A 57,671-nucleotide genomic window follows, 5' to 3' on the forward strand; every position below is an offset into this window, starting at 1 on the left:
GCGGCGACAACCCGCTGGTGGTCACCCCGCTCGCCAATGCGCACTTCATGCGCAGGACCGGGCTCAAGCGCATCATGGAACTGGACTGGTGGCAGGCTGTGACCACCGGCGGCATCCACATCACCTGCACGCCCGCCCGCCACGGCGCGGCCCGCACGCCCTTTGACCACAATACCAGCCTGTGGGGCGGCTTCATGCTGCAAGATGAGGCGGGCCACCAGTTGTTCTTTGCAGGCGATACCGCCGATGGCCGCCACTGGCGCCTGATCCGCCAGCGCCTTGGCGCGCCTGACATCGCCCTCCTGCCCATTGGCGCATACGAGCCCCGCGCCCTGATGGAGCGCGTGCACACCACGCCGGAGGAGGCCCTGTCGGGCCTGCGCCAGCTTGGGGCGCGACACGGGATTGGCATGCATTTCGGCACCTTCCGCCTGACGGATGAACCCATGGACGAGCCGGTCCAACGCCTTGCAAAAGCCGTGCGCGACGCGGGACTGCCGCCCGATACGATGGGCATCATGGCCCATGGCGCGTGCCGCGACATTGCGTGGGATCAGCCCGGCGATGCATGATTGCCCGATGTTCTTTTTAGCCAAAGCGTCCTATGATCGCCCGTTCATGACGGGACCGGCCCCGGCCCCCGTTTCGCGCAATCCGACCAGCCAGGCAGGCACATGAGCAAGACAATCGCCCACGGCGACCCCGCCGCCGACGCAACCGAATCCTTCAGCAACGCGGAAATCGAGACCCTGTTCCTCTCCGCGGCACGGGATGGGCAGACGGATCTCGTTACCGAATTCCTCAAGGCGGGCATCAACCCCGATACCCGCAACGACAAGGGCTACACCGCGCTGATCCTGGCCGCCTATAATGGCCATGAACCCACCGTGCGCGCCCTGCTCGAGGGCGGCGCCAGCCCCGACCTGCAGGATGCAAAGGGAGCAACGGCGCTCGCGGGCGTGGCCTTCAAGGGCGACCTGCCATGCGCGCGCGTGCTCGTGGCGCATGGCGCGGGCGTTGACGTGCCCAACTTCGTGGGGCGCACGCCGCTGATCTTTGCGGTCATGTTCAACCGCGACCCCATGGTCACCTTCCTGCTCGAACACGGCGCCAACCCCGACCTGCGCGATGGCGAGGGCATCAGCGCCCGCCTGTTCGCCACCCGGCAGGGCAACACCGCCCTGCTCGATGCCATGAAGCACACGGCCCCGCAGGGCTGAGCCACCCCGCCCCCTTTTTTCATCCCGTATCCCGCCGCCACGGCCTTTGTTGCCGTGGCGTGCCTCTCCTGTTCATGACCTTGTGGAATTCACCCTGATGAGCCGTTTCTGGAGCCCGATCGTACACAGCCTGACCCCGTATGTGCCGGGCGAGCAGCCCAGGATGGCAAACCTGATCAAGCTGAATACCAACGAGTGCCCGTACGGCCCCTCGCCCAAGGTGATCGCGGCCATCCAGGCTGCGACCAACGACACGCTGCGCCTCTACCCCGACCCCACGGCACACGCCCTGTGCACCGCCATCGCCACCGCGCATGACGTGCCGGTGGACCATGTGTTCGTGGGCAATGGCTCGGACGAGGTGCTCGCCCATGCCTTCCAGGGGCTGCTCAACCATGAGGCGCCCCTTCTCTTTCCCGATATCACCTACAGCTTCTACCCCGTCTATTGCGGGCTGTACGGCATCCGCCACGAAACCATACCGCTTGACGGGGCGATGGGCATCGACATTGCGGCCTATCGCAGGCCGTGTGGCGGCATCATCCTGCCCAACCCCAATGCGCCCACCGGCATGGCCCTCGGGCTGGACGCCATCCGCGCCCTGCTGCGCGACCACCCTGATGCGGTGGTGGTGGTGGATGAAGCCTATGTGGATTTCGGGGCCGAGACGGCCATACCGCTCGTAGCCGCGCACCCCAACCTGCTGGTCGTGCGCACGCTGTCGAAATCGAGCGCGCTGGCCGGGCTGCGGGTGGGCTATGCCATTGGCCAGCCCGACCTGATCGCAGCCCTGACCCGCATCAAGGACAGTTTCAACTCCTATCCGCTTGACCGCCTGGCGCAGGTGGGGGCTATTGCCGCGATTGAAGATCGGGAATGGCTTGCAAATACAAGCGCCAGGATCATAAGCTCACGCGACAGGCTGACAGACAGCCTGGGAAAGATGGGGTTCGAGGTCCTGCCATCACGGGCGAATTTCGTATTCGCCCGGCATCCGGACCGTGACGGCGCACAGCTTGCCGCAGCCCTGCGGGCGCGGGCGATCATCGTGCGTCATTTCCGGACCCCGCGCATTGCACAATGGCTTCGCATCACCATTGGTACGGATGCCGAATGCCAGGCCCTGGTAAAGGGACTGGCCGACGTGCTTGCGCTGAACGAGGGGTAAGCCCCCGGTTCATCATGCATCGCGCTGCCGCCCTGCCCTTTGGGCCGGGTGGGCGTGGGTGCGTGCTGCGCCTCTTTCCATAATACGGTTAACAACTCATTTCCTGGACCATAGGTCCACAGGATCCTTATCATGCGCGCATTCCACGGACAGATGTCCGATAACCAGCCGATCCGTCGCACTCTTGCCGAAAAGCAGAAGCAGTTGCGCGACCTGCGCGAGACGCTGGCCTCCATGAAATCGCATACCTCACCCGCCCTGCGCGAAAGCGTGCAGAAACGCATCCGCCAGCTTGAAAGCGAAGTAACCGCCGCCCCCGCCCTCAAGGCGGCTGACCGGCGCGGCACACAGGCGGCACCGGGTGGCACCGACCGCCCCCGCACCCCGCGCAGGCGGCCTGAACGCAGCATCTGACCCACGGAAAAAGGCCGGAGCCCACAGGGTTCCGGCCTTTTTTATATCGTCACGCCGGGCGTCAGGCCCACAATCAAAAGTTTTTGGTGAAGCTGTTTTCAAAAAGCTTCGAAAAGAACGCCATCTTTTTTGAAAAAGGTGGCACCCAAAAACTTTTGATTTTCTCGACATGCCATAAAAAACGGGCCTGCCCTTTGTAGGGGCAGGCCCGCTTCACCCGCACAAACCAGGCGGGGCAGCCGGATCAGTGACCCAGGGTCACTTCCTCCGCCACATCACCGCGGGCGGCGGCTTCATCAATGTAGCGACGGGCTTCGGGCGAGACCGTCAGCACCAGCGTCAGCGCGGCCGAGGCCACATACAGGCCACAGAAGATCCAGATGATCCCCTCGATGCCGTGCCAGCTTTCGAACCACGTCACGATCGCCGGGCCAACCCAGGTGCTCGCACCCGCGCCCAGACCCAGGGCGGACAGGGCGGCGGCCTTTTCCTTCGGGCAGATCTGCGGCACCAGGCCGGACAGCGGCACGAAGGCGGCAATGGTTGCGCCATACAGCGCGCCCATCACGGCGGCGATGGCGAAGTTGCCGGGGAACATCTGCGGCACGTAGTAGAACAGCGGCACCGTGATCGCGGCACCCACACAGCCGAACAGGGCGACAACCGTGCGGTGGCCCAGACGGTCCGCCGTGATGCCGGACACAAGGTTCACCAGGATGTTCGACAGGAAGATGATCGACAGGAGCTGCAGCCACTGCGACAGCGAGAAGCCGATGACCTTGGTGAAGAACGCCGGCATGATGACCAGGAACGCATATTCCGACGACGTATTGATGGTGCGCACGATCATGGCGATGAACGTCTTGGGCTCACGCCACAGGATGCTGATCGAACTGAAGAAGATCGTGGCGGGCCTGGTGCCCACGGGGGCCAGGCGGCGCGAACCGATGGGCTCACGCGTCATGAGCAGGGCCAGCAGGCCACCGAACATGACCAGACCCAGCGAGGACCAGAATGTCGCCATCTCGCCAATCAGCGGAATGGAGAAGCTGGCGAACAGCGAACCCAGCGTGGGCAGCCCACCCGAGAACGCGAACCAGAACCAGCCCGCGGCCGAGCCAAGCTGGCGCGGCGGGGTGGCGGCTGCGATCCAGACCAGGAAGCCATAGGTGAACAGCAGGTAGCCAAAGCCACGCATGGTGTAGGCGGCCAGCATGATGGGATAGCTGTTCACGGCCACGCCAAAGGTCAGGAACAGGACCTCGAACACGCCCCAGATGGCAAGGCCGATCCACATGACCCGCTTGGGGCCCCACAGGTCGGACAGCGGCCCCGAAGCCCAGGAGGACAGGGACACGGTCACGCCATAGATGGTGAACAAAAGCGCCGTATCGCGCGATGAAATGCCCTGCCCCTCAAGATAGGGCGCCAGGTAGCCAGCCTCGACACCATCACCGATCATGAAGAACAGCAGACCGACGAACCCCCAGAACAGGGGAGCCGGAATGCCAAGCCGATCGGCCAGGGACGTTGATTCGGACAGATTGTCTGTCTGTTTCAAGGGGAGAGTCTCCTCTTTCACAGGCAGCCGACACGAAAACGAGCGGCCCCGCCTCATTGCGGAGCGTCGATGCAGGCTGCGTCCGCACAGTCCGGCTTTCCGGAAACACCAGTGCGGAACTCAGTTTCACAAGTCGGGCGTGCAACCACCCGTGCGGGTCAAGACCATGAGGGACAAGCAGGCGGCACAAGCGCCAAAACGCCAGCGCATCATGCCTGGCAGACCTGCTGTTCATGCGAATGACCAGCCGTAAAGTCGTCAATCCGGCAGGAAAACACGCCCCTGGGCGCGGCTTTCATAACAATGTTATGAAAAAACACATAAACCGCACCGAAAAACGCGCACGATCCTGTGATTTCCCAGCGCCGGAAAGACCATGAATTGGCCAGATATACGGAATCGTTTCAGTATCGAACGATTTCACAGTGACAGGATAGTTTCTGACCTCCGCCAAGACATGAAAAATATATTCAGTGGGGATAATCTATACTAAAAAAGTCTCGTGAATGTAAGGGAATTTTCAAATTTTTGACACGATTCTGATTTCTTCCTTATTATATCAACAACTTTCAGATGATATTTTTATGCATGGACTGCATGCATCGCCCGCCACCCCCATCTTTCGCACCGGGTGGGTTCCTGCCATAGTCGGGGCCGCGCCCCGGTGGGGCAGATGCGCCCGCGCTGCACCTTGATGCTGCCGGGACAGGACGAACGGAACGGTCATGGTGAACATCAAGCTGTCTTTACGCCTCGCCGCGCTGCCGGTTGCATTGCTGCTTGCGCCTGCGGGCCTGAGCACGCTGGCGCATGGGCAGAGCCTGGCCACGCAGAAGGTGCAGCGCGCCATGGACGTACTGCGCCTCAAGCCCGACCTGGCCAGCAAGGCATGCCTCGACAAGCTTGATGACCTGCACAAGATGGAAAAGGTGATTGAGGAGGCGGGCGAGAGCGCGCACAACCCCAACCTGTCGCTCGCGCATGACGTGATGGAATCCGACTACGAAGACGCCACCGAATCCTGCGTGCCCGACGCCACCAAGCTGTGCGCCAACCCCGGATCACTGGCCAGCGCCAACCAGAAGAAACTGTGTGATTCGCTCGATACGATCATGTCGGTTGACGGGTCGGATGAAGGCGAGGAAGCCGTCTCCGCCCCGCAGGGCACGTCATCAGACTGACCGGCCTTCGGCCATTCCCCTGAATATAAAAGTTTTTGGTGAAGCTTTTTCCAGAAAGCTTCAGGAGAATGCCGCCTTTTTAAAAAAGGCGGCCCCCTTCATGGCAGTTGCGCCAGCAGGTGCAGCCCTTCGGCGCTGCCCAGCACGGCGGATTTTTCCGCCCGGTTGAGTTCACGCACCGCCGTGGCCAGGTCAGGGGCCTCGCGCAGCTTGAGCAGCCCCACCAGCAGCGCCGGGTTGATCGGGTCGCCGCGCCTGCGCGGCGGCGGCAGCATGATCTCGTGCACCCGCAAAAGCCCCGCACGGGCCCGCAGGGCAGCAATGGCCTCCTGTATCGGGTGGCCCGCCATCTGGCCCATATAGGCCACGGCCTCATGCAGCACCGGCGGCGGGTCCGTCTCCTCGGGGATGAGCAGCAGCCGCGCGCGGCGCAGGGCCTGGCCTGCGGCTTCACTACCGGTCAGGGCAGCCAGCGGAATGGCACAGACCAGCCCCAGCGTGACCGGCAGCATCCACAAGAACAGCGGCAGCGACACGCTCCACGCCGCTCCCGCCAGCGCAATGCCCAACGCCGTATGCACCCAGTACAGCCGCACGTTCTGCATGATCTGCAACCCGCCCGCATCACGCCGCTGCGCGTTCCAGCCGGAATCACGGCCAAGCAGGATGGACAGCACGCCCGCCGTCTGGATTATCATGGCGATCGGCGCGATCAGGCCGCCGATCAGCGTCTCGACCAGAATGGAGGCCGCCGCCATGATCGCGCCGCCGCAACCCCGACGCAGCGGGCCATCAATGACCAGCAGCGCATAGGCCAGGATCTTGGGGGCGAGCAGCACGATCATGGTGCCAATGAACATGTATTCCGCCTGCACGGGGTCAACATGCGGCCAGTGCGGGTAGAGCAGCTTGGTATCGCCAAAATATTCCGGCTTGTAGAAGCGGTTCTGCAACGACACCACAATGCCCACGAGCAGGAAGATCAGCCATAGCGGCGCCGTGACATAGGAGCCGATGCCCATGAGCATGTGCATGCGGCTGACCCAGTGCAGCCCCCGCGCGGGCAGTACCTTGGCGTGCTGCAGGTTGCCCTGGCACCAGCGCCGGTCTCGGATGGCGATATCGGTCAGCGAGGGCGGGCTTTCCTCATAGGAGCCCATCAGGGCGGGCACCATGTGAATGGCCCAGCCGCCACGGCGCATCAGGGCGGCTTCCACAAAGTCATGGCTCAGGATCGCGCCACCAAAGGGCTTGCGGCCCGGCAGGTGCGGCATGCCCGCCTGCTCGGCAAAGGCTGCGGTGCGGATGACCGCGTTATGCCCCCAGTAATTGCCCTCCGACCCGTGCCACCAGGCAATGCCGTGGGCAATCAGCGGGCCATACACGCGGCCTGCGAACTGCTGCATGCGCGCAAACAGCGTGCGCCCGTTCACGATCACCGGCAGGGACTGGATCAGGGCCACGCCGGGGTTGTTTTCCATGGCCGAGGTCAGGCGCACGATCACGTCGCCGGACATGACGCTGTCGGCATCGAGCGTGATCATCTGCTGGTAGGCCGCGCCATAGGTGCGCACCCATTCGCCAATATTACCGGCCTTGCGGTCGGTATTGACCGCGCGCCTGCGGTAGAACAGCCGCCCGCCCCAGCCCGTGGCGCGGCACAGGGCCATGTAGGCGGCCTCCTCCGCCACCCAGATGTCGGGGTCAGTCGTGTCGGACAGGATGAACACGTCAAACGCGCGTTCCTGCCGCGTTGCGCCCAGGCTGTCGATAGTGGCGCGCAGCCCGGCCATGACCCGGCCCGGATCTTCGTTATAGGTGGGCATGAGCAGCGCCGTGCGGGTGGTGACCCGCGGCAGCGCGCCGCTGCGCCTGATGCCAAGCCCCAGCCCGCCATGCGCCAGCATGGAGGCAAAGCCCGCCAGCGCCGAGGTAAAGGCCAGCGCGATCCATAAAAACAGCATGACGAACAGCAGCAGCATGACCATGCCCGCCACCGAGCGCTGCACGGCATTGAACACGAGGTCCATCTCGTAACCGGCCATGCCGGTCATGGCCACGGCACCACCAATCACCAGAAGCCGCCGCAGCCCGATCAGCCGCCATTGGGTGGCGGGCACCGCAGGGCGGCCATGCCGGTCGGGCTCGGCTTCGAGCGCGCACACGGGCATGTCGAGCGGGGCTGGAGGCGGCAGGGCGGCCCAGCCCTGCGGCAGCAGGCTGGCAGGCGGCAGGGCCGGGCGCGGTGGTGCCCCTACGGCGTCCATCGATAGACCCATTCTTCCGATACGGGGCCATTGTCATCGGCCAGCACGCAGTTCAGTTCCGCAACCTTGGCATCACCGGGTGCGAACTCGAACGTGCTGCGCCAGCCATGGATGGGCTCGACCGGCTCGACCACCACATTGCGTATCTCCCCCGCCGAGGCGCGGCATTGCAGGTGGAAGTGCGGGTTGTCGGGCAGCCTGTCAAAAGGTGCACCGGTAAAATCGAGGTCGAAGAAGCGCGTATGCGAATCATCGGTCGCATCCCCCACGCGGGTTGCGGCGATACGCGCGAGCTTGGTGGGCCATGGCGTGTCCCACCCCCAGTACATGCGGTAGGTGAACACGTATTCGCGGCCTGCGGCCAGCGGCTCCTGCGGACGCCAGAACGAGACGATGTTGTCATTGACCTCGTTGGGGGTGGGAATCTCCACCAGGTCGACAGCACCTGCCCCCCAGTCCCCGATCGGCTCGATCCACAGCGAGGGGCGCTTTTCGTAATTCAGCGCCACGTCCTCAAAATCGGTGAAGGCGCGCTTGCGCTGCATCAGGCCAAAGCCATGCGGCCGCACATCGGTAAAGGCGGAGAACTGCAGGTCACGCGGGTTGCGCAGCGGCCGCCATAACTGCTGCCCGCTGCCCGTCCACATGGAAAGGCCTTCGCTGTCATGGGCGGCGGGGCGCCAGTCATCCACGCGCGAGCGGTCATTGGCATCGAAATAGAACATGCCGGTGAGCGGGGCGATGCCGGATTCGGCAATCGCCTTGCGCGGGTAAAGCGAGGACTGCACGTCAAACACCGTGGTCTCGCCGGGGCGGATGGTAAAGCGGAACGCGCCGGTGAGCGAGGGACTGTCGAGCAGCGCATGCAGCACCACGCTATCCACGCCCGCCTTGGGCTTTTCCAGCCAGAAGGCGCGGAACAGGGCAAATTCCTCGCCCGTCGGGTCGCCGGTACCATTGGCGAAGCCACGGGCGGACAGGCCATAGGTCTGCCCCTTGGCCACGGCGCGGAAATAGGATGCACCAAGGAAGACGCAGAACTCCTCCATCACGCCCGGCGTATTGATGGGCGCGCGCAGGCGTAGCCCGGCAAAGCCGATATCATCATTCACGCGCAGGGCGGGGTCATTGAAGGTAAACATGTCGGGGTTGAAGGCGATGGGGCGGCTCTGGCCGTCAACCACCTCGTTCATGTCGATCCGTGGCGCGTACAGATAGCCACGGGGAAAGAACTCGACCTCAAAACCAAGATTCTCGCCATGCCACAATGCCTGCTCAGGGCGGTAGGCCATGGAATTGTACTGATCGAAATTCAGGTTGCGCAGGGGGGCTGGCAATGACTGGGAAGGCGGCTGGTAAGCCTGCTGCGACAACTGATGGGCCAGGGTACGAACCGTGTTGGAATCAAAATTGCTGCTCTGGGTTGCCCGCGCCGCCCGTGGCGCGGCAAACCCCACGACCGACAGGGCGGACAGGGCCGTGCCCGCTTTCATGAAATGACGTCGTAACACCTAATTCAACTCCAGTCCGTTCTTCTTTTAAGAAGTGCTGACACACTATTCTTTATTTTTTACCACTGGGCAAAGACACTTATGCCACAAACCGTGATCAACAATGCTGATGGCTTTTTCACGGCGTGGGTGAACACATACCTGCCAATGTTTCAAGGGGGCCTCGTACGGCCTCGCGCGCGGCCTGCTCGATTTCACGGTACAGGCGCAGCACCGCCTCGCCCTCCGCTGAAAGGCCAGCCCCGCCACCGCCACCCGGCCTTGCGCTGACCAGCGGGCGGGCAAAGGTGGTATTCATCGCCTCGACCAGCAGCCACGCGCGCCGGTAGGACATGCCCATGGCCCGCGCCGCAGCCGAGATCGAGCCGGTCTCGCCAATCTGTTCGAGCAGGCGGATCTTGCCATGCCCGAGCAGGGGCGTGCCATTTGCGTCGAGCCGCAAGGTCAGGCGCATCTGTGTCATGTTTTCCATACTCCCGGCAGCCGCTATGATAATGGCCTCTTCTACCTGAAATATCCTTATCTGGAATGGATTTTTCCCATCATGCGCCAGGCAGTGCTTTCACCAGGGCGACCTTCGGCTTCATGGGCCCCGATGCAGCCGGGCCATCTGCCCGCGGTGGTGGCGCTTGCCGCCCGCCTGCACCCCGGCTGCCCCGAACGGGCGGACGTGCTTGATGAACGCCGCAGGCTGTGCCCTGCGGGCTGCCGGGTATTGCTGAGGGAAAACGGGCAGGTGGGCGGCTACATGCTGAGCCACCCGTGGCGCATGAGCCACCCGCCCAGGCTCGATACCCATCTTGGCCGCCTGCCGCACTGTCCCGATTGCTGGTATCTGCATGATATTGCAATCGATCCTGCCCTGCGCGGTCAGGGCCATGCCCATGCGGCGCTGCATCATCTCAACGCGCAGGCACGCCTGCATGGCGTGCAATGGCTGGCCCTGATGGCGGCGGAAGGGGCACGCACGCTGTGGGCGCATCTGGGGTTTGCGCCAATACCTGACGTGCCCGCCGCCATTACCACAAGCTATGGCGCGGATGCCTGCCCCATGCGCCGGGCAGTGGACATATTTCAAAACAATACATGCCCTGAAGCGTTTTGAAACACGCTGCGCCAAAACCCTTTTACAGCGCCTGCATCACCGCCCGCACGCCGTGTTCACGAATGGCATGGCGCGTTTTGACCACAGCGGCATCGAGTGCGATCGAATCCATATCGCGCCAGCCATCAAAGGCAGGCAGGGCAAGGGCTGCCGCAAGATTGGCCTCATTGACCAGCGCCATGTCATCGGCATCGAGCGTGGGTTCGAGCGGGGCGTAGCTGTCGCCCTTCTCGTCACGGCCGCGCAGCATTTCCAGATAGGCGGCAATGCCGAAGGCGATGCGGCCCAGGTCATGCCCGCTCTCCAGCGAGCGGCGCACCGTATCGGTCCAGAACACACGTACTTTCGAGGCCCCATCACTACAGATCCGCAAAAGCGTATCGGCCACCGCCTGGTTGGAGAAACGGCTGAGCAGACGCCTGCGATATACATCAAGATCAAAATCAGCGGGCGCGTCGATCTGGGGCATGGCATCATGCATCCAGTAGGCGTTGACCAGGCGCTCGAGGTCGGCATCCGCCACGGCTTCATGCGCATAGCGGTAGCCCAGCAGAAGCCCCGCGGCACCCAGCAGGATATGCCCGGCATTGAGCATGCGCACCTTCACCTGCTCATAGCCCGCCACGTCATCCACAAACTGCACGCCTGCCTTTTCCAACGCGGGGCGGCCATTACAGAAATTGTCCTCCAGCACCCACTGGCTGAAATCCTCCGCCAGCACGGGCAGGTCGTCATCCAGGCCGCTGGCCTCGTTCAGCGCCTGGCGCGTGGCCCGGTCCACGCCGGGCGTGATGCGGTCAACCATGGAGCATGGAAAGGTCACGTTGGCCTCGATCCAGTCGGCCAGATCGGGGTCAACCGCGCGGGCATAGCCCACAAAGGCCGTCCGCGCGACATGGCCATTGCTGCGCAGGTTATCGCATGAGAGCACGGTAAAGGGCGGCAGGCCCGCCTCGCGCCTGCGGCGCAGCCCCTCCACCACGTAACCGAACACGGTGGCCGGGCTGCGCGGATGGGCAAGGTCCGCGCTCACGCCTGCCTCATCAAGGCGGAACTGCCCGGTTTCCTCATCAATGTTATAGCCGCCTTCGGTAATCGTCATGCTGACGATGCGGGTCTCGGGTGAGGCCAGGCGGGCCAGCACGGCCTCGGGGTCGGCGGGGGCGAGCAGGTATTCACGTAGCGCCCCAATGATGGAGATGGTGCGCGCGCCATCGGCCGCCACCTCGGTCAGGGAATACAGGCAGTCCTGCTGCTGGAACTGCCGCGCCTTGGCCTCCCCGCGCGGGCCGCCGTTCAGCCCCACGCCCACGATGCCCCATTGCGACTGCCCCGGCAGGCCGAGGCACTGGTTGACGTACCACGCCTCATGCGCGCGAAAGAAATTGCCCACGCCAAAATGAACGATCCCTCGCCCCACCGTCTCACGCCTGTAGGCCAGCGCCTGCACGCCAGCGGGAAGGGTGGTGAGGGTTGTTGCATTCAGCATGGTGTTTCTACGCTCCTTCAGGATGTGGGGCGGGCGCGACCCTCCGGCATGGGAACGGACGCAGCCTTGCCCTCGGGCTCGAATCCGGCCTCGGCCACCATCGGGTGGCCATCAAGCGGGAACGGACCATCATCCGTGCGCCCGTCCGACCAGATATTCCGCACGGCCAGCCGCATGTCGGCATGCAGCAGGCCAACAGCGAAACGCATGACAGGGGTCCAGTGTTCCCCATCCGGCTGTTCAAGCCGGTCAAGCAGGGGGCGCATGTCATCATCGGGCAAGGCGTGGCCCCGGCGGGTCTTGGCCAGCATGTCGCACCGCGCGGCCATCTGACCCAGCACATCGACCAGCATGTCACGCTCACGGGCCAGGATATCGCCCGTATGGGCGGTTTCGCCCTCGGTGCCCGCGCGCGCGATGAAAATGGCATCCGAGCGGATGCGGCGCAAAAGCCCCGGCAGGCGCAGCACCAGCGGGTCGTGCTTCGCCAGCGAGGACGGGTGCTCCACCTCCGCCTCCTGCACGCCGTCATTCATGTCCTGCAGCAGGGAGCGGCACATCGTGTCGATGGTGGCCAGCGCATCGTGGTCGGGGTGATTGTGCAACGCCCCCGAAAGCAGGTCGGACAGGCGGCGCAGCAGGCTTGCGGCATTGCCCAGCACCTCGCGCCGCGCCTCGCCGCGCAGCACGAAGAACGACACCGCGAACGACACCACCACCCCGGTCATGATCGAGGCGATGCGCTGCAGCGGCCGTGAAAACGGCTCGCCCGTGGCGGGGAACAGCAGCACCACCATGAGCGTGACAATGGCCACCCGCATCTTGGGCCGCAGCGCCACCAGCACGGCAAGCGGCATGAGCATGACCCAGAACACCATGCCCACCGAAAGCGAGGTGTACTGCTCGAGCGCAATGGCGGACATGCCCGCCGCCGCCCCGATCAGCGTGCCCACGATCTGCTCGCGCCCTGTCGAGAGTGTCTGCGTCAGGCGACTCTGGGTAATGACGATGACCGAGGTGATGAGCGCCCAGACCGGCTCATCGAGATGGATGATGGTGGCGACGATGCCGGACAGGATGAGCGAGACATTCATCCGCACGACCTGCCGCCACGTACCCGGCCCCATGATGGAATAGAAGAGGTTCTTCAGGCGTTCAGGCATGCAGATCAGTGCCCGCCCCCTTCAGGCAGCGGGAACGGCACCCAGCGCAGGCCATCGGCGTTCTGCACCAGGAACAGCACGGTCTTGCGGTGCTGGGCGCGGGCGGCGTCGATCTGGCGGCGCAGGTCGGCGGGCGTGTTGACGGCCGACTGCTGCACCTCGGTCACGACATCGCCGGGGCGCAGGCCGCGCTCGGCGGCGGCGCTGTCATCGGTAACACCCGTGACCAGCACGCCTTTCTGCCCTTCGGCCATGTTGTATTTCTGGCGGGCGATATCGTCGATCTCGCCAACGGTAAAGCCCATGCCCGCAATGGCCAGGCTGCCCTGGGCGGGGTTCTTGCTGGCGGGCTTGCTGTCGGCCTTGTCGGTCTTTTCCTCGGGCAGGGCGCCGATGGTTATGGCCACGTTCATCTGCTGGCCCTTACGCCAGATGCCCATATGCGCGACACTGCCCCCCGCAAGCTCGGCCACGAGGCGCGGCAGGGCACGGCCATCAATATCCTTGCCGTTCAGGCTCTGGATCACGTCCCCCGTCTGCAGGTGCGCCACCGCCGCAGGCCCCTTGGGCTCGACGCCCGCGATCAGCGCGCCGTGGGGGCTTTGCAGGCCCAGGCCATCGGCAATTTCCTGCGTCACGTCCTGGATGCGCACGCCAATCCAGCCGCGCGTGACCCGGCCATGATGGCGCAACTGCTCGATAATGCCCTGCGCTTCGGCCGACGGGATGGAGAAGCCAATGCCGATCGACCCGCCCGAAGGCGAGTAGATGGCGGTATTGATGCCGATCACCTCGCCGCGCAGGTTGAACAGCGGGCCACCGGAATTGCCCTTGTTGATGGGCGCATCGGTCTGGATGAAGTCATCATACGGCCCCTGCTCGATATTGCGCCCGCGCGAGGAGACGATGCCCGCCGTCACCGTGCCCGACAGGCCGAACGGGTTGCCGATCGCCAGCACCCAGTCGCCCACGCGGGCGTGGTCGCTATCACCAAACGGCACGGCGGGCAGGGGCTTGGGGCTGTCCACCTTCAGCACGGCAAGGTCGGTGCGGTCGTCATGGCCGAGCAGCCGGGCCTTGAGCACGGTATTGTCCTGCAGCGTGATGGTGATCTGGTCGGCATGGCGCACGACGTGGTTGTTGGTCACGACCACGCCGGAAGGGTCGATGATGAAGCCCGAGCCCAGCGCCTGCATCTTGCGCGGCGGCGCGTTGGGGCTGTCCTGGCGGTTCATGAAGTCGTGGAAGAATTTCTCGAACGGCGAGCCTTCGGGGAAGTTGGGCACCTGGGGCGCACTATCGCCATCATCGCCGTCGTCATCGTCCTCGCCGGGGCGGACCATCTCGGTGGTGGAGACGTTTACCACGGCGGGCAGCAGCCGGGCCGCGAGGTCGGCGAAGCTGTCGGGCATGTTGCGCCCCTCGCCGGGCAGGCGCAGCGGTGCTGCGGGCGCGGGCGTTGAAGCCGGGGCGGGATCGGCCGCGCGGGCGGCATGGCCCCCAAGGGCCGTGACCAGCCCCATGGCAAGGCAGGATCGGGAAAAGACTGCGGCGCGAAAGGACATGGGGCTCATACATCCTGCTGAACGGGATCGATCGGACGGGCACCTATATCACGCCCTTCACAGGGGCGGAAACCACAGCTTCAGCCCCGGCACAGCGGGGCGGCCGCGGGCATGGAGGCCGCCCTGCCCCGCCTTGCCGCCACGCGCTGGCGCTCCTTCACCCTTGCCACGGCCAGCAGCACGTAAAATCCCGCCACGTTCACCACCACCTGCATCACCCACCCGGTGCCAAAACTGGTCAGCACCAGCCGCCCGTACAGGTCGACCAGCGTGCCTGCGGTGAAAATTTCCAGCGAGTGGCGGCCAAACAGCGCCATGAGCTGGCCAAAGCGCGTACCGGCCCACACGGTGGCGCGTGGCGAGGACTGCACGAGGTAGAACAGCGCCAGCACATCAACCAGCCGCCACGGCGAGAGGATCATCTTGTCCGGCAGCGCCATGACCACGGGCCTAAGATCGGCAAAGCCCCAGTCCGTCCACGGAAAGGACTGCACGGCGGAAAATATCAGGTAGAGCGCACACAGCCCCGCAAGCAGGCGCGAGCGCGGCAGGCTGCCATCATGCCGCCCCGCAACCCGGGCCGCGCACACGCCGAGCACAAACAGGAACTGCCAGGCCAGCGGGTCGAAATACCAGCCATCAGGGTCGAGCCAGTTGGGAAAGTTCAGCCGCGGGTCATAATTCACCCCCAGCCACACCGCAGCACTCAGCCCCAGCACCACCGGCGTGCCCACCCCGCGCAGCAGGGCGTAAAGCGGGGCGAACCCCAGCAGCAGCACGATATAGAGCGGCAGGATGTTGAGGTTGCCCGGCAGCGCCACGAGCGAGAGCACCCGCCACACCGAATCCAGCCCATGCGCCAGTTCCGGCTCTAAAAAATCGACCGGCACCGGCCAGAAATGCCGCCAGATTCGGATGGTCGCGATACACACCACCACCATCACGATCTGGAACACATAAAGCTGCCAGCACCGCCGCCCGATGCGCGCCAGAACCGCGACCACCGGCTTTTTGGCAAAGGCCCGCCCGTAGGCCAGCCATGAGGCATAACCCGCGAGCAGCACGAAGACCTCCGCCGCATCGGCAAAGCCGATATTGCGCATGGTAAAGCGGTTGAGCCAGTTCTGGGGGATATGGTCGATGCACATCATGAGGAGTGCAGCCCCCCGCAGGGCGTCGATACGGTGGTCACGCCGGTGCGGGGCCTGCGCCCGCTCGCTGGAAATGCCCATGATGCTCCCTGCCTGCCTCAACACGATGCGCCCGGACCATGACCCGGCGGCGCCCGATGAGCGTAAAGCAGCAAATCGGATCGCAAGCCATTCTCATCATGGCAGGGATGCCCCGCAGCACTGTCATGGCGCGCCAATGCCGCCTGCGCACCGTTTCATGACTCGACCACCCTGCCCCGGCCCTTCTATACCCGCACGGGCGAGAGAGCAGGGAGCGCAACCATGACCAGTCCCGACCGGGCAACCATAGAAACCGTGCTGCGACAGGTGCGCACGGACGATCATGCCGCAAGCGTTGCGGAACTGGGCAGCCTTGATGCCTTCATGATGCGTGACGGCGTGCTCCATGTCGCCATTGCGACCGACCGCACGCGGGCCGAACGCCTGCAATCCCTGCTACCCGCACTCGAACGCGCCCTTGTTGGTGCGGTTCCCGGCAGCACGGGGGCCAGTGTCATCCTGACCGCGCACCGCCCTGCCCCGGCCCCCACAGCACCCGCGCCTGCGGCAGGCGGCGGCCACCGCCCGCTCAACCTTGGCGGGGGTAAGGCAGGCAAGGCGCCCACCGGCCCGCTGCCCGCAGGCGTGGGCGTGGTGATTGCCGTGGCCTCGGGCAAGGGGGGCGTGGGCAAGTCCACCACGGCGGTCAACCTTGCCGTGGGTCTGGGGCTGGAAGGGCTGAAGGTGGGGCTGATGGATGCCGACGTGCATGGCCCCTCCCTGCCGCGCATGATGGGCGTGAACGGCCAGCCCGAAGTGCGCGATGGCCGCCTGATCCCGCCGCATAAATGGGGCATTGCCGCCATGTCGATCGGCATGCTGGTGGAAGAGGACAAGGCCATGATCTGGCGCGGGCCGATGGTGATGGGCGCCATTGGCCAGTTGCTGGGCGATGTGGAATGGGGCGCGCTGGACGTGCTGGTGGTGGACATGCCGCCCGGCACGGGCGATGCCCAGTTGACCCTTGCGCAGAAAACCGCGCTGGCCGGGGCCATTATCGTCTCCACCCCGCAGGACATTGCCCTGCTCGATGCGCGGCGCGGTGTGACCATGTTCGAGAAGATGAACGTGCCGGTGCTGGGCGTTGTGGAGAACATGTCCTATTTCTGCTGCCCCAACTGCAACCACCGCACCGAACTGTTCGGCCACGGTGGGGCACGGGCGGAAGCCGAAAAGATGGGCGTGCCCTTTCTGGGCGAGATCCCGCTGCTGGCCGATATCCGCGCCAGCGCCGATGAGGGCGCGCCCATCGTGATCGCAGCGCCTGACAGCCCGGCAGGCCTGGCCTATCGCGCGCTGGCCCATACGGTGGGGGCTACGCTGCGGCGCCTGCTGGACAAAAAGAAATGAAGCCTTGAGGGCCGCCTTTATTTCAGGGGCGGCCTTTTTTGAAGCTTTTTGAAAAAAGCTTCACCAAAAACTTCTATTTTTAAAAATCAGAAGTTTTTTGGTTCTTTTTTACAAAAAAGAACCGCTTAACTACACAAACTACAGCTTGCGATCCCGCTTGATCCGGTCCCATGCCGCGTTGATCTGGGCAATCCGGGCCTCGCCCTGCGCGCGCATGGCCTCGCTCGCCCCACGCGCAGACAGCACATCGGGGTGGTGCTCACGCACGAGGCGGCGCCAGACCACGCGCACTTCGTCATTGCTGGCATCGCGTGAAACGCCCAGTACCTCATAGGCGTCGATTTCGCTCACGCCGGGGCGGGCACCACCTTCGCGCGCGCGGTCCCACGCACCGGGGCTGAGGTTGAAGGCCCTGTGCACGCCCCGCAGGAAGGCTTCCTCGCGTATGTTCACCTCGCCATCGGCGCGGGCGATGACGAACAGCGCGGCGAGTGCCTCTTCAAGCATGTCGGTCTTGTTGGCAAAGGCGCGGCCGAGTTCGGAAGCGAAGGCCTTGTAGTCATCGGTGCGCTGGCGGGCGCTGTCGAACAGGCGGCCCACTTCCTTCATGTTCTCGGGGGGCAGGTGGAAGCGGCGCTTGAAGGCGTCGATCTCGGCGCGGTTCACCGGCCCGTCGCACTTGGCCACCTTGGCGGACAGGATGATGATGACCAGCCCGTATAACTGGTCGCGCTTGCCCATGGCGGCTGCCATCTTGGCGGCCATGAAGGTGGCCGCGCCGTTGGGGTCGGCATTGAGCCGCGGGCCCCAGCGATCGGTCCAGCCACCTGCCGGGGTTTCCAGCAACGAGCCGTTATCCGCCGCGTGGCCGAGCGCCGTGCCCACCACAGCGCCCATGGGGCCGCCAACCGCGAACCCCGCAACGCCACCAAAAATCTTGCCCCAGATCGCCATGCCCCGATGTTAGCACGATTGCCCGGTCAACCCAACTGATCTTGCCTGTCGGTACCAGCCATTTCGGGCAGGGCTGGCATCCATTCGCGCAATGCCTCCACCCGCAGGGCAGACGCCAGGGGCCGGTCGGGGGGGCGTGCGGCATCGACCTGCCCCACGAGGGCTGCGAGGGCAAGCCCGCGTGCCTGCGCAATGAGGTGCAGCGCATGCCAGAACTCCGGCTCCAGCGCCACGGAGGTGCGGTGACCCGACAGGTTGAGGCTACGCTTTTGCAGCATCCTGGCACCGCGCTGGGCGGGCAGCGGCATGGCGGGCGGCGCGCTCATGCGGGCAGCCGCAGCGTGGCCCACCGCGCGGCCTCGGCCACGACGGGATCAAGGTCATTGCACAGGCGGGCGACTGCCGGGCGAAGGGAAGCCTGCCCGCTATTGCCAATGGCCACCGCCACGTTGCGCACGAACCGGTTGCGGCCAATGCGCTTGATGGGCGAGCCGGAAAAACGCGCCCTGAACCCCGCATCATCCAGCGCCGCCAATTCTGCCAAAGGCGGAGCATGCAGGTCATCGCGCGCGGCAAGCTTCATATGGCTGGTCGCCTGCGCGAAGCGGTTCCACGGGCACACGGCAAGGCAGTCGTCGCAACCATAGATGCGGTTGCCCATGGCCGGGCGCAGTTCTACGGGAATCGGGTCGCGGTTCTCGATGGTGAGGTAGGAAATGCAGCGCCGCGCATCCATTACGCCAGGCGCAGGAAAGGCATCGGTCGGGCAGGCGTCAAGGCAGCGGGTGCAACTGCCGCACCCCCCGCCTGATGGCGCGGATTGCGGCAGGTCGAGCGTGGTATAGACCTCGCCCAGAAACAGCCAGCTCCCGTGCTGGCGCGATACCAGCGAGGTATGCTTGCCCTGCCAGCCCAGCCCCGCATTCTGCGCCAGCGGTTTTTCCATGACCGGAGCGGTATCGACAAACACCTTGACCTGCGCCTCACAGGCCGCCCGCCTGCCCTCGTTCACCACAAACTGCGCCAGATGCTTGAGCATGCCCTTGACCACGTCATGATAGTCGCGGTTACGGGCATAGACGGAAATATTGCCCGCATCAGGCACGCGGGTGGTGGCCAGCGCGTCGCCCTGTGGCGCGTAGTTCAGCCCCAGCGCGATGACGCTGCGCACCTCGGGCCACAGGCCACGAGGGTCGCCGCGCTGGGCCATGCGCTCGGCCATCCAGCCCATGCTGCCCGCAAATCCGTTCTCCACAAAGGCGGCAAGGCGGGCACGCGTCGCATCATCCAGCCGCGCGGGCGCAAAGCCCACGGCATCAAAGCCCAACGCGCGCGCATGGGCTTCAATGCGGGCCGCAAGGCGGGCCGGATCAGGCGACGCCTGTGCCATCAGGCCACGGGCGGAATGTCGGGAAAGGGCATTTCATCCCCACTCCAGTCATCCATTGCCCACTGAGCACGCAGGTGGGCGGCATGGGCTTCGAACGTGCCATCGACAATGGCCGCCCGCATGCCGCGCATCAGCCGCTGGTAATAGGCGATGTTGTGCCATGTCAGCAGCATCGGCCCCAGCATCTCGTTGGCGCGGAACAGGTGGTGCAGGTAGGCGCGGCTGTGGCGTGAGCAGGCCAGGCAGTCGCAATGCGGCGAGATGGGCCGCGAATCGCTGGCATGCCGGGCATTGCGGATGTTGAGCGTGCCACGCTCGGTATAGGCGCGCGCCGTGCGCCCCGCCCGCGTGGGCATGACGCAGTCGAACATGTCCACCCCGCGCTCGACCGCGCCAAGCAGATCATCGGGCGTGCCGACGCCCATCAGGTAGCGCGGGCTGCCATCGGGGATGAGCGGCACGGTGGCCTCAAGGGTGGAGAACATCAGTTCCTGCCCTTCCCCCACTGCAAGGCCGCCAATGGCGTAGCCTTCAAAGCCGATGCCGGTCAGCGCCTTCACGCTCTCGGCCCTCAGTTCCGGCTCGGTACCGCCCTGGATGATGCCGTACTGCGCGTAACCGGGCCGCTGCACGAAGGCCGTGCGGCACCGCTCGGCCCAACGCATCGACATGCGCATGGATTGGGCAATCACCTCCGGGGCCGCGGGCAGGGCGGGGCATTCGTCAAAGCACATGCTGATGGTGGCATCGAGCGCGTGCTGGATGTCGGTCGAGCGCTCGGGGGTGAGGCGATGCTTCGAGCCATCAATATGCGAGCGGAAGGTCACGCCGTCCTGATCAAGCTTACGCAGCGGGCCAAGCGACATGACCTGAAACCCGCCCGAATCGGTCAGGATCGGCCCCGGCCAGTCCATGAAGCGGTGCAGGCCACCAAGCTGGCGCACCCGCTCGGCGCCGGGGCGGAGCATGAGGTGATAGGTGTTGCCCAGCACGATACCAGCGCCCGTAGAACGCACGCTGTCCATCGTCATGGCCTTGACCGTGCCAACCGTGCCCACGGGCATGAAAGTGGGGGTGGCGACCGTGCCATGCGCGGTGTCGAGCCAGCCCGCGCGGGCGTGGCCGGAGCGCGCTTCGGGCCGCCAGCGGAAAGTGGTCATGGCAGGTCTCCCTCGGTGCGGTGCAGCAGGCAGGCATCGCCATAGGAATAGAAGCGGTAGCCGCTGGCAATGGCGTGGGCATAGGCCGCCTGCATGCGGTGGTAGCCGCCAAAGGCGCAGACCAGCATGAACAGCGTGGAGCGCGGCAGGTGGAAATTGGTCAGCAGCATGTCCACCGCACGAAAGCGGTAGCCGGGCTTGATGAAGATGGCCGTCTCGCCATGAAAGGGGTGGACGATGCCGTTCTCGTCCGTTGCACTCTCGAGCAGGCGCAGCGAGGTGGTGCCCACGGCCACAATCCGCCCGCCTGCCGCCCGCGCGGCGTTGATGCGCTTGGCTGCATGCGGCGAGATGGTGCCGCGCTCGGCATGCATGCGGTGGGCGGAAATCTGGTCGCTGCGCATGGGCAGGAAGGTACCCGCGCCTACATGCAGCGTCAGGGTCTGGCGAATCACGCCTGCCCTGTCGAGTGCGGCCAGCAGGTCGGGCGTAAAGTGCAGCCCCGCCGTGGGGGCGGCTACCGCGCCCCGGTGCTGGGCGAAGATGGTGCTGTAGTCCTTGCGATCTTCCTCGGTCGGGCCATCGGGGCGGGCGATGTAAGGCGGCAGGGCCAGTTGCCCCGCATCATGCAGGAACTGGTCAAAGGCTGCCCCCTCGGCGCTGAAGCGCAGGGTCACGTCGCCCGCATCGCCCCGGCTGATGACCTCCGCCGTAACCGCGCTGCGGCCAAAGGTGAGCGTATCACCCGGCCGCAGGCGGCGGGCGTTGCGGGCGAGCACATGCCATGAGCCATCGGGCAGGATGCGGTCGAGTGTTATGCCGATCTTCGCCTCGCCGCGCATGGCGGCAAGCTGGGCCGGAATGACTGCCGTGTCATTGGCCACCAGAATATCGCCTGCCCGCAGACAGCCCGGCAGGTCGCGCACGTGGCGGTCGATGAAGGGGCCTGCCGTGGGCACCTCAAGCAGGCGCGCGCTGTCACGCGGGCGGGCCGGGTGGTCGGCGATGCGCGCGGGCGGGAGGGTGAAGTCGAAATCAGAAACCAGATCCGTCATGCGGCCCCCTTTACGGAATCCACACTCCGGTTGCCAGCATGAACTCTCATGGCCCTTACAAAGAAACTGCTGAAAACGCCTGATCACGGCATATGCCGCAAATCATGGAAAAGTTTTTGGTGAAGCTTTTTTCAAAAAGCTTCAAGGAACGCCGCCTTTTTGAAAAAAGGCGGCGCCCGGAAACTTTTATTCCATTTTTCAATACGCTTCGTGCGCCTGCTGCATGGCGGTGTTGGACAGACGCAGCGGGGAAAGCCACAATGCGGCAGCGATTCCCGCACGGGAATGTTCCCGCCCGCACCCGGCGCAGCCGGATGCCGCGAAATTTATGGAGTTATGTTCATGTCCTACGCCGCCCTTGATGCCGTCCGTATTGCCCGCGCCTGCAAGACCGCGCTGCATGTGCTCGAAACGGTGGAAGAAAAGGACCGCAGCGAGGCCCACCAGCGCAAGACCATCATGATCCAGCGCATCGAGGCCCTGGCCCGCGCCGCCGCCGAGAGCAAGAACAACGACCAGGTCATTACCCTGACCTCGGAAGAATTCTGGCTCATCAGCCAGAACTGGTAATTCCCGGCGCCATTACCCTCCCCCTATTCGCGCCAGCACGGCACGAAAAGCAGGAAATTCACATGACGTTTACACTGACCAGCCGCTCCTTCAAGGATGGCGACCGCCTGCCTGAAGCCCAGGTGTTTGAGGGCATGGGCTATTGCGGCGGCAACATCTCGCCGCCGCTGGCATGGCAGGACCCGCCCGCGGGCACCAAGAGCTTCGCCATCACCATGTATGACCCCGATGCACCCACCGGCTCGGGCTGGTGGCACTGGGTTGTCATCAACATCCCTGCTGATGTCACTTCACTGCCCGCGGGCGCTGGCTCGGGCGACAACAGCCTGCCCGAACATGCCGAGATGACGCGCACCGACTTTGGCGGCAACGTGTATGGCGGCGCGGCTCCCCCGCCGGGGCCGGACCACCATTACATCTTCACCATCCACGCGCTCGACATTGCGCAGATCGAACTGCCGAACGATGCCTCGGGTGCAATGGTGGGGTTCGTGATCAACCAGCACAGCCTTGGCTCGGCCAGGCTGACTGCCGTGTATGGCAAGAAGCCGAAATAAGAGACGTTTCCGGGCGCCGCCTTTTTTCAAAAAGGCGGCGTTTTTTGAAGCTTTTATCCGTTACTACCCCTGATACGAGGCGATCTCGATCAGGTTGCCATCCGGGTCATGGCAATAAACCGAGGTGACCGGGCCGAGTGCTCCCAGCCGGGCCACCGGTCCCTCGGTCACGCGCACGCCGCATTTTTCCAGGTGTTCAATCACGTCCACGCTGTTGAGCGCGGTGGTGAAGCACAGGTCATTGGTGCCGGGCAGCGCATCTTCCGCCGTGACCCAGCCCTCGGCCCCATGCGGGCGGAGATTGATCTTCTGGCCGCCGAATTTCAGCGCCGTGCGGTTGTTGCGCCCGTATTCCTCGCGCTCCATGCCCAGCACGCGCTGGTACCACGAGGCCGAGACCTCAAGGTCCCGCACACTCACCACAAGGTGGTCAAGACGATCGACGGTAAAACGCATGGCGCTCCCTAACCTTCGGTTGTCCGGCCCGACGGGCAGGCCGGACGTCCCATGGGGTAACGTCTCAGCCGGTCAGGCCATCATAAAAATCATTACCCTTGTCGTCGATCACGATAAAGGCCGGAAAATTCTCGACCTCGATCTTCCACACCGCTTCCATGCCCAGTTCGGGGTATTCCAGCACCTCGACCTTGCGGATGCAGTCCTGCGCAAGGCGGGCTGCGGGGCCGCCGACGGAGCCGAGATAGAAGCCGCCATATTCGTGGCACGCAGTGCGCACCGCCTTGGAGCGGTTGCCCTTGGCCAGCATGACATAGGAGCCGCCGGCCTTCTGCAGCATGGCCACATAGCTGTCCATGCGGCCTGCCGTGGTGGGGCCGAACGCGCCGGTGGGCATGCCTTCGGGCGTCTTGGCGGGGCCAGCGTAATAGACGGGGTGGTCCTTGAGGTATTGCGGCAGGCCCTCGCCCTTCTCCAGCCGTTCGCGGAACTTGGCATGGGCGATGTCACGCGCCACCACCATCGTGCCGGTCAGCGACAGGCGCGTGCGCACAGGGTATTGTGAGAGCTTGCGGCGGATCTCGTCCATCGGCTGGTTGAGGTCGATCTGCACCGCCTCGCCCTCAAGGTCGTCATCCGTGGTCTCGGGCAGGAAGCGGGCGGGATCGGTCTCGAGCTGTTCAAGGAACACGCCATCGCCCGTAATCCGCGCCTTGACCTGCCGGTCAGCCGAGCACGACACCCCGATTCCCACCGGCAGCGAGGCGCCATGGCGCGGCAGGCGCACCACGCGCACGTCGTGGCAGAAATACTTGCCGCCAAACTGCGCGCCGATGCCGAGACGCTGGGTCAGCTTGTGGATTTCCGCTTCCATCTCAAGGTCACGGAAGGCATGCCCGTGCGCGCTGCCCTCGGTGGGCAGGCTGTCGAGCCAGCGGGTGGAGGCGAGCTTGACGGTCTCGAGGTTCTGCTCGGCGGACATGCCGCCAATCACCACGGCAAGATGGTAGGGCGGGCAGGCAGACGTGCCGAGCGTGCGGATCTTGCCATCCAGCCATTTCAGCAGGTTTTCCTTGTTCGAAAGGAGTGCCCGCGTTTCCTGGAACAGGAAGGTCTTGTTGGCCGAGCCACCGCCCTTGGCGATGAACATCAGGTCCATCTGCTCGGCATGGTAGTCGCCCGGTGTGGCCGAGATATGGAACTGCACCGGCAGGTTGGTGCCGGTGTTCACTTCCTCGAACATCGAGATCGGGGCCATCTGCGAATAGCGCAGCGCCGTGCCGGTATAGGTATCATACACCCCGCGCGAGAAGGCTTCCTCCTCATTGCCATCCACCCACACGCGCTGGCCTTTCTTGCCGTACACGATGGCCGTGCCGGTATCCTGGCACATGGGCAGCACGCCACCGGCCGCGATGCAGGCGTTCTTGAGCAGGTCCATCGCCACGAAGCGGTCGTTCTCCGATGCCTCGGGGTCTTTGAGGATCTTGGCAAGCTGTGCGAGATGGCCCGGCCGCAGCAGGTGCGCCACGTCGTTGAAGGCGCGGGCGGCCAGGGCCGTCAGCGCCTCGGGGCGGATATGGACCACCGTGCGGCCCGCGAGGGTCGAGGTGGTGATGCCCTCGATCTCAAGCTTCTTCCACGGTGTGTCATCATCATGCAACGGAAAGAGCGGGCCATACACGAATGGCTTGCGCGCGGGTGCGGATACGTTCAACGGACACTCTCCTCTGCCTTTTCCCCCGGATTGGTTCCGGGTGGCGGCGTTATGGAATCAGGGCGCGTCCGGTGCATCCGGCGCACCCGGATGGTTAATGTGGCTCAGCCCGGTCCGCCCGGTCCGCGCTTGCGGAAGGCTGCAAGGCTTACGACCTGCGAGCCTTCACCCCTGTCCTTTTCCCCCTCGCCTTCCTGCGCTGCGGGTGCGTCCACCTGTGCGGCGGCTGCGGGCATGACCGGCACCACGTTCTCGCCCTCGGGCACGGCGGCCACGGGCGGCTGCTCGGGCACGCTGAAGCGCAGGGCAAGGCGGATATGCGGATCGGCGAAGGCTGAGATGGCGGCCACCGGAATCACCAGCGTGGAGGGAATGCCGCCAAATGACAGCCCGACCGAGACAATCTGGCGCGCGCGGTCAACCTTGAGATCCCAGAACTGGTGCTGGAGCACGATCGTGATCTCGTGGGGGTACTGCGCGCGCAGGCGGTCGGGCATTTCAACGCCTGGCCAGTCGGTCCTGAATGTCAGGTAGAAATGATGATCGCCGGGCAGGCCGTGGGCTGCGGCATAATCAAGCGCGCGCAGCATGACATGGCGGTATGAATCCTCGATCCAGGAATCATAGGGCATGAGGCTGTCGGGGATGGCGGCATCGAAACCGTTTTCCTCGTCGTGATCATCGGACATTTCGGACTTCTCCGTACATCCGCCCGGGCAATGCTGACCCGGAACGGATTTTTGCAGACATGCGGGTTCGGACCACGCCGTGCCACAGCACCAAGCTGTGCGTCAAACTTCATGGCATGGCAAGCCACGGGCGCGCGGCATCCCTTCACGAAGCGGATACCGCGTCATCAACCTAACATGAGCAGAAGAATAAGTGGGAGGGCTTCTGTTGCCCGGTGCCCTCCCGAACCGCGCTTATCGCTTATGCAGCGACAGCGAGCACCTCTGAGTTATCGTTGGCACTTGTGATTTAGCCCGATAACGGTGGTACAATGCCGGGCAAAAGGCGGGTCTTTACCATGCGTGTCGAGCCTGTTTCGTCCCCATATCCCCCATCTGGGGGAAACTGGTGGAGACGCCGGGTACCGCCCCCGGGTCCACAACACTTATTCCACGCGCCGTTTATCGCCATAGCCAAGGGGCAAGCCCCTCCGGCACTTACCAACATAGGTGTTCACCCCCCATCTGGCAAGGGGCGGCTGCAGGCCATGGCGGGCACAACGGCTGGCCCCCGCCCCGCCCATGCGCCATGATGCCGCCGTGATGGCTGCATAGGAAAACGCCCCTAGGACAGGCCTGCATGGATATGGTATGGCCCGCGTCCCTGTGGTGATGCATATGAGCGAGGCGGTAGGACACATGTTTTCCAGCGAGCAGAAATCGGCAATCGAGGCAGCCCGCGCCGGATGGGCCCAGACCCGCCGCCTTGTCGTGCCGGCAGTGGAAGATGTGCTGTATTCGCCCATTCCCGTGCTCGAGACCGGCTTCGTGCGCGCGGTGGACTACATGGGCGGCGATAGCGGCATCGTGCAGGGGGCGCGCGTCTCCTACGGCAAGGGCACGCGCAGCACGTCCGATGACCGGGGCCTGATCCGCTACCTCATGCGCCACCGCCACACCAGCCCGTTCGAGCTGGCCGTGATCAAGCTGCATGTGCGCGCGCCCATATTCGTCACGCGGCAGTGGTTCCGCCACCGCACCGCCAGCATCAATGAATACTCGGCGCGCTATTCGGTGCTGGAGAAGGAATTCTATTTCCCCCGCCCCGAGGACATTGCCGCCCAGTCCACCAACAACAAGCAGGGCCGCGCCAATGCCCTGCCGCCCGAGCAGGCAGCCGAGGTGCTCGACATCCTGCGCGATGACGCCGCGCGGTGCTATGACCACTACCTCGACCTGCTCAACGAGGATGAAAACGGCGAGAAGCGCGACCCGAACCGCCCCGCCATCGCCCGCGAACTTGCGCGCATGAACCTGCCGGTCAATATCATGACGCAGTTCTACTGGCAGATTAACCTGTGGAACCTGCTGCATTTCCTGCGGCTGCGCGCCGACAGCCATGCCCAGTACGAAATCCGCGCCTATGCCGACGCCATCCTGCAGATCGTGGAAAAATGGGCGCCGTTCACCTACGAGGCATTTACCGACTACATGCGCGACGCCGTGCTGCTGTCCGGCCCGGCGCTGCGCGTGCTGCGCACGGCCATGGGCGGGCAGGACATCGACCCCGCAACCCACGGGCTGAGCAAGCGCGAAGCACGCGAGCTGGCCGAGATGTTCCCCGAAATCGCGCCCCGGCTGGTCCGCCAGGGCTGATGGGTGCGTTCAACAAAGCGTGATCTGGTGCCACTGCTCCGCTGCGGTGGCGTTGAGGGGATGTGGATTTTACGTCACACCCAACGCGGCAATTCTGCCAGCATCCCCTTGTTCCAGGGCCATCCGGCCCGGGTTCAGCCCCATGTGCATCCTGCAGGGCAGCCACAATCTTCCCTCATCATCGGGCTAGCGGATTGCACAACAGCCATCCCATGCTAGAGAGTGACGCGAGAAAGGGGCGGTATCGCCCGGTTCAGGATTCTTGCAAACACATTGGGCCACCCCGCCATGCCTGCATGACGGTGAAGCAAAGACAGAGGGAAGCGGAAACGAGTATGCGCGCAGAGACAGGATCGAATTCTTGGTCGTCCCGCCCGTTCCCGTCCCTGCGCCGTCCGGCGCTGCGCGTCGTGGGGGTGATGCTGGGCCTGCTGGGGCTTGCCTCATGCGCGGCCCCGCCGCCAACTGACCCGGACGCCCTGGCTGAATACAAGGAAGCCAACGACCGCTACGAAAAGCTGAACCGCAAGGCCTTCAACCTTACCATGTGGGCCAACAAATACACCCTGCGCCCGGTGGCCAAGGCCTATATCTGGGCCGTGCCGCGCCCGCTGCGCAACGCGTTTGGCGGCCTGTACCAGACCATGAACGAGCCGGTGGTGTTCTTCAACGACGTGGGCGCGGGCAAGCCCCGCCGCGCGGGTGACGCCTTCGTGCGCTGGTGCATCAACATGACGGTCGGCATTGGCGGGCTGATCGATGTGGCGAACTACGCAGGCTACAAGCATCATGACAACGATGCCGGCCTGACCCTGGCCACATGGGGCGTGCCTTCGGGGCCGTACCTGTTCCTGCCGGTGCTTGGCCCGTCCTCCTTCCGTGATGGCATCGGCTACGGCATCGACGTGGGCCTCTCGCCATGGAACTACGTGCCGCGCGGCTACGGGCTGCTGACCTTCAACTGGGCCTATAACATCATGGGCACCATCAACGGCATGGCCACCAATGTCGATGCGCTTGACCAGGTGATGAAGGATTCGCTCGACCCCTACGCCACCATCCGCAGCGCCTACCAGCAGCAGCGCAAGGCCCTGGCCGAAGCCATAAAGAACGACCATCGGGCCACCGTGCCTGACTGGTACCACACGAAATAACCAAAAAGGGACACAGCGATGCAGAGATTCATCCCCCGTCGCCACGCACTGGCCCTGCTGGCAGCACTCGCCACCATGCCTGTTGCTTCAGCATGGGCGGTTGATGCCGGCGCGCAGGCCCGTTCCTTCGTCACCATGTTTGGCAACAAGCTCGTTGGCGTCGTCAACAGCGACATCTCGCTGGAAAAGAAGAAGCAGGACATCCTGCCCCTGCTCGAGCAGTATGTGGATGTTGACGCCATCGGCCGCTACTGCCTTGGCCGCTACTGGCGCACCGCAACCCCTGACCAGCAGGCCCGCTACATCAAGCTGTTCCATCAGGTGCTGGTCAATGCCATTACCGACAAGATCGGTGACTACCGTGGCGTGACCTTCGTGGTCGGCTCAAGCGCGCCCTCGGGCGATGACACGGCCGTCTCCACCGTCATCAACCGCCCCGGCCAGCCGGGCGCCGATACGCAGTGGATCATCAGCACCGCCAGCGGCAGCCCCAAGGTGGTGGACGTGGTGGGCGAAGGGGCAAGCCTGCGCCTGACCCAGCGGCAGGATTACGGCTCCTTCATTGCGCGCAATGGCGGCAATGTAGATGCCCTGCTGCGCGCGCTCGACAAGCAGATCGCCAATCACCACTAACGGCGCCCATAGTGGATATGTCATAAAAAAGCCGGTTTCGTACAGGCTTTTTTAATGGCGATGAGCCCCTGTTCCCCCGGCTGGCAAACGCCCCCGCCTGCATTTTCCAGCCGGGTGCGCAGCGGGTCAGAAAGGGGCGCCTCCACAATGGCACGATGCATGAAGCCTGCTGGCCATGTTGCAGGGGATTTTGGGGTCAACATTTTTGCGATAACGCGGAAAGTGTGCTCAAACTCCTCTCCATCGATTAACCCTATGCGTATATTGTATCTTTAACTTCATGAGATCAGAAAATTCATCGCCGATGGCGGAATATCATGCCGTTCTGCCCTGGCAGCATAACGGGGCGATGCCTGAACAATTTACTCAATACAATATGACGCAACTCAATATATGGCATCCAGAATTATATAAAAGAGATCGTTTTCATATAATAATCAGAAAAAAGAGAACGCAAAAATGAAGCAAATTCTGAAAGCGAATAAAATTCTCTTTTTTTCGTTTATTGTAGTCGCCTTCTCGCTTGTTGTTTTTGATCTTGAAACAATTCCTTTTGGCGGCCTCACCTACAGTACCTGCAAATGGGACTGTTTGTGGTACAGAGACATTATCCTGCATGGATACCAGCCCGATGTCTATCTGTCGCTTCGCCATATAGGCAAGGCTGCGTGGCCGTTTTTCCCACTTTTTCCGGGACTTGCCGCAGGTGTTAAATATCTGACGGGCCTGACTGCCGAAGGCGCGGCGCTGCTGCTTAACCAGACGCTGTTCTTTTTCATGGTGGCTTTTGCCGCGCTATATTACAAGAAATTCGTTGATGGCCAGAAGTATATTTTATTTATATTATTACTTTGCCTTTCACCATTCTCCTTATGGTGCAAGATTCAATATACGGAATGTATTTATGCACTCATAACGATTGCCATTGTTTATTTTGCAAAAGAAAAAAAATACATCCCGCTCTTCCTGTGTGCTTTCCTTGCCACCCTCACCCGCCCCACAGGCATCATGCTGGTGGGCACATGTGGGGCCTATCTCATGATTGAGGCGCTCAGGGCACGGAACCTGAATGATTTCTTGAACGGGGGTTTTTCCATCATGGCCGGCAGCCTGGGGCTGTCTGGCTATATGCTCTATCTCTATCATCTGAGCGGTGATGCGCTGGCCTTCGCGCATCTGGAGCGAAGCTGGGGGCGCGAGTTCGCGTTTCCCGGTGCGTGGCTCCTGGAGGCCATTCGGCATGGGCACCGGATCAACGGGCTGATCTCAGCATTTATCGACATGTTTTTCCTGTATTACGGCTTTAAAAAGCGGATGTACCTGGAAACATCGATCCTGGCAGTCACGTTCCTGTGCGCCATCAGTTCCGGTGTGGACTCACTGCATCGATACATCATGGGCAACCCTTTGTTTGTCATGATTTTTGCTCGGCTTTTTGATTACAAAAGTAAAAAATTTACCAACTATGCCGTTCTGGGTGTTTTTTTTCTGAATATAATCATTTCCGCAATGTGGTTTAACGATTCACATTACTTCTACTAGACGGAGGCGTTAAATCCATGCCAAAAAAAATAATCATTCCTCTGTCAATTCTTATTGCTTTATTTGACTTTTTTGTTCTCTCAAAAGCCATGCACCCGACAGCCAATCAAAATTACATAGATTATTTTATAAAAAAGAATATACCGGCCATGGATTACTATTACAAAGAATTGTACGATTACTATGAACTCAGGCAGGCCCATCCGAATATGGAGACCTGGCGGTTCAGGCCCATCTGTCAGGACAAGCAGAAAGAATGCGTCCTGCCCACACCGTCGAGGTCATCACCGTAACCAAACCCATCTATTCTTGCAGGGAAGAACGGGGACATGCCGCCCTTCCCCCAAGTGCCCAAAAGGGTCGCCAGACGGTTTCAGAACGCCGTCAGTCGCCCTTGAGAATGGCGACATGAGCCACGCCATCATGCGTGATCCAGCCCCGGTACATGCCATCCGTGTTGAAGGGCATGGCGATATTGCCCCTGTCATCGAGCAGGATCGCGCCGCCATCACCACCAAGTGCTGGAATTTCGTGGTTGATCACCTCATCCGCCGCCTGGGCCAGTGGCTGGTGCATCATCGTCACCCGCATGCAGATTTCATGGGCGGCGACCGTGCGGATGTAATATTCACCCCATCCCGTGCCTGACATGGCGCAGCCTGCATTGGCGTATGTTCCAGCACCAATGATGGGCGAATCGCCCACGCGGCCCCACATCTTGTCCGTCAGCCCCCCTGTGGAGGTCGCTGCCGCCAGATGCCCGTTACGGTCAAGGGCCACGGCGCCCACCGTGCCATGATGGGTGTCCGCTTCTTTCTCCTGCTTCTGCCGGTCTTTCTCCAACGCCTCCTGCAACTGCGCCCAGCGCCGGTCGGTGCGGAAATAGGCGGGATCAACCAGCGCCACGCCCTGCGTTCTGGCAAAAGCTTCCGCACCATCGCCAATCAGGAACACATGCGGTGAATGCGCCATTACGGCTGCTGCCAGCGTTATGGGGTTGCGCACATGCGTCACCCCCGCAATGGCCCCGGCCTGCAAGGTTGCGCCATCCATGATCGCGGCATCCATCTCGTTATGCCCATCATGCGTGAAAACTGCGCCCTTGCCTGCGTTGAATTCCGGGTCATCCTCAAGCACCTGCACGGCGGCTTCAACGGCCTCGACCGCGGGTCCGCCGGTTTTCAGCTTTTTGTAGCCGGTGCGCAACGCGCGCCTGAGGGCTGCCTTGACCGCTTTTTCACGCGCAGGCGTCATGTCCTTGCGGATCACGCCCGCCCCACCATGAATGACCAGCACCGGCTCGGCCGCATGGGCCGGCACCGCCACGGAACACAGCAGGCAGGCCAACGCCGCAGAAAGTATTTTCACCCGTCCATCTCCTTGGAACACCAAGGCAGGGAGTTTACAGATATAATACGGACAGGAAACGATTTCTTCCGCACACAACCTGGCGCGTATTGAAAACAGATTATTGATAAAAAATAAGAAAAGTTTCTGGGTGTCGCCTTTTTTCAAAAAAGTGACGTCTTTCGAAGCTTTTTGAAAAAAAAGCTTCGCCAAAAACTTTTATAATTTGAGGGTTTGTTGGGGCTAACAGTCTCTAATGCAAGCTGGCCCATGCGGGCGCGCCCCGCAGGCTATGATAGAGCAGGATATCCGGCCCACAGCGCTCCGGCTTCTCCGGGCACACGCTCATGCCCGCCCCGCCAAAAACCTGCCGGGCCACGATGTCATGTTCACGCACATAGGCAATGACGCGGCTCACCCCCGCATCATGCGCAAAAGCCAGCGCCGTGGTCGTTGCCTCGCGCGACAGCGCCGTATCACGCGCGGCGGCTATCATGGTGAACTGCAATTCATGGCAGTCAGGCACGGTGGTGGAAGGCTGCACGCCAGCCAGCCCGATGAACCGCCCCTGCTGGCGCACGGTAAACATGCCCACGCCCTCGCGGCCCCAGGTCATGAGATCGGTCAGCATGTCCTGCTCGCTCAGCACGCGGTTGCACACGCCGCCAGCAAGCCGCCCGGTCACGCCAGCGCTGGCCTTGAGCCGCACGACATCTTCAAGGTCGGTCCATGAGACCGGATCAAGCTGCAGGTGGCCTGTCTGTATGTGATATCGACATCCCATTACTGCCTCCCTCAGAGCCGGAGCGTGAACCCGGCCTTTATTGAAGGCAGATAATGGGGAAGATGGCAAATGGAATCAGCGCTCGATGGGGCGGTACTTGATCCGGCTCGGCTCGGTCGCATCCGGGCCAAGGCGACGGCGCTTGTCTTCCTCATAGGCCTGGAAGTTACCCTCGAACCACTCAACGTGGCTATCACCCTCAAAGGCAAGGATGTGGGTGGCCAGACGGTCAAGGAACCAGCGGTCATGGCTGATGATGACGGCACAGCCCGCGAATTCGGCCAGAGCCTCTTCCAGCGCGCGTAGCGTATCAACATCAAGGTCGTTGGTCGGCTCATCGAGCAGGATCACGTTGCTTTCCTGCCGCAGCATCTTGGCCAGATGCACGCGGTTGCGCTCACCACCCGAGAGCACGCCCACTTTCTTCTGCTGATCAGCACCCTTGAAGTTGAAGGCGCCGACATAGGCGCGTGACGGCACGGCGCGCTTGCCAAGGTAGATCACGTCGGTCCCGCCGGAGATTTCCTCCCACACGGTCTTGTCGTCATCAAGGCTGAAGCGCGACTGGTCCACGTAGCCAAGCTTGACCGTGTCACCGATGGTCAGCTTGCCGCTATCGGGCTGCTCTTGGCCCATGATCATCTTGAACAGGGTGGACTTGCCCGCGCCGTTCGGCCCGATCACGCCCACGATGCCGCCCGGCGGCAGCTTGAAGTTCAGGTCATCGATCAGCAGGCGGTTGCCAAAGCCCTTGCGCAGGTCCTCGGCCTCGATAACGGTGCTGCCAAGACGGGGGCCGGGCGGAATGACGATGTCGGCCACGCCATTAGCCTTCTCGTTGTTCTGGGCCAGCATTTCCTCATAGCGCGCGATACGCGACTTGCTCTTGGCCTGACGGGCCTTGGGCGAGGAGCCGATCCATTCCTGCTCGGCGGCAAGGGCGCGCTGGCGGGCGCTCTCTTCCTTTTCCTCCTGCGCCAGGCGCTTGCGCTTCTGGGTCAGCCAGGAGGAGTAGTTGCCCTCGAACGGATAGCCACGGCCACGCTCAAGCTCGAGAATCCAGTTGGTGACGTTATCGAGGAAGTAACGGTCATGGGTGATGACCATCACGGTGCCTTCGTAGTCACGCAGCGTCTTTTCCAGCCAGGACACGCTTTCCGCATCAAGGTGGTTGGTCGGCTCATCGAGCAGCAGCAGGTCGGGCTTTTCAAGCAGCAGGCGGCACAGGGCAACACGGCGGCGCTCACCACCGGAGAGCTTTTCAACCGGGCTGTCAGCCGGCGGGCAGCGCAGGGCTTCAAGCGCGATCTCGAGCTTGCGGTCGAGTTCCCAGCCATCGCCCGCGTCGATCACTTCCTGCAGTTCGGCCTGTTCGGCCAGCAGGGTGTTCATCTCGTCATCGGACATGGGTTCGGCGAACTTCATCGAGATCTCGTTGAAGCGATCCACGGCCTTTTTCAGCTCGCCAAAGCCCAGCGCCACGTTCTCGCCTACCGTCAGGCTCTCGTCGAGCTTGGGTTCCTGCTCGAGGTAGCCCACGCGCGCGCCCTCGGCGGCCCATGCCTCGCCGCCAAATTCCTTTTCCACGCCCGCCATGATCTTGAGCAGCGTCGATTTACCGGCACCGTTGACGCCGAGCACGCCAATCTTGACGCCGGGCAGGAAGGACAGGGTAATGCCCTTGAAGACCTCACGCCCACCCGGATACGCCTTGGTCAGGTCCTTCATCACATAGACATATTGCGTGGCGGCCATGACGGTCGGCTCCTGATAAACTGATGAGAAAATGGTCAAGTCACCGCGCGGCGTGGGCTACACCGGGGCATGCCCGCCGCGCCGCATGCTGAAAAGCCTGCGCCCGGCAGGACTTGAACCCGCAACCAAGCCGTTATGAGCGGCCCGCTCTAACCAATTGAGCTACGGGCGCGCAGGCAGCCCCTGATCTCGCGCATGTCGCGGGTTTTGGCAAGGTCAACGTGGCTTTTTGTGCGTAATTTTTTCAGTGCTACAGGCGATATCGCCATAAAAAAAACACGTTCATGATCTGGCTCATGGTTGGCCACCCTGCCACGGAACATGATTTGCACAGGAAACGCGGGGAGATATACCGTCATCCCCCGTTAATTCATGCCGCCCCGCTCTGGGGTGGCCCTTAACGCACATTACAGGCAGCAGGAGGCCTGAACAGCAATGGACGTATCGAAGATTTCCCCCGGCAAGGACGTACCCAACGACATCAACGTCGTGATCGAAATTCCGCAGGGTTCAGGCGTCAAGTACGAGATCGACAAGGATAGCGGCGCGCTGGTGGTGGACCGCATCCTGTTCACGCCCATGGTCTATCCGGCGGCCTATGGCTTCATTCCCAACACGCTGGCCGCCGATGGCGACCCGACCGACGCGCTGGTACTGATGCCCGCCGCCGTGGTGCCCGGCGTTGTGGTGCGCGCGCGTCCCATCGGCGTGCTGCGCATGGAAGACGAGAGCGGCCAGGACGAAAAGATCATCTGCGTGCCGCACGACAAGGTGCACCCGTACTATTCCAACGTGGAAAAGCTCGAGGACCTGCCCGAGATCGTGCTCAAGGAGATCGAGCACTTCTTCACCCGCTACAAGGACCTGGAAAAGGGCAAGTGGGTCAAGGTTGCAGGCTGGGCCGACAAGAAGGTCGCGGGCGAAGTGATCCTTGAATCCGTCAAGGCCGTCGCTGGCAAGTAAGCCGCTACCGGATAAAAGTTTTTGGTGAAGCTTTTTTCAGAAAACTTTGAAAAAACGCCGCCTTTTTGAAAAAAGGCGGCACCCAAAAACTTTTATCCTCTTTACTCAGGCTGCGTTGATGAGCCTGCTGCCACCTTGGGTCAGTTCCCCGATCAGTTGATGGTAGCGCGCCATATAGTCCTGCATGGCCAGCGTTTTTACGGCGTGGGTGCGGACATTGGCCCGTAGTTGCGCCGCCAGCCCCTCATCCTCAAGCAGTTCCACCACGCCCTGCGCAATGCGCCTTGGCGCGAGGAAGGGCACAAGCCGCGCAGTCTGCCCATCGCGCAGGAATTCCTGCACTGGCGCCGTCTGGCTGCCCACGATGGCACAGCCGCAGGCCATGGCCTCACGCAATGACCATGATGCCACGAACGGGTATGTCAGGTAGACATGCACGTCCGATCGCTGCAGCAGGCGGCGAAAATCATCATATTCCACCCTGCCCGCAAAATGTACGCGCCGCATGTCCAGCACGCCGCCAAGTTCGGCCAGCATGTGCTGCCGCCATGTCTGCCCGCCCGGCGCGGGACCGCCATAGCTGACCCCATTGCCGCCAACCAGCACCACCCGCGCATCAGGCCGCGCCCGCAAAATATGCGGCAGCGCGCGCATGAACACATGAAAACCCCGATACGGCTCAAGGTCACGCGCAACATAGGTGACCAGTTTCTCGCCGGGCTGCACCACCACATGGCCCAGCGTGAAGGGGCGCAAGCGGGCCTGCGGGTCGGGCGCGCATTTTTGCAAATCCACCCCTTCAGGCAGCAGGGTCAGGCGCGGGCGCGCCCAGTCGGGATAGGTCGCGTGCTGGAAGCGCGTGGGCGTATGCCCCCACCCCGGCAGGGCAAGGGCCAGCAGGTTGAGCGTATTGCGGGCGCGAATAAGCGGCGCCACATCGGCAGGCGGGGCGAATTCGGGGTCGAAGCCCACATCCAGCCCGGTGGGATGATAGAAGAACTCATAATAACCCAGCATCGGCACGCCGGGATACACATCGGGCAGGTCCAGCATCTCGCCCCAGCCATGGTGGCCGATGATGATGTCGGGCACATAGCCCAGCTCCCGCAGGGCGCGGGCCGCCTTTGCTACCGCTGCCGCGCGCTGCATGGCGCGGGCGAGTTCCGCCACCGGCCCCGGTGCGGCCAGTTCCGGCGCGGGCGGCAGGCGGTAGGACACCCGGCGCACGTCCGCCATGTGCGACGTTCCTGATTCGCTGATGAAAATGATCTCGTTGCCGCCCTGCCCGCGCAGGTCGCGCAGCAGGTGCACGAACTGGGCCGGAAAATTCTGGTGCACGAACAGATATTTCATGCACGCCCTCCGCGCCCGCCACTTGCAGTCATGAACCGGCCAGCACGCCGGGCCTGCGGGGTGTTGCGCCCCCACGCCGGGGCGACCGGGCGGGCGAGACCGCCGCGCCACCGGGCTTGCGGTGCCACCACGGCACGGGCTGGCCCGGGCTGGCCTGCGCCTTGCGCTTCGTTTTTTCAGGCGGGGCATCGTCCTGCGCGGCCTCTACCGCGCCGGATGGTTCCCTGCGTTGCTGCGGCGGCACGCGCCTGCCCCGCCTCACCCGCCCTACAGGCGGCGCGGGAGCTACGGGCGGGGCCAGCGCATCGAGCACCTGATCTTCCATGCCTGCATCACCCTGCGCCGGGGCAGGCGGTTGAACCGGGTGCTTGGGCCGCACCACCACGCGAAAAGCCTCGAGCGGAGCCTGTGTTGCGGCCATGACCGGCGCATCCGCCACCGGCCCGATGCGGCTGCCATCGGTAAAGCTGGCTTCCACCTCGCATTCGCAGGCTTCAGCCGCCGCCCCCTTCAGCCGCACGCGCAGGCCCAGCAGGGGCAGCGCCATGCCCCGGCTGCCACAATACGCGCCCCCGCTCACCCAGGGCGAGAACCAGTCCTGCCCCAGTATGGCCTGATATTCGAGATCGGCCGGAGCCACGCCGGGGGCGGGCTGGATGGCAAACCCCTCCAGCCAGTGCCCGCTCCCGCTCTCGCCCATCCAGGCCCCAAGTTCGGCCCGCACATCGCCACGGTGCTGGATATGGGCAATCATGCTACCCGGCGCGGGTGCCGCCTGCGCACCACGTGCCGGCTCGGTGGCAGGCCGGGCCGCGGCCGGGCTGCCAAGGCGGACAATCTGCAGGGCAGGCAGTTCACCGGGCGCATCAGGCTCGCGATAGGTGGTGACCAGCACCGCACCGCCCCCTGCGGCCACCATGACCAGCGCAGCACCGCCGCTGGCCCCGATCCAGCCCTGCGCGTCAAACGTGCTGACCCGCACCCCATCATTGCCCGGCGGCACGCTGACGCGCATGCCCGTTAGCTTTCCGAAGCGCGTGGGGGCGGACAGGGCCGCATGAAACAGGCAGTACAGACCCGCTTCAAGCTGCATGAGCCGTGCGGTGGCCTGCACGGTATCAGGCTTTGCCACGGATGCGGGTTCGCTTGCGGTCTGCATCATGGCCGCTCGACCAGCAAAAGGAACGGCACGGGCGCACGGACAAAGGCGGGATAGGTCAAGGCGGGCCTCTCGCAACGGGTCAGGAACAGGCCGGGCGTGCAACGTCATGCCCGATCCGTGCATAAGACAGCAAAAACGTATTCAATTGGTGAACGGGCAGCCCCAGCGGCACGCATGTGCCCCGCCCCGTGGCGCGGATGCGCTGCGCGATGGTGCCGATATCAAACGCCACGGCCCCCAGCCCCGCCCGCCACAGCAGCGTGAGCGTGAAGCACCATGTCTCGGGCCACAGCGCGGGCAGGAAGCCCACATCGCCCGCGCAGCCACGCACCAGCGCCAGGCCATCCGCCTCGTCATAGTGGCCGGTCACGAACACGCGGCCCGTTTCCTGCAGGGCGGCATCATCCGCCGTGTGGCCCACCACCACGAATTCCAGCGGCAGGTCACGCGCGCGCGCATCCATGGCCGCCGCAAGCACGATGGCATGGCCTTTTTCCAGCCCGATCCCGCCCACGATCACCACCCGGCAGCGCTTATTGCGCGGCGGCAGACCGGTGGCGGCAGGCGTGGCATCGCGGGCTGCGAACTGCGGCAGGGACAGCGCGGGGCCATCATCCTCCAGTGCGTGCACATGGGGCGTAACATGAGGGAAATACCGGCCCAGCCGCAACGCAACCTCCGCCGAGGGCACGATCACCCGCCGCGCACCCGCAAGGTCACGGGCCGTGTCGCGGCGCAGGCGCGCCACATCCCGCTCCCCCACCACGGAGCCGAGCACGCTCACGCACGCCGCACACCCCGCCGCATCCGGCTCGCCGCAATAGCGCCCCGCAGGCCCCACCAATGTGACGCGCGGGCACAGTCCGGCATAGTCATGCACGTAATATTCATAGGGCAGCGCCAGCACACGGCACAAAGCCCGCGCGCGCCCATCGTGGCCCAGTTGATGATGGATCTCGACCTGCCTCACGCCCAGCGCGCGCAGCAGGGTTACAAGGGCTGTTTCCTGCGCGGGCCACGCAAAATTCAGGTCCGGCCAGTGGGCATCGGGCCTGCCATCGCGCAGCACGAATCCCTCGGGCGTGGGGTCGAGCACGACTGGCAACCGCCCCGCCGCCAGCGCGTGCCGTGCCCGTGCCCGCACCACGCGCGCCACCCCGCCGCCTTCGCCATGGCTGACCAGCAGCACCGCTCCCGCCAGACCTGCCTCCACCATGCCCCGGCACCACACCAGCACCGACAGCCTGTGCCGCGCCACCCGTAGCGGATCGGCTGCGATATGGGCCGCCACCAGCGCGTCATAACCGGGAAAGAGCCGGTTCAGAATCCAGATATTGCGCCGCAGCAGGTCCGCCCGCGCGCTGGCAAACGACACGCCCCCCACATGCCCTACGAACGCGCCCACCGCCGCCCGGTGCCGCCAGCCACCCAGGCGTGCGCGCATGCAGAAATCATTTTCCTCCCCATACCCCCGGCCAAACAGTTCGGGACGGAAGCCGCCAGTCTGACGCAGGCAGTCGTGGCGGATGAACATGCAGAAGCCATGCGCGGTGGGAATCTCGACATCCTGCCCGCCATTGGCCCGCCTTGCCGCGTCCATCAACCGCCGCACGGCTGCAAGGCCACCCGTCAGCGGTGCGGGGCGTGCAGGGGCGGGCCATGTGAGGATGGTGGCATCGTTGGAAAGCGGCGAGACGGTGCCCGTGTCGGCGCGGGCATAGGCCACATGCCGCATCTCCTCCAGCCAGCCGGGTGCGACCAGTGTATCGCTGTTGAGCAGCACCACGTCACGGCCCTGCGCATCGGCCAGCGCAGTGCACACCGCCGCCGGGTAGCCGCGGTTATGGGCATGGCGGCGCAGCACGATACGCCCCTGCCACGCCAGCGCGTCCAGCGCGCGGGCGAGGTCAGGGTCCGGCGTGGCGTCATCCACCACCATGATCTCGGTCGTGGCCTGCGCCGAGGCCGCAAGGCTGGCCAGCACGCTGTCGATACAGGCCAGCGTGCCAGCGCGGTCGGCATAGACGGGAATGACGATCCTGCATTGCGTGGCACACGGCGGCACGCGCACCGGTGCCACGCCACGGCCACGCATGGCAGGAAAGACGGGCCAGGCGGCGGGAAGCCCGATGGGCAGCGGCGAGCCGGACAGATCCCGCCCGTCAGGCCGCACCACCCGCACGCTGCCCCCTGTTGCCATGGCCTGCCACGGCACATGAAACGTCCAGACCGGCAGGCCGGGGCCTGCCGCGCTGTCCTGTCGGCCCACCTTGCCGCGCGTGAGCGTGAGGGGCCGCCTGCCCCTGGCATCGATCAGGTGCAGCACAGGACAATGATCAGGCCGGGCGGGCATGAAGGCCCAGCCTGCCAGCCCGTGGTCATCGGGCCACATGGCGCCAAGTGTTGCGCACAAGGCCGCGCGGTCGGGGCGACCGCCAAGCAGCACCGCACCCGCATGGCGTACCACGATCTCGCCCCCATGCCGCCAGTGCGGGGGCAGCCGCAAACCGCTGCCCGGCTGCACCGGGCAGGGCTGGCCATCGAGCAGGATTTCAGGCCGGGCGGGCACGGGCAGGCCGCCCCAGTGCAACACGCCATCGGGGTCAGGCGCGCACCAGCCGGTTTGTCCCGTGCGCTGGCATACGAGCGTTGCCGCACGGCACAGATCGGGGTCGAAACCATAACGGGTAAAAAAGCGCTCGAGCGCCGCCGCAGCCCGACTCCATGCCCCGGCACCGCACAGGGCCAGCACCAGCAGCTTCAGCCCTGCGCGGAACTCCTGCCCGACCATGAGTTGCTCGATGCCCTGCGCGGCCTGCATCGCCTGCCCGGCGCCCAGCAGCACCGCCGCCTGCGCGAAACGGACCGCCCTGTCGCCGGAGGCCATGCGGGCCGCGCGCCCCATCCACGCCACGGCCTGCGCATGCTGCCCCGCCGCTGCCAGCCGCCATGCCTGCCGCATGGCGGCGGTGACCTCTTTCTCCGGCACGGCATGGGGCGGTTGGCGGTTCATCCGCCCGCCAGTTGCGCGTAATCGGCCCGCGCGGCCTCAAGCCCTTGCGCAAGGGCCTGTTCCAGCCAGTGACGCGCCTGTGGCACGTCCACGCGCCCGGTCAGCCCGCGTGCGAGGTAGCGCCCCGCCATCATCTGCGCCAGCGCGTGGCCTGCCTCAGCCGCCTGAAGGAACCAGCGCAAGGCCTGCACCCGGTCGGGCGGGATGTCATGGCCGCCGCCATAGAGCGCGCCGAGCGAGAACATGGCCTCCGCCCGGCCAGCGGCGGCGGCCTTGTGATACAGGGCCAGCGCCCCCGCATGGTCGCGCGGGCCGCCGCGTCCTTCCAGCCGGAGCTGGGCTGCGGCAAGACAGGCCTCGGGCAGGCCAAACGTGGCGGCCTGCTCCAGCCACTGCCGCGCCTGTTGTGGATCAGCCGCCATGCCATCGCCCTCAAGCAGCATGCGGCCATGCCAGTAGGCGGCATTGACCACGCCCGCGCGGGCGGCGCGTTCCATCCACATGGCTGCCGCCGCGCGGTCGGTGGGCCGGCCCACGCCCTCATGCAGGCTGACCGCAAGGTTGAACATGGCAACCGGGTCACCCACCTGTGCCGCCGGTTCAAAATCAATCCGTGCGGGCCGGGTGACGGCCTGTTCCGCCCTGCCTGCCAGCAGGGTTGCGGCAAGCTCGCTCATGGCGGTGACATCACCAAGGTCCGCCGCGCGTTCCAGCCACTGGCGGGCCAGGTCAGGGTCAGCCGCCACGCCGCGCCCCTGCTGGTACAGCACGGCCAGCATGCGGCAGGCCAGCGCATGACCGTGTTCTGCCGCCATGCGGTACCACGCCACGGCTTCATGATCGGCGGGAATCGCCGCCTCGCCGCGTGCATGCAGGTCGCCCAGCAGGGCGGCGGCCTCGCGGTCGCCGCCAAGGGCCGCGCGGCGCAGCCATGTCTCGGCCATCAGCATATTGCGCGGGCCATCCGCCCGGTCATGCAGCAGCAGCGCGCCATAGCGGGCCTGCGCGGGGCGCACGCCCTGTTCCGCCGCCCGCCCGTACCACAGCACGGCCTGACCCGTATCACGCGCCATGCCCCAGCCGCGCTCATGCAACAGGCCCAGCATGTATTGCGCGGTGGGCAGGCCGCCTTGTGCCGCCCGGTGCAGGGCGGCCACCGCATCGGGGTCGGTTCCCGGTGGTTGAGCCGCAAGATGCGCCACCGCCAGCCCCAGATCACCCTGCGGGCACCCTGCCTGCGCCGCGCGCGCGCACCAAAGGCGCGCCGCCTCCGGGTCGCGCACGCTGTCAGGCCCGCAGGCCAGCAGGTAGCCATACAGTGCCTGTGCATCGGGCAAGCCGAGTGTGGCCGCACGCTGCGCCCAGCCGGTGGCAGCAACAGGGTCGGGCCAGTGTTCTATGCCTGCGGGCAGGCTTGCTGGCAGCAGGCCATCCCCTCCCCTGCCATCAGGCGGGTCAACCAGCAGCATGAGCGCCATGGCAAAACAGGCTTCGGCATGCCCGGCGGTCGCGGCGCGGTGCATCCAGCGCACGCCCTCGGCGGGACTGCGCGGCACGCCACAGCCTTCCAGATAGGCGCGGGCCACCTGGTACTGCGCGGCCACCATGCCCTCCTGTGCCAGCCTGCCCAACAGGGCAAAACCCTGCGGGGCGCGGCCTTCATGCTCCAGCCAGCCCATGGCCCGCTGCAACCGCCCCTGCGCGGAGAATCCCTCCCGCCAGCGGGAAAACAGCTTGCGCATACCGCCCCCGCTCAGGGTTCGCGCATGCCGTCGGTCACGGCAGGCAGCAGGCGGTTGAGCAGGTACTGCATCATGGTGCGCCGCCCGATATGGATATCGGCCTCGACCGGCATGCCGGGCTGCGGGTGGAAGAAGGGCGGCACGCCATGCAGGGTGTAACGGTCAATGGACAGGCGCACGCGGTAGAAAGCGTTCATCGGGTCGCCATCCTCTTCACCCGTCTGTGCCCCGGCCCCGCCTGCATGGCCTGAGGCATCGGTAAACGCATCCGGGCTGATGACGCGCACCGTGGCATCACCCCCGCCATACTGCGTGTAGGGAAAGGCCGAGAATTTGAGCAGCGCGTGATCGCCCGCGCGCACGTAGCCCGCATCCACCCCGCGCAGCGTGGCCTCGACATCGAGCGTGGCCGCAGCGGGCACCAGTGTCATGAGCGGGCTGGCGGCCTGAATGACAGAGCCTGCGGAAAGATGGGCGATGCTCAGCACCACCGCATCGCGGTCGGCGCGCATGATGACAAGGTCGTGGTGCAGCATGGCCTTGCTGTAGCTGCCCTCGGCATCGGCCAGGCGGTGCTGGGCCAGGGCAAGATCCTGATATACGGTGGCGTGCCAGTTGCTGGCATAGCCATCGCGCTGCGCCGTCATGCCATCAAGGCGGGCGCGGGTGCTGTCCGCCTCGTGCCGGGCGGAAACCTGCGAGCGCACCACCTCCATCAGGCTGTCCTGCGCCGCCAGCGTGGAGAGCCTGCTGCCCACCTGCTCGTGCTGCAGGCGGGTGCGCATGTCCTGCACGTCACGTGCCACGCGGGCGCGGGCGGCATACATCGCGGCACTGGCCTCATAGCCCTGCAACTCGCTTTTCAGCCCCGCGATCTGGCGGTCGTAATTGGCCATCTGGGCCGTGTATTCGGCTTCACGCCGCAAAAAGGCCGCTGCCTCCTGCACAGAGGCAGGATCATTCACATCCGCTTTATAGGGCTGGCCCGCGGCCTCGGCGGTGCGGCGCGCCACTTCGGCGCGATAGGCCATGACCTGGCGGCGCAGGTTGGTCACGTCGGCATCGGTCATGGTGGGGTCGAGGCGGGCGAGCACCTGCCCCTTGCGCACGCTGTCGCCCTCATGCACGTCGATCGAGCGGATGATCGCGGTCTCGAGCGGCTGGATGACCATCGTCTCATCAAACGGCGTGAGCCTGCCATTGACACTCACCACCCGGTCAAGCGGCAGGAAGGTCATGACCAGCAGCCCCGCCCCCGCAAGGGCCGCGATCAGCCAGACCACATAACGCGCGGCATCCGACGGCGGCAGGCCGACCAGTGCTGCGCTTGGCGAGTAAAAGGACAGCAGCGCGGGGGGCAGGTCAGTTGGCACATCCGCCGTGGGCGGTGGCAGCACGGACAGGATCGCCCCTTCCGCAGGGCCACCCTGCGCATCAGGCGGCGGGATGAGCGCCTGCCCGCTCATGCTGCATCTCCGTGCATGGCGGTGAGCGATCCGGTTTCAGCCACGCTGTTCTGTTGCATCCACAGCGTGCGGTAGATGGTGCAGCGCCCCAGCAGTTCGGCATGCGTGCCGATATCGACCACCCGCCCGTGGTCGAGCACGCAGATCTGGTGGCATTCCACCAAAGAGGCCAGCCGGTGCGACACGATGACCATGGTGCGCCCGCGCGCAAGGTGGCGCAGGTTGGCGTTGACCACTGCCTCGCTCTCGGGGTCAAGGGCGGAGGTGGCTTCATCGAGGATCATGAGCTTGGGGTCGGAAATCACGGCGCGCGCGATGGCGAGGCGCTGGCGCTGGCCGCCGGAAATGTTGGTTGATCCCTCCTCGATCCAGGTATCGAAGCCCGCGGGCATGCGCTCGATGAACTCCTCGGCTCCCGCAAGGCGGGCGGCGCGCACCACGTCCTCCAGCGTCAGGCCCGGCCGGCCTGCGATGATGTTGTCGCGAATGGTGCCGCGAAACAGGAAGTTGTCCTGCAGCACCACGCCGCATGAACGACGCAGGTAGGTCAGGTTGATCTCGCGCAGGTCGATGCCATCAAGCCGCAGGTGGCCGGTATAGCTGCGGCTTACGCCCTGCAGCAGCCGCGTGATGGTGGACTTGCCCGAGCCGCTGCGCCCCACCAGCCCCAGCATGGTGCCCGCAGGCACGCTGAAGGTGATGTCATCCAGCGCGGGGGCCGAGGCGCCGGGATAGGTAAAGCACACATTGCTGAACGACAGCGCCCCGTGCAGCGGCGGGCGCAGGCCGGTGGTGAGCGCGCGGGTCTCGGTCGGGCGGTTGAGCACGGAGCCGGTCTCGGCCAGGGCGGCGCGCACCTCGTTGAGGTCATCGATCAGCCGGGCCATGCTCACCAGCGGCGCGGCTACGCGGCCACCCAGCATCATGAACGCCATGAGCGCGCCCGCCTCCATGCCCGAGGTCGTGGAGGTAATGGCCATATACGCCCCGATGAGGATGATGCCGCGATTGATGAACAGGTCGAGCGGCATGACCGCCGTGCCCACCCAGTTGCCCATGCGCCCGGCATCGAGCGAGGCGGTGACGACATCGGCGGTCTTTTCATCCCACACCGCGCGGCGCACCGGCTCCAGCGCCAGCGTCTTGACGGTGCGGATGCCGGCAACCGTTTCATACAGTGCGGCGCTGCGGGCCATTTCGGCGCGGATCTGCCGGTTGATCAGCCGCCCCACGGTGGGCATGGCCAGCAGGATGATGACGCCAATCAGCGCCGCGCCCACAACGGTCATCCATGCCAGCGTGGTGCTGAGCCAGAACAGGAAGGGCAGCACCACCAGCAGGGTGAACAGGTCAAGGAACGTGCCCAGCAGCTTGCCGGTCATGAACTGCCGCACCTTGTAGATGGCGCTGATGCGGCCAATGATGTTGCCCGCCTGTTCGCGCTCGAAAAACTCCAGCGGCAGGGCGAGCAGCCGGTCGAACACGGCCAGCGAGATGCGTGTATCGAGCCGCGTGGTCAGCACAAGCGTGATCTCGCGCCGCGCATGCGTGAGCAGGATTTCATACACCGCCATGACCACGACCAGCCCGGTGAGCGAGACCAGTGTGGCCATGGAATGAAAATTCACCACCCGGTCGATCACCTGCATGACGATGAGCGGCGGAAAAATGGCCAGCACGCTGATCACGATGGAGGCCAGCAACACATCACGCAGCAGCCTGCGCTCGCCCAGAACGAGGCGGCGCAGCCACGCGAAATCGATCGGCGGCTCGGGGCGCGTGCTGTCATGCTGGCCGCGCACCAGCAGCACGTCGCCCGTCCAGACCGCTTCAAGCCGCAGGGCATCGATCGCGACCGGAGGCGCCTCGGGGCTGGCGAAGGGATCGGCCAGCCAGACCACACCACTGGCTTCATCAGCCCCCACCATCAGCCCCGCCGAGCCATCAGCAAACATGAGCACGACCGGCGGCACGTCGCGCAGGCGCACGAGATCGCGCCATTGCAGGCGCATGCCCCTTGCGGTGCCGCCATTTTCCTCCACCCAGCGCGCAAGGGCGGGAATGGAGGGGGCGCTCTCGCCCTCTTCCCCGGCAAAATCACGCACGTCGAGGTCAATGCCATGAAAGCGTGCCGCGCACAGCACGGCCTGCAGGCGGATCAGTTCCGGCGCGCGCCGTGGCGCGGCCTGCCCCCCGACGCCATCACCTGCTTGGTCTTGATGGCCCACGGCACCCCTTCGCGTTGCACGCCCTGTCTAGTGATGCGGCCAAAGGTAGGAGCAGAAAGCAAAAAGTTCCTTAACACCCCCGGTGTCCAGCACCGATAAAATGCCCGGCCCACACCACAGGGGGATGAATGCCGTGGCAATGTCGTGTCATGGGTGTGTATTGCGCGACAGAAACGGCCCCGTTTTTCTGCTGCGGTCATGGACGCCCCGCGTCTGGCTGCCCGTGCAGCGAATACTGCCGGAATTGCATGTGCCGGGCAGCGTTGAGGGATGGCCGCCCATGACCAGATTATTTTTTGACTTTCCGCACGATTGACTGCATATAAAAAAGTCAATCATTTTTATTTATATCTTCCCCTCAATCGTTATCGATATACAAATATATGAACCTGAACCCCAATTCCGTTCCGCGCCTTGCCATTGTCATTCCATGTTACAATGAAACAGAAGTTTTTCCCTTTTGCTTGCGCGAAATGGGGGAATATCTGAATGACATGATCCGACGGAACCTGGTGCAGGCGGAAAGTTACATACTGTTCGTTGACGATGGCAGCCGGGATGATACGTGGCAGCAGATCAGTGCCGCCGCGAAAGAGCATTCCTTCGTCCGCGGGCTCAAGCTGTCATGCAACAAGGGCCACCAGGCGGCGCTGCTGGCGGGGCTGGCCAACGCGACGCAGGCCGATGCCATTGTCAGCATTGATGCCGACCTGCAGGATGACATCCACGCCATAGGCAAGATGGTGCAGTCCTATATGGCAGGACATGAAGTTGTTTATGGTGTGCGGGCCTCACGCCAGACCGATACGGCTTTCAAACGCACCACGGCGGAACTCTTCTACCGCATGATGACCTTCATGGGGGTGAAGCAGGTTTTCAATCATGCCGATTTCCGCCTTCTCAGCCAGCGTGCCTGCGCCGCCCTGCTGGAATATCATGAGAGGAACATCTACATCCGCGGCCTTGTGCCCCTGGTCGGCTTTCCCGCAGAAGAGGTCTATTACGACCGCAAGGAACGCATGGCTGGCGTTTCCAAATACCCTTTACGGAAAATGCTTGCCCTGGCCATGGAAGGCATCACTTCCATGACGGTCAGCCCGCTCAGGCTGATTACATTTGTGGGTGCTGCAATCGGCGCCATTTCGGTCCTGCTCTTTCTGAGCGTCATGGCATACTGGATACTGAAGGGCTGCGTGTCCGGCTGGATGTTTGTCATTGTCGCGCTTTTCGCCGCAACCGGCATACAGATGCTGTCTCTGGGTATCGTTGGGGAATATGTCGGCAAAATATACCTTGAGACAAAGGAACGCCCTCGCTACCATATAGAAGAAAAAGAAGGGTTCCCTGCAGGCAACCCTTCCGCGCCAGCATGATACGCTACCCGTTCAGGGCCCGATAAAGCCAGAAACAGGCCCACGCCACCGTAGCAGGCCATGAATGCAGCATCGCTGCCTGTGCCTTTTCCATTCGTGCCGAGCTGGCTGTTGCCGACCCTAGGCGGGTGCGTGCATAAAGCCTTGACTGCACTGGTTATGTCCGGACTCGTTTGCGGTTGATGAAGGCAGCCTTCTCTTTTAAATTGAGGCCAATGTTCCAGTGCCCGGCCAGAAGGTAAGGACTTTGACCGCTTGCCCGTGTTAACGAGAAAGCAGAACGGATGCTTTGCTGAATGATTCGGTTGAATCACATCTTAAGGGTTGCGAATTCTGTGTTGATATGGCACGCGCCACGATCCACATCACCAAACGAAGGGGTGAGCCCATAGCAGATGCCGGTCCTCAAAGTTCCAAAAAGGGCTCTTATGCATGAACATGCGCATCAAGCTACCCATGAGGGAGAGGCATGGCTGCTAAAAAATTTATGTGATTGATATCGCATTCATTAAGAAAGTATATAACTGCAATGAAATGTCTTGTTACAGGTGGCGCGGGTTATGTAGGTAGCCATGTTATCATCAGCCTACTGGACGCAGGACATGAGGTTGTCATCCTCGACAATCTGAGCACGGGGCACCTGGCTGCAGTGCCGCCGGGCGTACGTTTCTGGAATATTGATCTCGCGGATGCACAGGCAACGCGGAACGCTGTCAGCCAGGAAAACTGGGATGTAGTGTTTCATTTCGCCGCCCTTTCCTCTGTCAGTGAATCAGTTGAGCGCCCCTTTTATTATCTGGGCCAGAATACGATCAACTCCCTCAATCTGATTGAGGCCTGCACGGATCACGGCGTCAAACGCTTTGTGTTTTCCTCTACCGCGGCCCTGTTCAATGGGGAAAACCATTGCGAATCGATCGCGGATAATGCCGTGATCGATCCCAGCTCGCCTTATGGCGACAGCAAATATTTCATTGAACGCGCGCTGATATGGGCAGACCGTATCTGTGGCATGCGAAGCGCATGCCTGCGGTATTTCAATGCTGCGGGTGCTGACCCGCTCGGCCGCCTGGGTGAAGACCACCGGCCGGAAACACATCTCATTCCCCTCACCATTGATGCCGCCCTTGGCCTGCGCCCCATGCTCAAGATATTCGGCAACGATTATCATACGCCTGATGGAACCTGTGTCCGCGATTATGTGCATGTGACGGATCTGGCCGATGCCCATATCCGGGTTATCGATCAACTGGAACATGCGTCCGTCACTTACAATCTTGGTAACGGCAGGGGATTCAGCAATCTGGAGATCCTCCAGAGCGTGGAGCGGGTCAGTGGCCGGAAGGTACCGTGGGAATGGGCAGACCGCCGCCCGGGTGATCCCGCCATCCTGGTCGCGGATTCCTCCCATATCCGCCAGGACACTGGCTGGAACCCACAATATCACGACATTGACAGCATTGTAGAAACAGCCCTGCGCTGGCGCGAACACCATCCACATGGATATGATGACGCGCAAATATCCAAAGATGATGAGATAATTCTCATGCAGTGTAATGTTGGGACATAATAATATTTTCTTAAATAACCGAATTTAATTAAAATCCATTTATTATAAAGTACACTGTAGCACGCGCGATCAATCGCCCTTTGCACAGCAGCCTGTGCCAGACCTTACGGTTGCCTAGATTCTTATCAGGCGAAACATCTGGTCATCAATAGATCAGTATTGTGCCGGGTCAGCATACTTTCCTATGACTTATCAGACCTTAAATGACAGAATAGAGTTGTCAGGTCCTGAATGACCGAACAGACTATCTATCTATTTGAGATAAGCATTGATGCAGCCTGTTTTTTCTTATCAGTCCCAAGCTGTCTGGATGTTGCTGATCCGGGACCTTTATCTGCATGGCAAACCCTGTCCACAGAACCTGCGGCGGACGCGATATCTACAATTTTCTGGTACCATCAGAACCGCGCAAATGGCATGTCCTGCCACCTGAGTCTGGCCCTTGCTGGATTACGGCGCAACTGTTCATTCGCTAGTCGAAGCTCGGTGTGTGCCTCTTTGAAAAAATCACAGGCAGGGATAACGCGGCATAGTTTTATCGATGGGACGACGATCCGTGTCCATCACAAGGCGACCTGAGTCGCCCGAAGGGGGAGACAGGAATCATCGTACCATCGAGAAAGACCATACCGAAGGTCTGGTCCCTGTCTTGGGCCTTTTCAAAGAGGCGCTGCCATACTCCGCGCTTCGACCAGCGAATGAACAACTGTGCGGCAATCCACCAGGGACCAAACTCAGATGGCAGGGCGCGCCATTTTGCACCGTTTTGATGGCGCCAGAAAATCGCGGAAATCGTCCGTCGAAGGTTCTTCGGTGGGGTCTTGCTCTTCGCTTCGATCAAAGGCTCCCAGACGGACCATGCAGTATCGGAAAAGATAGACTACATCATGCTCATCATAAACAGCTATGCAGTCCGCTCTGTCATTCAAGGGCTAACAGGCCCTAGAGTCACCTTCCCATAAACCTTGATATCCTGCTCTATATCAGGAAGTCGGACTGCAGATGTTCTACCCTACTATCCGTCAGACCGACTCAATATTTCTGTCCTACCTTTTTCCTAAGTGTAAATAAAAATAAAATTCTGATCAATTATGACTTTTCTTCGACAAAACCATAGTTGCGAGATAATTAACAATAAGAGAAAGCGGAGTTACAATGATTTTTGATGAAATTGCAGATAAATTATGATCAACATAAAAATATAAGCTTAAATTATGCGATAATATTTTAATTAAAAAAGACCAGACAAAAATAAAAAATTCCGTGTGAATGAAATACGACATAAAATACTTAAAATCAAAAAATTTTACTTTGAAAATAATACGTCTGGAAATGACGTGCACAGTCATGGCAGCTATTGTAGAGCTTATAATATTTGATGACGCCGGTGAGAAATGCAGCAGCGTCACTAGACATGAAAATATTACAAGATCTGCAAACCATCCTGCGCCAGATAATAGCGTGAAAATAATACTGGATTTCATCAGGATTGGGCCTTCTTTTGTGGCAGCCAACCTTTTTGAATAAGAGCCCAAAGCGGCAGAATCAGCATGCCCCAAATCCAGACCAGTATCATGTACGACCAGAATTTGGGCGCTGGCGACGCAAAAGCACATAATGCGATAATAGATATTATCATATAATTTATTAAAATGATTATCCGATTTCTCACAAGCAATGGAATACAAAAAGTACAAAATAGCAGCCATATCCCCATAGGAATGAAAACCGATATTTTATAATAAAATTTTGTTACCGCAGAGGAGAGAGGAGCCTGCCATTTATAATCAGGCACCATGCCAGCAGCATCAGCATAAAATTTGAAAATTGATGGCGTAAATACCCACGGTGTATACACCGAGTCCAATGTCTTATCTTGATAACGATCATAGATCTCCCATGCAGGCCACAGCGACAGTTCTGATAGTCGTGTTGTGGTACGCATAATCTCTGGTCGTGGATCATTTAATAAATCATGATTCAGTAGCTTGTTTAGCCTGTCATATGCCACCTTTCTTTCGGGATATTTAACCTTGGCAACAAATTTCCAGAAAAAATAGTCTTCTTTTACTGTACAATATGCTTCAATTCCACCTATCGTATCGAATGCTGCCACATCATCAGGATTGCTTTTATTGCAATTAACGTATGGCCGCAAAAGATCGAGCGCGCTAATCATTTTATACTTTTCATTTTCTTGATTAATAGGTACGCCTTCTATTGCTGGAATCAAGAAATTAATAATTCCTGTAGCAATCACAATATTTAAAAACGATTTTGCAACCTTAAATTTATCTTTATTTATATATGCATCATAGGCAATACTAAGGATCAGAAAAGACCAATACTCTGGACGAAGAAGAGCCGCCATCAATAAGAAAACGTAGCCAAGCGTCCCAACGCTCTGCTTCTGACTAATACGGATGCCAACGATGATAAACGCAGAAAACAGTATTTCTGCAGCGACAAACATACGTTGCTGAACAAAAAGCATAGAAAAAACAACAGGGCTAAATGCCTGCACAACAAAATATAACGATATCCATAGTTTACCCATTCTTAATTTTTTAAGATGGTATGCCAGATAAACACTGACAGAAAAATACAACAGAACTTGCGGTAATTGTATAAACAATGGGAAAAATGGATGAATGATAAATTGATACATGATGTAAAAAGAAGAATACCACGTATAGAATTGAGCCATCAAAGTATCATGCACTATAATATCACTGGCAAACATGCCAGGAAAAACAGATACATACTGAATGGCAATCTGAACAGCTAGAAGGCATGAAAATACTGGCACTTCAGACAGCATATGCCATATATTTTTATAATAAACGATACACCACGTGAGTATGCCTGCGCAAAGGCCAGCAAACAGTACACTGGAGACGATCAAAAGCACATGAGCATGTGCGATCGATCGTAAATTTATGCGATTAAGGCCAACATGCAGTGGAACTGTTACGGTGCGTTGAGGAGCCCATAATGAAGTGAACACAACATCATCGGGAGACATGGCACGGAGGAAAGTTGTCAGATAAATACCTGGGTAGACATGCTTTGCTACGCGTGATGACCACCAGGGATCTTTGCCCGTATGGTTAACCAACCACCCGTCATTTTCTACAGTAATACACGAAGCGGATTGTGAGCTTCGTTCGCTTGTTTCCGGGCAGATACTATCGCCTTTTAAAATTTTATAAAAATCGTTACCTGCGCCAGAATTCCATTCTATAACGGTTCTGCCATCACGCTCAACACGAGCCCGGCCGTTGCCGGAAGCGCCGTCACTCCATGGAATTTGTGTGTCTTCCGCAGGCGAAAAGAACCGACCACGGTATACATCTGCCCCATTGCGGGAAAATAGAGTATACGATTTAACATATTTCCAAGTTGGAACTGTCATGACTAGAAATACAGAAAATATAAGAAAAGCTATCCCCCATATAAACTTTTTTTTGTTCTTATTGTAAGCCATAACGGTTCCTAGTCTCGTATCTATATTTATCTATTTTTTATTTTATTTTCTTGATTGCTTCAGGGGGCGACTGTTTAAAATCTTCTACCTGCTCAGGCGTACCAAGCATGCCCACATCTGCGACAGGAATATCAGAGATGATCACGCGTCGGCCAGCATCAATCAGACGATTATACATGGGCGCAATATAGCGTTCGCCTTTCTCCATGCCATCTGCCCGGGAAAAATGCTGATGATACAGTTCACAATACATACGCACATTGGCAAACCAGTAGAGTCCCAGTGTGGCAAAATCTGATATCCGCAGCTTTTCGCGCACTTCTACCGCTTTGTGCGTTTCATCAAGACGCACAAATGACCAGCCATCACCTGGAGCACGAAAACAGGGGATCCAGCCATCGCAGCTTTCAGGAGCAGGCGGAACCATCAGCCCGGGCGCGACAAAGGTATCAATATTATAGACGGCAAATGGAACATCTGCCGGAGCATCTTCAGCCAGAAGAAGAGCGGTTGTCGCCTGCCCGTCCGTTACATGATCGAGTTCGACCACCTTATCCACAATAATGCCCAAGGCCTTGCATCGTGCTGCAATATATTCCTTGGCATTTGTGTCCTTACGAATTGCAAAACGAAAGCGCCAACCCGCATCCCGAAAGGAGGTCAGGCTCAACATAGACCAGTCAAACAGCGGACGCCCGAGAACCTCGATCTCGTATTTTGGCATCGGATAGCCTGCTTTTGTAAAGCGAGACCCCATCCCTGCCATTGTAATTGCCATGATTCCAGTCATGTTATCCCTTTGCTATACGATCACGCGCAATCAGAGCTTCAACCCCGGCCAGATCATTCTCGATAAATTCCCGTGGCCGCACGGCACGATCATCAATATAAAAACCCTGCGCGCCTGGCCAAGGCTTCCCAAGATGGAGTTCATCAAAAGGGATGTCGTGACGTTGTAGCCATTCCAGCAAAGTGGGACCAACTATTTTATTAATCTGCCCAAGGTTTCCGTCATTCGAACGCATGCCGCGCGATGAGCTGAGCACGATGCGCCATCCTTCAGCGTGCATTTTCCGTACACGCGCCACGATCAGTGGCTCGGGCGCAACATCAGCATAACTGCCATCCTTGGTTTTGATGTCACATAACGTTCCGTCAATATCGACTACAAGAACTTTCTCTTTACCGATCATTTCCTACACTCCAGATCATCAAGAATCGCGGCAGCCGTAAGGGCAAAGCCTGCCAGTTTCTTTGGCCTGTCAGAATGTAATGGCAGCATGGAAAGGAAGAGAGAAAGTTCGACCGCACGCACGCTTACGATATCAATTCCCGCCTTATTCAGATGCCTTGTGAATCTTTCCTGCGCCCAGGCCGGCGGACCACCCGCATCAAGCTGGCATTCCAGGACAAGCTGGTCGTTCAGGAAACAATTGAACAGACCATTATTGATAAAGTCATAGCCACCCATGACGGAATGACTGAATTTGGCAATATCATACGAGGGATGCATCAAACCGGCTTCAAAGCTGACAGCCCCCTTGGGATCGATCAGCCGCATCAGACCAAGACGCTTGTCAAACAGAATGTTAGAAAAGCATGGATCCCCATGCCCGAAAACCAGATGTTGATCAGGCCACTGCTCAAGGGCCTTTTCAATAAAGGGCCGCGCATCAGCCAGCATGGTCCGGATATCGCCCCGCGGACCAGATGCCGCCAGGATGGCATCCAGCTTGCGCCCTTCTTTCATGTTCAGGAAACTGTCAATGCGCGCATCCAGCTTGCCGAGAATATGCCGGCGTCCTTCTTCACGCGTCGCGACCACATTGCCCATTCCTTTCTTGCGGGATGACAAGAAAGCAAAAAAATTATCCAGCAACAGATCAAAATCCGCCGGCTGAAGAGCATTGTGAATGAACTGCAAGGCGACATCGGGAACAGGAAGGTGCTCCATGGAATAGCCTGCCCTGCCGTCTTTTTTCCAAAAATGGAAAGTTGGCATAAGGAAACGTTTCATTTCCTCAGGGGCAACATGGAAGTAACTGTACTCACCTTCCATTTTGGCAATGTCGGACGAGCTTTTATGGAAAATTCCGTCTACAGCTTCTGTATCATTGAAATGACGGGCTTCTGTCGATCCAATCAGGAATTTGAACAGGTTCCGTGGCTTGCGAAGATCAACCATACCAAGCTGATCAACCATGCTGGGCGCTGTCTCAGCCAGTCCGAGCAGGATATTCCGTCGGCCTTCAGCGTTTTTGGCCCGCAGGAATGCAATCGCATCCTTCTCTTTCAGCAATACCGGCGCTTCATCACCGCTTATCGGGGCCAGAAACATGGTTTCGAGTGCAAAAGCACATTTTTTCAATACAGGAACCAGCCCAGGCATGTACAATGGGGCGATACAGGAGGGCAGAATCACATACAGAGAATCGGCTGCCCGATTTTCTATATGGTTTGCCAGATCAAAAGCAGCTTCATCTGTTTCAAGAATCTGAAAGCCATACTGTGCGCTTTCAGCAGCAGCCTGTATTTCTGCCCCGAAACGCTTTCGACGCCGGACAATGCTGGAAAAAGGCCTATTCCCAATAATGCTCACCACCTGGGAAGACGGCATGGTCCGATCGTCCAGAATTACGGTGACATTGTGTAGCGTATTAATTCCCACAGGCTTCCTATTTGGTACGCAAACTACGTGAGCGGAATGTTATAATGCGATTGAGATATGCATAAACTGACGGCGGCCATGCAGCAAGGATCACCAGAATGCTACTGGCGGCAGAAGCGGCCAGGGCCGGGTCAACATGAGAAGAAATGGTGACCTGCCACTCCTTTGCAGCCCGATTGATCAACAACACGCCTGCATTATGAAACTCCGGCGAAACAGCCAGATGCGTTAACAAGGCGGCCGCAGCCAGTTCGAGCCCCCAGATCAGGACTGTAATCATCATAAGTGGAGCCCCCTGCCGGCGCAGCAGGCCTTCACCATTCGTCGCACCTTCGCGCAGCACGTCAATCAGACGCAAGCCAACCAGCACATCGCGGCCGGTATGGTTAATCACGACATAGCGCTGCAGGCTGCTTAAGGCACGCGGACCAATCAAAAAGCATATTCCTGCCAGAATCGTCACCGCAACCGTCATCCACTGCACGGTTCTTGCGCCTTCGTGCATGATATCGTGGGTGATATAGCCATCCATAATAAGCCAGGTCAGTAATACGGCAAGCATGATGGCATCGAAAAGCCGATCAAGCAGAATAGTTACCACAGATTCAGATAATTTTTTGCTTACGAGCCATAAATTATAAAGCCGGACGATTTCACCAATCTTGAATGGCAGGATTATGGCAAACGGGACTGTCGCAAAATGCAACCAGAAAGTCGTGCGCGCCGGAATTTTCAGCAGTGAGCCCGAGATGATGCACAGTCGCATTGCCCTGAGGCAATGGGCCAGGAAATATACGATCATCGCGACGATCATTGTCATGGGCATCGTGGGAAGCAGGACTTTAGGCCCGATATATCTTCCCGCAGCCAAGAGGCAGAGAGTGGCAACGAATGTTGCCACAAATCTCCCTTTGTAAAGCTTTAGACGTATGACATCTTGGGAATGAGCGACTCTCCTCATCCAGTCATCAGGAATGCGCATCATCCGGCATCTTGTTGTTCAGATAGGGTCAGCCGCCACAGTGCTGCTGGTTTGGTCGCCTTCCCAGAAACCGACCACTGTAGAAGGGTAAGCATCACGTACGATAGCACGATGCTCGCCTTTTTCAAACGCGGAAAGCGATTTGACCCGCTGGCCCAGCAGATTCAGAATCTGGAATCCCATCCGGGACAGCTTGGCGTTGGAGACCTGATCATCTTCCCGCCATGTCAGTGGGAAGAAGCGCAGCCGGAACGGGCGCGCGGCCACAGTCAGGATCAGATAATAATTAAACGTCAGGTCGTCCGCAAACCGATGCTGGAAATCATCATCAAACGAAGAGAGGCGAAACAGATTCAGCCCTGAACCCAGATCATAGAGGCGACGGCGGGAAATGACGGAAAAAATGAAATTGAAGGCCTTGTTGGCCATGGTGCGCAGAAGGGAATATCCTTCCAGCCGGGACCCCTTCATAAAGCGCGCCCCCATGAGGAAGTCCTCATTCAGATAGCTGCCATCCTCCAGGTAGGGCAACAGGTCGATAATGGAACCCTGATCATCGCCATGCAGCACGATCAGGAAGTCATAGCCGTGCTTGCGACCAAATTCGATAGCGACCTTGTGTGAGCCACCAAGACCGTAATTGTCGTTATTCCGCAACAATGTACGATGGGAAATCTGATGCAGGGACGCCAGCCCTTCCGCCGCCGCGGCACTGGTCTGGTCCGTAGACCGGTTATCAATGCAAACCACGCCATCCACAAACTTCGCCACGTCTGGATGGGTCAACTGCTTTATTACGCGCGGAATCTGAGGAGCGCAATTATACATAGGTATGAAAACAAGAATACGGCTATTATTTAACATAGCAATGATATACCTTTCATTTTAAGAAATTTTTATGCGCACGTTATTTTTATTATAAGGAAAACTTTGCACACTTATAAATTATCGATATAATGAGCACAAGCCCGCTAGCCAGACCCCGGTCAATAAAACAGGGGAAGATTCTTGGCAATATGGAACTTGGCCTATGTCCGGTT

Annotated in this window: 48 protein-coding genes, 1 tRNA gene, 1 other RNA gene and 1 pseudogene (1 of these 51 only partly in view); 17 read left to right on the top strand and 34 right to left on the bottom strand. The window is 61.3% G+C overall.

Annotation, left to right across the window (positions count from 1 at the left end; all coding sequences use genetic code 11):
• From QEG70_RS04325 to QEG70_RS04340, 4 genes are all read left to right on the top strand, one after another.
• Positions 1–572: the 3' portion of an MBL fold metallo-hydrolase gene (locus QEG70_RS04325; protein ID WP_308719545.1), read on the top strand. Its footprint begins 454 nt before the window's first position; only the last 572 of its 1,026 coding nucleotides appear in the window; its start codon lies off the left edge, out of view; its stop codon occupies positions 570–572.
• 102 nt (positions 573–674) lie between these two features.
• Complete coding sequence (locus QEG70_RS04330; RefSeq protein WP_308719546.1) at positions 675–1,220, top strand: ankyrin repeat domain-containing protein; 546 nt, start codon at positions 675–677, stop codon at positions 1,218–1,220.
• A 97-nt stretch (positions 1,221–1,317) separates the two neighbouring features.
• Positions 1,318–2,388: a histidinol-phosphate transaminase gene (hisC, locus tag QEG70_RS04335; RefSeq protein ID WP_308719547.1), complete on the top strand. Its 1,071-nt coding sequence runs from the start codon at positions 1,318–1,320 to the stop codon at positions 2,386–2,388.
• Positions 2,389–2,520: 132 nt separating this feature from the next.
• Positions 2,521–2,802: a hypothetical protein gene (locus QEG70_RS04340; RefSeq protein ID WP_308719548.1), complete on the top strand. Its 282-nt coding sequence runs from the start codon at positions 2,521–2,523 to the stop codon at positions 2,800–2,802.
• Between the two features lie 244 nt (positions 2,803–3,046).
• Here the strand turns inward: QEG70_RS04340 and QEG70_RS04345 are convergent, their stop codons facing one another.
• Positions 3,047–4,363 carry an MFS transporter gene (locus tag QEG70_RS04345; RefSeq protein WP_308719549.1) on the bottom strand — a complete coding sequence of 439 codons (1,317 nt, stop codon included), beginning with the start codon at positions 4,361–4,363 and terminating at the stop codon, positions 3,047–3,049.
• A gap of 725 nt (positions 4,364–5,088) precedes the next feature.
• On the opposite strand from QEG70_RS04345, the gene QEG70_RS04350 reads away from it, so the two are divergent.
• On the top strand, positions 5,089–5,544 hold the full coding sequence (locus QEG70_RS04350) for a hypothetical protein (RefSeq protein ID WP_308719550.1): 456 nt from the start codon (positions 5,089–5,091) through the stop codon (positions 5,542–5,544).
• Positions 5,545–5,642: 98 nt separating this feature from the next.
• Here QEG70_RS04350 and mdoH read toward each other — a convergent pair whose 3' ends face one another.
• The 3 genes from mdoH to QEG70_RS04365 form a co-directional block, all read right to left on the bottom strand.
• On the bottom strand, positions 5,643–7,811 hold the full coding sequence (mdoH, locus tag QEG70_RS04355; protein WP_308719551.1) for a glucans biosynthesis glucosyltransferase MdoH: 2,169 nt from the start codon (positions 7,809–7,811) through the stop codon (positions 5,643–5,645).
• Positions 7,799–9,304: an OpgD/OpgG family glucan biosynthesis protein gene (locus QEG70_RS04360; RefSeq protein ID WP_308719856.1), complete on the bottom strand. Its 1,506-nt coding sequence runs from the start codon at positions 9,302–9,304 to the stop codon at positions 7,799–7,801. The genes mdoH and QEG70_RS04360 overlap by 13 nt, the downstream gene beginning before the upstream one ends.
• 136 nt (positions 9,305–9,440) lie before the next feature.
• Entirely contained in the window at positions 9,441–9,785 is a 345-nt protein-coding gene (locus QEG70_RS04365) for a winged helix-turn-helix domain-containing protein (protein ID WP_308719552.1), read from the bottom strand.
• 132 nt (positions 9,786–9,917) lie between these two features.
• Between QEG70_RS04365 and QEG70_RS04370 the strand changes: the two genes are divergently transcribed.
• Positions 9,918–10,427, top strand: a complete 510-nt coding sequence (locus QEG70_RS04370; RefSeq protein WP_308719553.1) for a GNAT family N-acetyltransferase — start codon at positions 9,918–9,920, stop codon at positions 10,425–10,427.
• A 22-nt stretch (positions 10,428–10,449) separates the two neighbouring features.
• Here QEG70_RS04370 and QEG70_RS04375 read toward each other — a convergent pair whose 3' ends face one another.
• The 4 genes from QEG70_RS04375 to QEG70_RS04390 all read right to left on the bottom strand — a co-directional run bounded on the left by QEG70_RS04375 (position 10,450) and on the right by QEG70_RS04390 (position 15,876).
• Entirely contained in the window at positions 10,450–11,916 is a 1,467-nt protein-coding gene (locus tag QEG70_RS04375; RefSeq protein ID WP_308719554.1) for a mannitol dehydrogenase family protein, read from the bottom strand.
• A gap of 17 nt (positions 11,917–11,933) precedes the next feature.
• Positions 11,934–13,079: an FUSC family protein gene (locus QEG70_RS04380; RefSeq protein WP_308719555.1), complete on the bottom strand. Its 1,146-nt coding sequence runs from the start codon at positions 13,077–13,079 to the stop codon at positions 11,934–11,936.
• Between the two features lie 5 nt (positions 13,080–13,084).
• Positions 13,085–14,644: a DegQ family serine endoprotease gene (locus tag QEG70_RS04385; protein ID WP_308719556.1), complete on the bottom strand. Its 1,560-nt coding sequence runs from the start codon at positions 14,642–14,644 to the stop codon at positions 13,085–13,087.
• An 80-nt stretch (positions 14,645–14,724) separates the two neighbouring features.
• On the bottom strand, positions 14,725–15,876 hold the full coding sequence (locus tag QEG70_RS04390) for an OpgC family protein (protein ID WP_308719557.1): 1,152 nt from the start codon (positions 15,874–15,876) through the stop codon (positions 14,725–14,727).
• A 222-nt stretch (positions 15,877–16,098) separates the two neighbouring features.
• On the opposite strand from QEG70_RS04390, the gene QEG70_RS04395 reads away from it, so the two are divergent.
• Positions 16,099–17,226, top strand: coding sequence for an Mrp/NBP35 family ATP-binding protein (locus tag QEG70_RS04395; RefSeq protein WP_308719558.1), 1,128 nt, complete (start codon positions 16,099–16,101; stop codon positions 17,224–17,226).
• A 138-nt stretch (positions 17,227–17,364) separates the two neighbouring features.
• On the opposite strand, the gene QEG70_RS04400 is transcribed toward QEG70_RS04395, so the two are convergent.
• The 5 genes from QEG70_RS04400 to queA are packed head-to-tail and all read right to left on the bottom strand — an operon-like array spanning position 17,365 to position 21,785.
• Positions 17,365–18,180, bottom strand: coding sequence for a TerB family tellurite resistance protein (locus tag QEG70_RS04400; protein WP_308719559.1), 816 nt, complete (start codon positions 18,178–18,180; stop codon positions 17,365–17,367).
• A gap of 26 nt (positions 18,181–18,206) precedes the next feature.
• Complete coding sequence (locus QEG70_RS04405; protein ID WP_308719560.1) at positions 18,207–18,506, bottom strand: ribbon-helix-helix domain-containing protein; 300 nt, start codon at positions 18,504–18,506, stop codon at positions 18,207–18,209.
• Positions 18,503–19,570, bottom strand: coding sequence for a tRNA epoxyqueuosine(34) reductase QueG (queG, locus tag QEG70_RS04410; protein ID WP_308719561.1), 1,068 nt, complete (start codon positions 19,568–19,570; stop codon positions 18,503–18,505). The genes QEG70_RS04405 and queG overlap by 4 nt, the downstream gene beginning before the upstream one ends.
• A complete protein-coding gene (tgt, locus tag QEG70_RS04415; protein WP_308719562.1) occupies positions 19,570–20,730 on the bottom strand; it encodes a tRNA guanosine(34) transglycosylase Tgt in 1,161 nt (386 codons plus the stop codon). Before tgt ends, queG begins: the two co-directional genes overlap by 1 nt.
• On the bottom strand, positions 20,727–21,785 hold the full coding sequence (queA, locus tag QEG70_RS04420; RefSeq protein WP_308719563.1) for a tRNA preQ1(34) S-adenosylmethionine ribosyltransferase-isomerase QueA: 1,059 nt from the start codon (positions 21,783–21,785) through the stop codon (positions 20,727–20,729). Before queA ends, tgt begins: the two co-directional genes overlap by 4 nt.
• Positions 21,786–22,127: 342 nt before the next feature.
• Between queA and QEG70_RS04425 the strand changes: the two genes are divergently transcribed.
• Positions 22,128–22,355, top strand: coding sequence for a hypothetical protein (locus QEG70_RS04425; protein WP_061272309.1), 228 nt, complete (start codon positions 22,128–22,130; stop codon positions 22,353–22,355).
• A gap of 62 nt (positions 22,356–22,417) precedes the next feature.
• Entirely contained in the window at positions 22,418–22,912 is a 495-nt protein-coding gene (locus QEG70_RS04430; RefSeq protein ID WP_308719564.1) for a kinase inhibitor, read from the top strand.
• Positions 22,913–22,975: 63 nt separating this feature from the next.
• Here QEG70_RS04430 and QEG70_RS04435 read toward each other — a convergent pair whose 3' ends face one another.
• The 4 genes from QEG70_RS04435 to ssrA all read right to left on the bottom strand — a co-directional run bounded on the left by QEG70_RS04435 (position 22,976) and on the right by ssrA (position 26,289).
• Positions 22,976–23,368, bottom strand: coding sequence for a VOC family protein (locus tag QEG70_RS04435; protein ID WP_061272305.1), 393 nt, complete (start codon positions 23,366–23,368; stop codon positions 22,976–22,978).
• Positions 23,369–23,432: 64 nt separating this feature from the next.
• A complete protein-coding gene (locus QEG70_RS04440) occupies positions 23,433–25,085 on the bottom strand; it encodes a fumarate hydratase (RefSeq protein WP_308719565.1) in 1,653 nt (550 codons plus the stop codon).
• A gap of 104 nt (positions 25,086–25,189) precedes the next feature.
• Entirely contained in the window at positions 25,190–25,774 is a 585-nt protein-coding gene (locus QEG70_RS04445) for an SspB family protein (protein WP_308719566.1), read from the bottom strand.
• Between the two features lie 192 nt (positions 25,775–25,966).
• Positions 25,967–26,289, bottom strand: a transfer-messenger RNA (tmRNA) gene (gene ssrA, locus QEG70_RS04450).
• Between the two features lie 163 nt (positions 26,290–26,452).
• On the opposite strand from ssrA, the gene thyX reads away from it, so the two are divergent.
• From thyX to QEG70_RS04470, 4 genes are all read left to right on the top strand, one after another.
• Complete coding sequence (thyX, locus tag QEG70_RS04455) at positions 26,453–27,409, top strand: FAD-dependent thymidylate synthase (protein WP_308719857.1); 957 nt, start codon at positions 26,453–26,455, stop codon at positions 27,407–27,409.
• Between the two features lie 419 nt (positions 27,410–27,828).
• Entirely contained in the window at positions 27,829–28,563 is a 735-nt protein-coding gene (locus tag QEG70_RS04460; RefSeq protein ID WP_308719858.1) for an MlaA family lipoprotein, read from the top strand.
• 18 nt (positions 28,564–28,581) lie between these two features.
• The gene (locus tag QEG70_RS04465) at positions 28,582–29,196 is read left to right on the top strand and encodes an MlaC/ttg2D family ABC transporter substrate-binding protein (protein ID WP_308719567.1); all 615 of its coding nucleotides are present in this window, start codon (positions 28,582–28,584) and stop codon (positions 29,194–29,196) included.
• Between the two features lie 459 nt (positions 29,197–29,655).
• Complete coding sequence (locus QEG70_RS04470; RefSeq protein WP_308719568.1) at positions 29,656–30,738, top strand: hypothetical protein; 1,083 nt, start codon at positions 29,656–29,658, stop codon at positions 30,736–30,738.
• Between the two features lie 384 nt (positions 30,739–31,122).
• Here QEG70_RS04470 and QEG70_RS04475 read toward each other — a convergent pair whose 3' ends face one another.
• The 4 genes from QEG70_RS04475 to QEG70_RS04490 form a co-directional block, all read right to left on the bottom strand.
• Complete coding sequence (locus QEG70_RS04475) at positions 31,123–32,106, bottom strand: isoaspartyl peptidase/L-asparaginase family protein (protein WP_308719569.1); 984 nt, start codon at positions 32,104–32,106, stop codon at positions 31,123–31,125.
• A gap of 232 nt (positions 32,107–32,338) precedes the next feature.
• Positions 32,339–32,869, bottom strand: coding sequence for a GNAT family N-acetyltransferase (locus tag QEG70_RS04480; protein WP_308719570.1), 531 nt, complete (start codon positions 32,867–32,869; stop codon positions 32,339–32,341).
• A gap of 75 nt (positions 32,870–32,944) precedes the next feature.
• Positions 32,945–34,624, bottom strand: a complete 1,680-nt coding sequence (ettA, locus tag QEG70_RS04485; RefSeq protein ID WP_308719571.1) for an energy-dependent translational throttle protein EttA — start codon at positions 34,622–34,624, stop codon at positions 32,945–32,947.
• A gap of 98 nt (positions 34,625–34,722) precedes the next feature.
• A tRNA-Ile gene (locus tag QEG70_RS04490) sits at positions 34,723–34,796 on the bottom strand.
• Positions 34,797–35,059: 263 nt separating this feature from the next.
• On the opposite strand from QEG70_RS04490, the gene ppa reads away from it, so the two are divergent.
• Positions 35,060–35,587 carry an inorganic diphosphatase gene (ppa, locus tag QEG70_RS04495; RefSeq protein WP_061272287.1) on the top strand — a complete coding sequence of 176 codons (528 nt, stop codon included), beginning with the start codon at positions 35,060–35,062 and terminating at the stop codon, positions 35,585–35,587.
• A 105-nt stretch (positions 35,588–35,692) separates the two neighbouring features.
• Here ppa and QEG70_RS04500 read toward each other — a convergent pair whose 3' ends face one another.
• The 6 genes from QEG70_RS04500 to QEG70_RS04525 form a co-directional block, all read right to left on the bottom strand.
• The gene (locus QEG70_RS04500; RefSeq protein WP_308719572.1) at positions 35,693–36,940 is read right to left on the bottom strand and encodes a glycosyltransferase; all 1,248 of its coding nucleotides are present in this window, start codon (positions 36,938–36,940) and stop codon (positions 35,693–35,695) included.
• Between the two features lie 28 nt (positions 36,941–36,968).
• Positions 36,969–38,102: a hypothetical protein gene (locus tag QEG70_RS04505; RefSeq protein WP_308719573.1), complete on the bottom strand. Its 1,134-nt coding sequence runs from the start codon at positions 38,100–38,102 to the stop codon at positions 36,969–36,971.
• Between the two features lie 79 nt (positions 38,103–38,181).
• Positions 38,182–41,115 carry a glycosyltransferase gene (locus QEG70_RS04510; protein WP_308719574.1) on the bottom strand — a complete coding sequence of 978 codons (2,934 nt, stop codon included), beginning with the start codon at positions 41,113–41,115 and terminating at the stop codon, positions 38,182–38,184.
• Positions 41,112–42,857: a tetratricopeptide repeat protein gene (locus QEG70_RS04515; protein WP_308719575.1), complete on the bottom strand. Its 1,746-nt coding sequence runs from the start codon at positions 42,855–42,857 to the stop codon at positions 41,112–41,114. The genes QEG70_RS04510 and QEG70_RS04515 overlap by 4 nt, the downstream gene beginning before the upstream one ends.
• A gap of 11 nt (positions 42,858–42,868) precedes the next feature.
• Positions 42,869–44,323: an HlyD family type I secretion periplasmic adaptor subunit gene (locus QEG70_RS04520; protein ID WP_308719576.1), complete on the bottom strand. Its 1,455-nt coding sequence runs from the start codon at positions 44,321–44,323 to the stop codon at positions 42,869–42,871.
• Entirely contained in the window at positions 44,320–46,551 is a 2,232-nt protein-coding gene (locus tag QEG70_RS04525) for a peptidase domain-containing ABC transporter (protein ID WP_308719577.1), read from the bottom strand. The genes QEG70_RS04520 and QEG70_RS04525 overlap by 4 nt, the downstream gene beginning before the upstream one ends.
• A gap of 383 nt (positions 46,552–46,934) precedes the next feature.
• On the opposite strand from QEG70_RS04525, the gene QEG70_RS04530 reads away from it, so the two are divergent.
• The 3 genes from QEG70_RS04530 to QEG70_RS04540 all read left to right on the top strand — a co-directional run bounded on the left by QEG70_RS04530 (position 46,935) and on the right by QEG70_RS04540 (position 50,073).
• Positions 46,935–47,924, top strand: coding sequence for a glycosyltransferase family 2 protein (locus QEG70_RS04530; RefSeq protein ID WP_308719578.1), 990 nt, complete (start codon positions 46,935–46,937; stop codon positions 47,922–47,924).
• A 529-nt stretch (positions 47,925–48,453) separates the two neighbouring features.
• Positions 48,454–49,494 (top strand): UDP-glucose 4-epimerase GalE, encoded by a 1,041-nt coding sequence (gene galE, locus QEG70_RS04535; RefSeq protein WP_308719579.1) that lies wholly within the window; start codon positions 48,454–48,456, stop codon positions 49,492–49,494.
• Positions 49,495–49,725: 231 nt separating this feature from the next.
• Positions 49,726–50,073, top strand: a complete 348-nt coding sequence (locus QEG70_RS04540) for a hypothetical protein (RefSeq protein WP_308719580.1) — start codon at positions 49,726–49,728, stop codon at positions 50,071–50,073.
• Between the two features lie 22 nt (positions 50,074–50,095).
• Here QEG70_RS04540 and QEG70_RS04545 read toward each other — a convergent pair.
• The 7 genes and pseudogenes from QEG70_RS04545 to QEG70_RS04575 form a co-directional block, all read right to left on the bottom strand.
• Positions 50,096–50,371, bottom strand: a pseudogene (locus QEG70_RS04545) (transposase); the annotation flags it as partial.
• Between the two features lie 606 nt (positions 50,372–50,977).
• Positions 50,978–52,981 (bottom strand): hypothetical protein, encoded by a 2,004-nt coding sequence (locus QEG70_RS04550; protein WP_308719581.1) that lies wholly within the window; start codon positions 52,979–52,981, stop codon positions 50,978–50,980.
• A gap of 37 nt (positions 52,982–53,018) precedes the next feature.
• Positions 53,019–53,771 carry a glycosyltransferase family 2 protein gene (locus QEG70_RS04555; protein WP_308719582.1) on the bottom strand — a complete coding sequence of 251 codons (753 nt, stop codon included), beginning with the start codon at positions 53,769–53,771 and terminating at the stop codon, positions 53,019–53,021.
• Between the two features lies 1 nt (position 53,772).
• Entirely contained in the window at positions 53,773–54,174 is a 402-nt protein-coding gene (locus QEG70_RS04560; RefSeq protein WP_308719583.1) for an HAD family hydrolase, read from the bottom strand.
• The gene (locus QEG70_RS04565) at positions 54,171–55,598 is read right to left on the bottom strand and encodes a hypothetical protein (RefSeq protein WP_308719584.1); all 1,428 of its coding nucleotides are present in this window, start codon (positions 55,596–55,598) and stop codon (positions 54,171–54,173) included. Before QEG70_RS04565 ends, QEG70_RS04560 begins: the two co-directional genes overlap by 4 nt.
• Before the next feature lie 58 nt (positions 55,599–55,656).
• Positions 55,657–56,634, bottom strand: coding sequence for a lysylphosphatidylglycerol synthase domain-containing protein (locus tag QEG70_RS04570; RefSeq protein ID WP_308719585.1), 978 nt, complete (start codon positions 56,632–56,634; stop codon positions 55,657–55,659).
• Positions 56,635–56,649: 15 nt separating this feature from the next.
• Complete coding sequence (locus QEG70_RS04575; protein WP_308719586.1) at positions 56,650–57,495, bottom strand: glycosyltransferase family 2 protein; 846 nt, start codon at positions 57,493–57,495, stop codon at positions 56,650–56,652.
• Between the last annotated feature and the right edge of the window lie 176 nt (positions 57,496–57,671).

Source organism: Komagataeibacter xylinus (assembly GCF_031081985.1).
GTDB lineage: Bacteria > Pseudomonadota > Alphaproteobacteria > Acetobacterales > Acetobacteraceae > Komagataeibacter > Komagataeibacter xylinus_E.

Excerpts from the sequence above, each read along its gene's own strand:
- QEG70_RS04515 (WP_308719575.1), bottom strand. The coding sequence starts at position 42,857 with ATGCGCAAGCTGTTTTCCCGCTGGCGGGAGGGATTCTCCGCGCAGGGG.
- QEG70_RS04575 (WP_308719586.1), bottom strand. The coding sequence starts at position 57,495 with ATGTTAAATAATAGCCGTATTCTTGTTTTCATACCTATGTATAATTGC.
- queG (WP_308719561.1), bottom strand. The coding sequence starts at position 19,570 with ATGGCACAGGCGTCGCCTGATCCGGCCCGCCTTGCGGCCCGCATTGAA.
- QEG70_RS04505 (WP_308719573.1), bottom strand. The coding sequence starts at position 38,102 with ATGATGCAGACCGCAAGCGAACCCGCATCCGTGGCAAAGCCTGATACC.
- QEG70_RS04465 (WP_308719567.1), top strand. The coding sequence starts at position 28,582 with ATGCAGAGATTCATCCCCCGTCGCCACGCACTGGCCCTGCTGGCAGCA.
- QEG70_RS04370 (WP_308719553.1), top strand. The coding sequence starts at position 9,918 with ATGCAGCCGGGCCATCTGCCCGCGGTGGTGGCGCTTGCCGCCCGCCTG.
- QEG70_RS04550 (WP_308719581.1), bottom strand. The coding sequence starts at position 52,981 with ATGGCTTACAATAAGAACAAAAAAAAGTTTATATGGGGGATAGCTTTT.
- QEG70_RS04510 (WP_308719574.1), bottom strand. The coding sequence starts at position 41,115 with ATGAACCGCCAACCGCCCCATGCCGTGCCGGAGAAAGAGGTCACCGCC.
- galE (WP_308719579.1), top strand. The coding sequence starts at position 48,454 with ATGAAATGTCTTGTTACAGGTGGCGCGGGTTATGTAGGTAGCCATGTT.
- QEG70_RS04425 (WP_061272309.1), top strand. The coding sequence starts at position 22,128 with ATGTCCTACGCCGCCCTTGATGCCGTCCGTATTGCCCGCGCCTGCAAG.
- QEG70_RS04390 (WP_308719557.1), bottom strand. The coding sequence starts at position 15,876 with ATGGGCATTTCCAGCGAGCGGGCGCAGGCCCCGCACCGGCGTGACCAC.
- QEG70_RS04480 (WP_308719570.1), bottom strand. The coding sequence starts at position 32,869 with ATGGGATGTCGATATCACATACAGACAGGCCACCTGCAGCTTGATCCG.
- QEG70_RS04435 (WP_061272305.1), bottom strand. The coding sequence starts at position 23,368 with ATGCGTTTTACCGTCGATCGTCTTGACCACCTTGTGGTGAGTGTGCGG.
- QEG70_RS04350 (WP_308719550.1), top strand. The coding sequence starts at position 5,089 with ATGGTGAACATCAAGCTGTCTTTACGCCTCGCCGCGCTGCCGGTTGCA.
- QEG70_RS04400 (WP_308719559.1), bottom strand. The coding sequence starts at position 18,180 with ATGGCGATCTGGGGCAAGATTTTTGGTGGCGTTGCGGGGTTCGCGGTT.
- QEG70_RS04565 (WP_308719584.1), bottom strand. The coding sequence starts at position 55,598 with ATGCCGTCTTCCCAGGTGGTGAGCATTATTGGGAATAGGCCTTTTTCC.
- QEG70_RS04385 (WP_308719556.1), bottom strand. The coding sequence starts at position 14,644 with ATGTCCTTTCGCGCCGCAGTCTTTTCCCGATCCTGCCTTGCCATGGGG.
- QEG70_RS04555 (WP_308719582.1), bottom strand. The coding sequence starts at position 53,771 with ATGACTGGAATCATGGCAATTACAATGGCAGGGATGGGGTCTCGCTTT.
- QEG70_RS04360 (WP_308719856.1), bottom strand. The coding sequence starts at position 9,304 with ATGAAAGCGGGCACGGCCCTGTCCGCCCTGTCGGTCGTGGGGTTTGCC.
- QEG70_RS04540 (WP_308719580.1), top strand. The coding sequence starts at position 49,726 with ATGACCGAACAGACTATCTATCTATTTGAGATAAGCATTGATGCAGCC.
- QEG70_RS04330 (WP_308719546.1), top strand. The coding sequence starts at position 675 with ATGAGCAAGACAATCGCCCACGGCGACCCCGCCGCCGACGCAACCGAA.
- ppa (WP_061272287.1), top strand. The coding sequence starts at position 35,060 with ATGGACGTATCGAAGATTTCCCCCGGCAAGGACGTACCCAACGACATC.
- QEG70_RS04380 (WP_308719555.1), bottom strand. The coding sequence starts at position 13,079 with ATGCCTGAACGCCTGAAGAACCTCTTCTATTCCATCATGGGGCCGGGT.
- QEG70_RS04395 (WP_308719558.1), top strand. The coding sequence starts at position 16,099 with ATGACCAGTCCCGACCGGGCAACCATAGAAACCGTGCTGCGACAGGTG.
- QEG70_RS04470 (WP_308719568.1), top strand. The coding sequence starts at position 29,656 with ATGAAGCAAATTCTGAAAGCGAATAAAATTCTCTTTTTTTCGTTTATT.
- QEG70_RS04365 (WP_308719552.1), bottom strand. The coding sequence starts at position 9,785 with ATGACACAGATGCGCCTGACCTTGCGGCTCGACGCAAATGGCACGCCC.
- QEG70_RS04560 (WP_308719583.1), bottom strand. The coding sequence starts at position 54,174 with ATGATCGGTAAAGAGAAAGTTCTTGTAGTCGATATTGACGGAACGTTA.
- QEG70_RS04530 (WP_308719578.1), top strand. The coding sequence starts at position 46,935 with ATGAACCTGAACCCCAATTCCGTTCCGCGCCTTGCCATTGTCATTCCA.
- QEG70_RS04430 (WP_308719564.1), top strand. The coding sequence starts at position 22,418 with ATGACGTTTACACTGACCAGCCGCTCCTTCAAGGATGGCGACCGCCTG.
- QEG70_RS04445 (WP_308719566.1), bottom strand. The coding sequence starts at position 25,774 with ATGTCCGATGATCACGACGAGGAAAACGGTTTCGATGCCGCCATCCCC.
- QEG70_RS04570 (WP_308719585.1), bottom strand. The coding sequence starts at position 56,634 with ATGATGCGCATTCCTGATGACTGGATGAGGAGAGTCGCTCATTCCCAA.
- ettA (WP_308719571.1), bottom strand. The coding sequence starts at position 34,624 with ATGGCCGCCACGCAATATGTCTATGTGATGAAGGACCTGACCAAGGCG.
- QEG70_RS04520 (WP_308719576.1), bottom strand. The coding sequence starts at position 44,323 with ATGAGCGGGCAGGCGCTCATCCCGCCGCCTGATGCGCAGGGTGGCCCT.
- tgt (WP_308719562.1), bottom strand. The coding sequence starts at position 20,730 with ATGACCACTTTCCGCTGGCGGCCCGAAGCGCGCTCCGGCCACGCCCGC.
- QEG70_RS04405 (WP_308719560.1), bottom strand. The coding sequence starts at position 18,506 with ATGAGCGCGCCGCCCGCCATGCCGCTGCCCGCCCAGCGCGGTGCCAGG.
- QEG70_RS04375 (WP_308719554.1), bottom strand. The coding sequence starts at position 11,916 with ATGCTGAATGCAACAACCCTCACCACCCTTCCCGCTGGCGTGCAGGCG.
- hisC (WP_308719547.1), top strand. The coding sequence starts at position 1,318 with ATGAGCCGTTTCTGGAGCCCGATCGTACACAGCCTGACCCCGTATGTG.
- queA (WP_308719563.1), bottom strand. The coding sequence starts at position 21,785 with ATGACGGATCTGGTTTCTGATTTCGACTTCACCCTCCCGCCCGCGCGC.
- thyX (WP_308719857.1), top strand. The coding sequence starts at position 26,453 with ATGTTTTCCAGCGAGCAGAAATCGGCAATCGAGGCAGCCCGCGCCGGA.
- QEG70_RS04340 (WP_308719548.1), top strand. The coding sequence starts at position 2,521 with ATGCGCGCATTCCACGGACAGATGTCCGATAACCAGCCGATCCGTCGC.
- QEG70_RS04500 (WP_308719572.1), bottom strand. The coding sequence starts at position 36,940 with ATGAAATATCTGTTCGTGCACCAGAATTTTCCGGCCCAGTTCGTGCAC.
- QEG70_RS04460 (WP_308719858.1), top strand. The coding sequence starts at position 27,829 with ATGCTGGGCCTGCTGGGGCTTGCCTCATGCGCGGCCCCGCCGCCAACT.
- mdoH (WP_308719551.1), bottom strand. The coding sequence starts at position 7,811 with ATGGACGCCGTAGGGGCACCACCGCGCCCGGCCCTGCCGCCTGCCAGC.